Annotated in this window: 55 protein-coding genes (1 of these 55 running past the window's edge); 20 read left to right on the forward strand and 35 right to left on the reverse strand. The window is 59.3% G+C overall.

What is annotated here, in order from left to right:
• Positions 1–481 (reverse strand): helix-turn-helix domain-containing protein (locus tag IEW17_RS10560; protein ID WP_188562007.1); only part of this gene is annotated, 481 nt, incomplete at its 3' end.
• Between the two features lie 152 nt (positions 482–633).
• The gene (locus IEW17_RS10565; protein ID WP_188562008.1) at positions 634–1,074 is read right to left on the reverse strand and encodes a T9SS type A sorting domain-containing protein; all 441 of its coding nucleotides are present in this window, start codon (positions 1,072–1,074) and stop codon (positions 634–636) included.
• A 171-nt stretch (positions 1,075–1,245) separates the two neighbouring features.
• Between IEW17_RS10565 and aspS the strand changes: the two genes are divergently transcribed.
• The 3 genes from aspS (at position 1,246) to IEW17_RS10580 (ending at position 4,622) form a co-directional block, all read left to right on the forward strand.
• Positions 1,246–3,009, forward strand: a complete 1,764-nt coding sequence (aspS, locus tag IEW17_RS10570; RefSeq protein ID WP_188562009.1) for an aspartate--tRNA ligase — start codon at positions 1,246–1,248, stop codon at positions 3,007–3,009.
• A gap of 211 nt (positions 3,010–3,220) precedes the next feature.
• Positions 3,221–3,409: a hypothetical protein gene (locus tag IEW17_RS10575; RefSeq protein WP_188562010.1), complete on the forward strand. Its 189-nt coding sequence runs from the start codon at positions 3,221–3,223 to the stop codon at positions 3,407–3,409.
• 196 nt (positions 3,410–3,605) lie between these two features.
• Positions 3,606–4,622, forward strand: a complete 1,017-nt coding sequence (locus tag IEW17_RS10580; RefSeq protein WP_188562011.1) for an SWIM zinc finger family protein — start codon at positions 3,606–3,608, stop codon at positions 4,620–4,622.
• Positions 4,623–4,678: 56 nt separating this feature from the next.
• Here the strand turns inward: IEW17_RS10580 and IEW17_RS10585 are convergent, their stop codons facing one another.
• From IEW17_RS10585 to IEW17_RS10635, 11 genes are all read right to left on the reverse strand, one after another.
• The gene (locus tag IEW17_RS10585) at positions 4,679–5,188 is read right to left on the reverse strand and encodes an NADH-quinone oxidoreductase subunit J family protein (RefSeq protein WP_188562012.1); all 510 of its coding nucleotides are present in this window, start codon (positions 5,186–5,188) and stop codon (positions 4,679–4,681) included.
• A 116-nt stretch (positions 5,189–5,304) separates the two neighbouring features.
• The gene (locus IEW17_RS10590; protein WP_188562013.1) at positions 5,305–5,883 is read right to left on the reverse strand and encodes a NuoI/complex I 23 kDa subunit family protein; all 579 of its coding nucleotides are present in this window, start codon (positions 5,881–5,883) and stop codon (positions 5,305–5,307) included.
• 5 nt (positions 5,884–5,888) lie between these two features.
• Entirely contained in the window at positions 5,889–6,983 is a 1,095-nt protein-coding gene (nuoH, locus tag IEW17_RS10595; protein WP_188562014.1) for an NADH-quinone oxidoreductase subunit NuoH, read from the reverse strand.
• 168 nt (positions 6,984–7,151) lie between these two features.
• The gene (locus IEW17_RS10600) at positions 7,152–8,168 is read right to left on the reverse strand and encodes an NADH-quinone oxidoreductase subunit G (RefSeq protein WP_188562015.1); all 1,017 of its coding nucleotides are present in this window, start codon (positions 8,166–8,168) and stop codon (positions 7,152–7,154) included.
• Between the two features lie 98 nt (positions 8,169–8,266).
• A complete protein-coding gene (gene nuoF / locus IEW17_RS10605; RefSeq protein ID WP_188562016.1) occupies positions 8,267–9,607 on the reverse strand; it encodes an NADH-quinone oxidoreductase subunit NuoF in 1,341 nt (446 codons plus the stop codon).
• 44 nt (positions 9,608–9,651) lie between these two features.
• Positions 9,652–9,960 (reverse strand): hypothetical protein, encoded by a 309-nt coding sequence (locus tag IEW17_RS10610; protein ID WP_188562017.1) that lies wholly within the window; start codon positions 9,958–9,960, stop codon positions 9,652–9,654.
• A 4-nt stretch (positions 9,961–9,964) separates the two neighbouring features.
• Positions 9,965–10,537 carry an NADH-quinone oxidoreductase subunit NuoE family protein gene (locus tag IEW17_RS10615; RefSeq protein WP_188562018.1) on the reverse strand — a complete coding sequence of 191 codons (573 nt, stop codon included), beginning with the start codon at positions 10,535–10,537 and terminating at the stop codon, positions 9,965–9,967.
• A gap of 21 nt (positions 10,538–10,558) precedes the next feature.
• Positions 10,559–11,746 (reverse strand): NADH dehydrogenase (quinone) subunit D, encoded by a 1,188-nt coding sequence (gene nuoD, locus IEW17_RS10620; protein ID WP_229748949.1) that lies wholly within the window; start codon positions 11,744–11,746, stop codon positions 10,559–10,561.
• A 93-nt stretch (positions 11,747–11,839) separates the two neighbouring features.
• Complete coding sequence (locus tag IEW17_RS10625; RefSeq protein ID WP_188562020.1) at positions 11,840–12,400, reverse strand: NADH-quinone oxidoreductase subunit C; 561 nt, start codon at positions 12,398–12,400, stop codon at positions 11,840–11,842.
• A 15-nt stretch (positions 12,401–12,415) separates the two neighbouring features.
• Complete coding sequence (locus IEW17_RS10630) at positions 12,416–12,970, reverse strand: NADH-quinone oxidoreductase subunit B (RefSeq protein ID WP_229748950.1); 555 nt, start codon at positions 12,968–12,970, stop codon at positions 12,416–12,418.
• A gap of 73 nt (positions 12,971–13,043) precedes the next feature.
• Positions 13,044–13,436 (reverse strand): NADH-quinone oxidoreductase subunit A, encoded by a 393-nt coding sequence (locus tag IEW17_RS10635; RefSeq protein WP_188562021.1) that lies wholly within the window; start codon positions 13,434–13,436, stop codon positions 13,044–13,046.
• 96 nt (positions 13,437–13,532) lie between these two features.
• Here IEW17_RS10635 and IEW17_RS10640 point away from each other — a divergent pair, with 96 nt between their 5' ends.
• The gene (locus IEW17_RS10640; RefSeq protein ID WP_229748945.1) at positions 13,533–14,168 is read left to right on the forward strand and encodes a Uma2 family endonuclease; all 636 of its coding nucleotides are present in this window, start codon (positions 13,533–13,535) and stop codon (positions 14,166–14,168) included.
• 39 nt (positions 14,169–14,207) lie between these two features.
• On the opposite strand, the gene pruA is transcribed toward IEW17_RS10640, so the two are convergent.
• From pruA to IEW17_RS10720, 16 genes are all read right to left on the reverse strand, one after another.
• Positions 14,208–15,872: an L-glutamate gamma-semialdehyde dehydrogenase gene (pruA, locus tag IEW17_RS10645; RefSeq protein WP_188562023.1), complete on the reverse strand. Its 1,665-nt coding sequence runs from the start codon at positions 15,870–15,872 to the stop codon at positions 14,208–14,210.
• 60 nt (positions 15,873–15,932) lie between these two features.
• Positions 15,933–16,481: a nucleoside/nucleotide kinase family protein gene (locus tag IEW17_RS10650; RefSeq protein ID WP_188562024.1), complete on the reverse strand. Its 549-nt coding sequence runs from the start codon at positions 16,479–16,481 to the stop codon at positions 15,933–15,935.
• A 168-nt stretch (positions 16,482–16,649) separates the two neighbouring features.
• Positions 16,650–17,342 (reverse strand): YjjG family noncanonical pyrimidine nucleotidase, encoded by a 693-nt coding sequence (locus IEW17_RS10655; RefSeq protein WP_188562025.1) that lies wholly within the window; start codon positions 17,340–17,342, stop codon positions 16,650–16,652.
• Positions 17,343–17,528: 186 nt separating this feature from the next.
• Positions 17,529–18,461: a geranylgeranylglycerol-phosphate geranylgeranyltransferase gene (locus IEW17_RS10660; protein WP_188562026.1), complete on the reverse strand. Its 933-nt coding sequence runs from the start codon at positions 18,459–18,461 to the stop codon at positions 17,529–17,531.
• Positions 18,462–18,607: 146 nt separating this feature from the next.
• A complete protein-coding gene (locus IEW17_RS10665) occupies positions 18,608–18,802 on the reverse strand; it encodes a cold-shock protein (protein WP_188562027.1) in 195 nt (64 codons plus the stop codon).
• Between the two features lie 144 nt (positions 18,803–18,946).
• Positions 18,947–19,183, reverse strand: a complete 237-nt coding sequence (iscX, locus tag IEW17_RS10670) for a Fe-S cluster assembly protein IscX (RefSeq protein ID WP_188562028.1) — start codon at positions 19,181–19,183, stop codon at positions 18,947–18,949.
• Between the two features lie 67 nt (positions 19,184–19,250).
• The gene (locus IEW17_RS10675; protein ID WP_229748946.1) at positions 19,251–19,586 is read right to left on the reverse strand and encodes a 2Fe-2S iron-sulfur cluster-binding protein; all 336 of its coding nucleotides are present in this window, start codon (positions 19,584–19,586) and stop codon (positions 19,251–19,253) included.
• Positions 19,587–19,656: 70 nt separating this feature from the next.
• The gene (locus IEW17_RS10680; RefSeq protein WP_188562029.1) at positions 19,657–20,454 is read right to left on the reverse strand and encodes a Rossmann-like and DUF2520 domain-containing protein; all 798 of its coding nucleotides are present in this window, start codon (positions 20,452–20,454) and stop codon (positions 19,657–19,659) included.
• Between the two features lie 129 nt (positions 20,455–20,583).
• On the reverse strand, positions 20,584–23,187 hold the full coding sequence (gene ccsA / locus IEW17_RS10685) for a cytochrome c biogenesis protein CcsA (RefSeq protein WP_188562030.1): 2,604 nt from the start codon (positions 23,185–23,187) through the stop codon (positions 20,584–20,586).
• A gap of 22 nt (positions 23,188–23,209) precedes the next feature.
• The gene (locus IEW17_RS10690) at positions 23,210–24,313 is read right to left on the reverse strand and encodes a hypothetical protein (protein WP_188562031.1); all 1,104 of its coding nucleotides are present in this window, start codon (positions 24,311–24,313) and stop codon (positions 23,210–23,212) included.
• Between the two features lie 66 nt (positions 24,314–24,379).
• The gene (locus tag IEW17_RS10695; protein ID WP_188562032.1) at positions 24,380–24,808 is read right to left on the reverse strand and encodes a cytochrome c maturation protein CcmE domain-containing protein; all 429 of its coding nucleotides are present in this window, start codon (positions 24,806–24,808) and stop codon (positions 24,380–24,382) included.
• A 97-nt stretch (positions 24,809–24,905) separates the two neighbouring features.
• Positions 24,906–25,151: a CcmD family protein gene (locus IEW17_RS10700; protein WP_188562033.1), complete on the reverse strand. Its 246-nt coding sequence runs from the start codon at positions 25,149–25,151 to the stop codon at positions 24,906–24,908.
• Positions 25,141–25,896: a cytochrome c biogenesis protein gene (locus IEW17_RS10705; RefSeq protein ID WP_188562034.1), complete on the reverse strand. Its 756-nt coding sequence runs from the start codon at positions 25,894–25,896 to the stop codon at positions 25,141–25,143. The genes IEW17_RS10700 and IEW17_RS10705 overlap by 11 nt, the downstream gene beginning before the upstream one ends.
• A 31-nt stretch (positions 25,897–25,927) precedes the next feature.
• Complete coding sequence (locus IEW17_RS10710) at positions 25,928–26,605, reverse strand: heme exporter protein CcmB (protein ID WP_188562084.1); 678 nt, start codon at positions 26,603–26,605, stop codon at positions 25,928–25,930.
• Between the two features lie 88 nt (positions 26,606–26,693).
• Complete coding sequence (locus IEW17_RS10715) at positions 26,694–29,945, reverse strand: PD40 domain-containing protein (RefSeq protein ID WP_188562035.1); 3,252 nt, start codon at positions 29,943–29,945, stop codon at positions 26,694–26,696.
• A gap of 104 nt (positions 29,946–30,049) precedes the next feature.
• Entirely contained in the window at positions 30,050–31,264 is a 1,215-nt protein-coding gene (locus IEW17_RS10720; RefSeq protein WP_188562036.1) for an NAD(P)/FAD-dependent oxidoreductase, read from the reverse strand.
• Between the two features lie 121 nt (positions 31,265–31,385).
• On the opposite strand from IEW17_RS10720, the gene IEW17_RS10725 reads away from it, so the two are divergent.
• From IEW17_RS10725 to IEW17_RS10745, 5 genes are all read left to right on the forward strand, one after another.
• Positions 31,386–32,027, forward strand: coding sequence for an MBL fold metallo-hydrolase (locus IEW17_RS10725; RefSeq protein ID WP_188562037.1), 642 nt, complete (start codon positions 31,386–31,388; stop codon positions 32,025–32,027).
• Positions 32,028–32,113: 86 nt separating this feature from the next.
• Positions 32,114–32,809 carry a CDP-alcohol phosphatidyltransferase family protein gene (locus tag IEW17_RS10730; RefSeq protein ID WP_188562038.1) on the forward strand — a complete coding sequence of 232 codons (696 nt, stop codon included), beginning with the start codon at positions 32,114–32,116 and terminating at the stop codon, positions 32,807–32,809.
• A 169-nt stretch (positions 32,810–32,978) separates the two neighbouring features.
• Positions 32,979–36,980, forward strand: coding sequence for a type IX secretion system sortase PorU (gene porU, locus IEW17_RS10735; RefSeq protein ID WP_188562039.1), 4,002 nt, complete (start codon positions 32,979–32,981; stop codon positions 36,978–36,980).
• A gap of 49 nt (positions 36,981–37,029) precedes the next feature.
• Positions 37,030–38,259 (forward strand): type IX secretion system outer membrane channel protein PorV, encoded by a 1,230-nt coding sequence (gene porV, locus IEW17_RS10740; protein WP_188562040.1) that lies wholly within the window; start codon positions 37,030–37,032, stop codon positions 38,257–38,259.
• A 201-nt stretch (positions 38,260–38,460) separates the two neighbouring features.
• On the forward strand, positions 38,461–39,744 hold the full coding sequence (locus IEW17_RS10745) for a M16 family metallopeptidase (protein ID WP_188562041.1): 1,284 nt from the start codon (positions 38,461–38,463) through the stop codon (positions 39,742–39,744).
• Positions 39,745–39,810: 66 nt separating this feature from the next.
• On the opposite strand, the gene IEW17_RS10750 is transcribed toward IEW17_RS10745, so the two are convergent.
• Positions 39,811–41,190, reverse strand: coding sequence for an NAD(P)/FAD-dependent oxidoreductase (locus IEW17_RS10750; RefSeq protein WP_188562042.1), 1,380 nt, complete (start codon positions 41,188–41,190; stop codon positions 39,811–39,813).
• Between the two features lie 88 nt (positions 41,191–41,278).
• Positions 41,279–41,968 (reverse strand): carboxypeptidase-like regulatory domain-containing protein, encoded by a 690-nt coding sequence (locus IEW17_RS10755; RefSeq protein WP_188562043.1) that lies wholly within the window; start codon positions 41,966–41,968, stop codon positions 41,279–41,281.
• A gap of 112 nt (positions 41,969–42,080) precedes the next feature.
• Between IEW17_RS10755 and IEW17_RS10760 the strand changes: the two genes are divergently transcribed.
• The 3 genes from IEW17_RS10760 (at position 42,081) to IEW17_RS10770 (ending at position 44,199) form a co-directional block, all read left to right on the forward strand.
• On the forward strand, positions 42,081–42,470 hold the full coding sequence (locus IEW17_RS10760; protein ID WP_188562044.1) for an ArsR/SmtB family transcription factor: 390 nt from the start codon (positions 42,081–42,083) through the stop codon (positions 42,468–42,470).
• A gap of 59 nt (positions 42,471–42,529) precedes the next feature.
• Entirely contained in the window at positions 42,530–42,850 is a 321-nt protein-coding gene (locus IEW17_RS10765; RefSeq protein WP_188562045.1) for a (2Fe-2S) ferredoxin domain-containing protein, read from the forward strand.
• 116 nt (positions 42,851–42,966) lie between these two features.
• The gene (locus IEW17_RS10770) at positions 42,967–44,199 is read left to right on the forward strand and encodes a BamA/TamA family outer membrane protein (protein ID WP_188562046.1); all 1,233 of its coding nucleotides are present in this window, start codon (positions 42,967–42,969) and stop codon (positions 44,197–44,199) included.
• Positions 44,200–44,327: 128 nt separating this feature from the next.
• Here IEW17_RS10770 and IEW17_RS10775 read toward each other — a convergent pair whose 3' ends face one another.
• The gene (locus IEW17_RS10775) at positions 44,328–44,510 is read right to left on the reverse strand and encodes a hypothetical protein (protein ID WP_188562047.1); all 183 of its coding nucleotides are present in this window, start codon (positions 44,508–44,510) and stop codon (positions 44,328–44,330) included.
• Positions 44,511–44,716: 206 nt separating this feature from the next.
• Here IEW17_RS10775 and purH point away from each other — a divergent pair, with 206 nt between their 5' ends.
• The 6 genes from purH (at position 44,717) to IEW17_RS10805 (ending at position 52,011) form a co-directional block, all read left to right on the forward strand.
• Entirely contained in the window at positions 44,717–46,252 is a 1,536-nt protein-coding gene (gene purH / locus IEW17_RS10780) for a bifunctional phosphoribosylaminoimidazolecarboxamide formyltransferase/IMP cyclohydrolase (protein ID WP_188562048.1), read from the forward strand.
• Positions 46,253–46,423: 171 nt separating this feature from the next.
• Positions 46,424–47,449: a rod shape-determining protein gene (locus IEW17_RS10785; RefSeq protein WP_188562049.1), complete on the forward strand. Its 1,026-nt coding sequence runs from the start codon at positions 46,424–46,426 to the stop codon at positions 47,447–47,449.
• A 162-nt stretch (positions 47,450–47,611) separates the two neighbouring features.
• Positions 47,612–48,550 (forward strand): rod shape-determining protein MreC, encoded by a 939-nt coding sequence (gene mreC / locus IEW17_RS10790; RefSeq protein ID WP_188562050.1) that lies wholly within the window; start codon positions 47,612–47,614, stop codon positions 48,548–48,550.
• A 29-nt stretch (positions 48,551–48,579) separates the two neighbouring features.
• Complete coding sequence (locus IEW17_RS10795; RefSeq protein WP_229748947.1) at positions 48,580–49,074, forward strand: hypothetical protein; 495 nt, start codon at positions 48,580–48,582, stop codon at positions 49,072–49,074.
• Between the two features lie 128 nt (positions 49,075–49,202).
• Positions 49,203–51,062 carry a penicillin-binding protein 2 gene (mrdA, locus tag IEW17_RS10800; RefSeq protein ID WP_188562052.1) on the forward strand — a complete coding sequence of 620 codons (1,860 nt, stop codon included), beginning with the start codon at positions 49,203–49,205 and terminating at the stop codon, positions 51,060–51,062.
• 232 nt (positions 51,063–51,294) lie between these two features.
• The gene (locus IEW17_RS10805) at positions 51,295–52,011 is read left to right on the forward strand and encodes a 3-ketoacyl-ACP reductase (RefSeq protein WP_188562053.1); all 717 of its coding nucleotides are present in this window, start codon (positions 51,295–51,297) and stop codon (positions 52,009–52,011) included.
• A 65-nt stretch (positions 52,012–52,076) separates the two neighbouring features.
• Here IEW17_RS10805 and IEW17_RS10810 read toward each other — a convergent pair whose 3' ends face one another.
• The 3 genes from IEW17_RS10810 to IEW17_RS10820 form a co-directional block, all read right to left on the reverse strand.
• Entirely contained in the window at positions 52,077–52,685 is a 609-nt protein-coding gene (locus IEW17_RS10810) for a M15 family metallopeptidase (RefSeq protein ID WP_188562054.1), read from the reverse strand.
• 195 nt (positions 52,686–52,880) lie between these two features.
• Positions 52,881–54,281 (reverse strand): NADH-quinone oxidoreductase subunit N, encoded by a 1,401-nt coding sequence (locus tag IEW17_RS10815; protein ID WP_188562055.1) that lies wholly within the window; start codon positions 54,279–54,281, stop codon positions 52,881–52,883.
• 108 nt (positions 54,282–54,389) lie between these two features.
• The gene (locus tag IEW17_RS10820) at positions 54,390–55,856 is read right to left on the reverse strand and encodes a complex I subunit 4 family protein (protein ID WP_188562056.1); all 1,467 of its coding nucleotides are present in this window, start codon (positions 55,854–55,856) and stop codon (positions 54,390–54,392) included.
• A 191-nt stretch (positions 55,857–56,047) separates the two neighbouring features.
• Between IEW17_RS10820 and IEW17_RS10825 the strand changes: the two genes are divergently transcribed.
• Together IEW17_RS10825 and IEW17_RS10830 are read left to right on the forward strand one after the other, a co-directional pair.
• A complete protein-coding gene (locus tag IEW17_RS10825; RefSeq protein ID WP_188562057.1) occupies positions 56,048–56,440 on the forward strand; it encodes a VOC family protein in 393 nt (130 codons plus the stop codon).
• On the forward strand, positions 56,428–56,552 hold the beginning of the coding sequence (locus IEW17_RS10830) for a glutamate--tRNA ligase family protein (protein ID WP_188562058.1). It continues 811 nt past the right edge of the window; only the first 125 of its 936 coding nucleotides appear in the window; its start codon is at positions 56,428–56,430; the stop codon falls past the right edge of the window. The genes IEW17_RS10825 and IEW17_RS10830 overlap by 13 nt, the downstream gene beginning before the upstream one ends.

Consider the following 56,552-nt stretch of genomic DNA (forward strand, 5'->3'; position numbering starts at 1 on the left):
GGGCTTCGAGCACGGCCAATTCGTCCAGAAAGTCGGCTTGCGCCCCGGCATCGGCCTGGCAAGGCATGGGCGTGGTGAGCTTGTAGGTAAAGCCCAACCGATGGAGCAGGTCCGTCAGGCCCGAGACCGAGTAGTGCACTTGGTAGGTGCGCAACAGCCAGTCCCGCACGCCCTGACAGTCCGTGTAAAGGGTCGCGTTGACCTGCTGGCACAGGTGCGCCAGCTGGGCGCTGGTCAGTAAGCCCCAGTAACCCGGCTGCTCGTGGGCCAGGTACTGGTCCACGCCTAACGTGCCAAAGGCCCGGACGTAACGGTAGACCGTGGCTTCGTCCAGGCCCAGGTCATCGGCAATGATGGCCAGTGAGCGACCCTTGTCCAGAAGCAGAATGACCGTGACCTTGACATAGCCCGCCTCGTCACGCCGTTGCTTTTGCAACTGCCGCAACTGCTGGCGTTCGGGCGCGGTCAACTTCACGTTCATAACACAAGTTTATAACTTTGCCGGTAACTTATTCGCAATTCACTTCGTGACGAGTATAACTCAATCGTCGAAACAAAAGAATTACTGCGGCACGCGAGATGCTCCGGCCACGCGGACGCCAGATGAGCATGACGGGTCTTTATTCAGTTTAACTAGCGGCGGGCAGCAGGGTACTTGATGCGCACCTTTTTCCAGTACACGTAGTTGCCGGTTTTGGCCTCTACCAGGTAAGTGCCGGCCGGGATGCGGCCTAAATCAACGGGTGCGCCGGTGTTGTTGACGGGGTCCAGCTCGGTCTGGTAAATGACTTTGTTCTTGTAATCGGTCATCACCAGCGTGCCGGGCTTGGTGAACTGCTGCGTGAAGCTGAGCAAAATGCTGGTCGAGTTCGGCTTGGGGAAAACGTCGATGCCCGACAGCGTCTCAATCCGCTTAATGGGTCCATCGAGCGTGACAGCCCCGGCCGAGCCTTTGGCTTTCACGGTAGTTCCCGACTCGTCGGACTTGCTCTTGGTCTTGATTTTGGTTTGAGCCTGCGCAGCACCGGCAACTAATAGAGCCGCCGCGAGTGCGAAAGAGGGGAGGAATTTCATGAGGTATTGAGGGGAGTGAAGCGACAAAGAAACGCAGTTGCCAGCGGCCTTTGCATACTCCGTACCAAAGTTTGGGTTTTGCCCCGGCGGCCTAGTGGCTACCTTCGCACAAAAAAGCGGAAACCTCCCCAATCCGTTTTAATCAGTTAGAATCCGTTAAACCTGCGGTCCATGCTACGTACCCACACCTGCGGCGAACTCCGCCCCGAACACATCGGCCAAACCGTTACGCTTTGCGGCTGGATGCAGCGCACCCGCGACAAGGGCTCCATCCTCTGGATTGACCTGCGCGACCGGTACGGCCTCACCCAAATTGCTTTGGAAGAGGGCGTAGAAGCCGAGGCGCTGCGCGAAACGGCTCGCCACCTCGGCCGCGAATTTGTGTTGAGCGTGACCGGCAAAGTGACCGCGCGCTACTCCAAAAACGACAAGCTGCCCACCGGCGGCATCGAAATCCGCCCCGAGAAACTCGAAATTCTCAACCCCGCCAAGCTGCCGCCCTTCCTCATCGAAGACGATACCGACGGCGGTGACGACCTGCGGATGAAGTACCGCTACCTCGACCTGCGCCGCACCCCGGTGCGCAACAACCTCATGCTGCGCCACAAAATGGCCCAGGCCGTGCGCCGCTACCTGGACGGCCAGGACTTTATCGAAGTGGAAACGCCGGTCCTAATCAAGTCCACGCCCGAAGGCGCGCGCGACTTCGTGGTGCCTTCGCGCATGAACCCCGGCGAGTTCTACGCCCTGCCCCAGTCGCCCCAAACGTTCAAGCAGCTGCTCATGGTGGCGGGCTTCGACCGCTACTTCCAGATTGTGAAGTGCTTCCGCGACGAAGACCTGCGCGCCGACCGCCAGCCCGAATTCACGCAGATTGACTGCGAAATGGCGTTCGTGACGCAGGAGGACGTCCTCGACATGTTTGAAGGCTTGGTGCGCTACCTGTTCAAGGAAATCAAAAACCTCGATTTCCCCACCGTGCCCCGCATGACCTACGCTGACGCCATGCGCGACTACGGCAACGACAAGCCCGACACGCGCTTTGGGATGAAGTTCGCCGACCTCACCGAAACGGTACGCGGCCAAGGCTTCCCCGTGTTCGACAGCGCCGAGCTGGTCCTGGGCATCAACGCCGCCACCTGCGCCGCCTACACCCGCAAGCAGCTCGACGAGCTGACCGACTTCGTGAAGCGCCCGCAAATCGGGGCCACCGGCCTCATCTACGCCCGCGTGGAAGCCGATGGCCAGGTAAAGTCTTCGGTAGACAAGTTCTACTCGCAGGAGGAATTGAAGAAGTGGAGCGCCGCTTTCAACGCCAACCCCGGCGACTTGCTCTTGCTGTTGGCGGGCACCGAAACCAAAACCCGCAGGGCCATGAGCGAGCTGCGCCTCGAAATCGGCCAGCGCCTGGGCTTGCGCAACAAGGAGGATTTCTCGCCGCTGTGGGTGGTCGATTTTCCGCTCCTGGAATACAGCGAAGAAGAAAATCGCTACTTCGCCATGCACCACCCGTTCACCTCGCCCAAGCCGGAGGATTTGGCCCTGCTCGACTCGCCCGCTACCATCGGCCAGGTGCGCGCCAACGCCTACGACCTCGTGATAAACGGCGTGGAAGTGGGCGGCGGCTCCATCCGCATTCACGACCGCGCCGTGCAGGCCCGTATGTTCGCCCTGCTCGGCTTCAGCTCCGAAGAAGCCCAGGCTCAGTTCGGCTTCCTGCTCGACGCCTTCGAGTACGGCGCACCGCCCCACGGCGGCCTCGCCTTCGGCTTTGACCGCCTCTGCAGCCTCTTCGGTGGCTCCGACAGCATTCGTGACTTCATCGCCTTCCCCAAAAACAACTCCGGCCGCGACGTGATGATTGACTCGCCTTCGCCGATTTCGGACGTGCAGCTGAAAGAATTGAGCATTGCCACGGCGGTAGTGGCGAAGTAGCTTTTCTCGACGCCTCATAAAACGGAAGCGGCGACTGATACATCAGTCGCCGCTTCCGTTTTATGAGGCGTAGTATTTGTACTGTTTTTAGGGTTGACACCTCAAAACGCACCGTTCACCGGGCGGGGTAGGGTGTTGAACGAAGGCTAAAATCTGACCGTGCCCCGGCCTAGTAGGTTTGTATCAGTTAAGCATCTCAACCCTCGTACTCATGTCCAAGCTGTCCATTTTTGCCGCCGTTTTTCTGTTCTGGACTGCCCTTGCTGCTTCTCTTATGCAAGTGCAGTTAGTGGCTTCGCCGGTGCATAAGATGCGGGTACCGACTTACCGTTCCATGCGCATGCACTCTACTGTTATTGCAGAGGTGAAGGCGGGCGCTACCACAGCTTCCTATAATTAATCCTTGCTAATTATGGTCTCGTCTGTTATTGCCAGACCAATTATGTGATAATTTCCGACTAATAAAGCGTTCGAAAAGCTATAGATAAATTGAAGAGCCACGCCCATTAGGCGCGGCTCTTTTGCGTAGCAGTGGGGCGTATTAAAAGCGACCGCCGTATTTTTACTGATGCCTGCTGCCATTCAAGCCGAGTACCATGTTTACGGAAGCCGATTTAGAAGCCTTGGTACCACGCAAGATTTTTGAGCGCGGCAGCGCGTATTATTACGAGGACAATGCTGTAGGGCGTATTCGCCGCACCGGCGATACCTTCAAAGCCAAGGTTGAAGGAACCGAGACCTACCGCGTTGAGCTGACAATCCGCGCCGGCAAACCGCCGAAAATTTATTGCGACTGCCCTTACGACTACGGCGACGTGTGCAAGCACGGCATTGCTCTGGGCTTGGCCGTGTTGGAGTGGTTTGGCTCCGCCGAGTCCGAGCAAGCCCCCGCCACTCCCGAAGTGTTGACCGGAAAGGACCGCCGCGCCCACCTGCTGACCGCCGCCTGGGCCCGTACCAGCGACCGGCAGCGGCTGGATTTTCTGCGGCAGCAGCTGCTCCAGAAACCTAAGCAACTGCACCGGTTCCTAGAAGTATTCGAGTTCGACGAGGCGGCGCTGCTGGCCGCCGGGCTCAGGGAACAGCCCGGTAGCTCCAAGTCGGTACCCGCCCGCCGGTCGTCGCCGCCACTCGCTACTCGTTCACTGCCGTTGCGGCGGCCGCTCACCTTTCTGGAACAAGCTCACCGACTCATCAAAGACAAAAAGACCCAGGAACTGCTGCCGCTGCTGTTGGCGACGGATTGGCTGCGGGAGTCGGCGGGCAACAACCCTCAAGCGTGGGCTGCCGTGCTGGCCGCGTCGGCCCAGGTTCAACCTGATGCCACGTTCGACGCGGTGATGGAGCGCTTCGAGGAGTATCTGAACAATCAGTCGTTGCGCGGTAGCCCACTTTACTACTTTATGGCAACGTGCCTGCGCACCCTGGTGGTGCTCCCGGCCCTCGGGCAACAGGTGCAGCTGTTTGCTTCCGAGCTGTTGCAACGGTACCGCCGGCTCACGTCCCTGCGGCAAGCCCTGACCACCGCCGGCTTTTTCCCGATTGAAAATGAGCTGGCAACCGGTCTGCCACCCAAAAAGCGCGGTCGTCCGCCCGGGAATCCGACTCGGTAAAAAAACAAAAAAAGCGTCCGACGGACGCTTTTTTTGTAGAAATACTATGACGATGGCTAGAAATTTCGTTCGCCAGTTTCGCGCTTACCAAGCATTACCGAGCCCACCATGGCGGCCAGTAGCAGCACCGAAGCCAGCTCAAACGGCAGCGCGTATTCCTTGAAAAGCACCATGCCCAGCTTATCAACCATACCAATCTGCGAATTGAAATTAGCCGGGTCGTAGCCGACCGGCTGAATGTCCCGCATGGCGGCTACCAGTATCAGCAGCAAGGAGCCCCCGGCGATGGCGGCCGCAAACTTGGCCAGTGCGGGCTTGTGCGGCTCGGTGTCCTCGTTCAGGTTCAGGAACATAATCACGAACAGAAACAGCACCATGATGGCACCGGCGTACACGATGATGTTCACGGCGGCCAGAAACTGCGCGTTTAGCAGCAGGTAGTGGCCCGAGAGGGTGAAGAACGTAAGGATGAGGAACAGGACGCTGTGCACCGGGTTTTTGGCCAGCACCACGCCCAATGCACTCAGCAAGGCCACAAAACAGAGAAAGAGAAAGAGAGGGGACATGAAGGTGTCATGCTGAGCGCAGCGAAGCATCTTATCACGCTTGCACTACTAAATGGTAATATGTTCCGACAAAGGCAGCGGTGATAAGATGCTTCCTTCGTCAGCATGACAGGCAATTACGCCAGCTGCGTGCGCAGCTTGTCGGCCTGCTCAGGCGTGAGCTGAATGCCGCGCTTTGAGCGGTTATCCGGTGTCACGGGTTCCACCAGCCGGTCTTTGCCATAAATGAACTCGTCGCGCTCGAAACGGGGCGGGGCCATTTTATCGGCTTGCAGGTACACGGCGGCTTTCGGGCAGGCTTCTTCGCAGAGGCCGCAGAAGATGCAGCGCAGCATGTTGATTTCGTAGCTGACGGCGTATTTCTCCTCGCGGTAGAGGTTTTCCTCGCCCTTTTTGCGCTCGCCGGCCACCATGGTAATGGCCTCGGCGGGACAGGCCACGGCGCAGAGGCCGCAGGCCGTGCAGCGCTCGCGGCCGGCTTCGTCGCGCTTCAGCACGTGCAGGCCCCGGAATACGGGCGAGAACGGCCGCGTCTCTTCCGGGTAGCGGATGGTGATTTGCTTCTTGGTAGCAGCCCGGAAAAAGTGCTGCATCGTAATCGAAAGGCCTTGAAAAATAGCCGGCAGGTAGGCCCGCTCGGCCAAGGTCATGGGCTTTTTGGTGAGGACTTTGGCGCGGTTACTTAGGGATTCCATGGTCGTTATTTAATCACGCCGAACGTAATCAGGCCGCCCGTCAGCATGATGTTGAAAATAGCCAGCGGGATGAGAATGGTCCAGCCCAGGCGCATCAGCTGGTCGTAGCGGAAGCGCGGCAGGGTCCAGCGCACCCACATAAAGAAGAAGATGAAGCCGAAGATTTTGCCGAACAAGCCCACCAGCCCGAGGATGGTGATGATGTTGGAAGCCGTCACCAGCTCCAGGCCCTGCGCCGATACCAGCCAGTCGCGCAGGTCGTACTGAAAGGGGAAATTGAAGCCGCCAAAGTAGATGACACTCATCACGGCTGAAGCCACGAACACGTTGATGTACTCCGCAAACAGGTACAGGCCCATTTTCATGGAGCTGTACTCGGTGTGGTAGCCGCCAATCAGCTCGGTTTCGCACTCCGGCAAATCGAAAGGCGTGCGGTTGGTTTCGGCAAAAGCGCACACGATGAAAATGACGAAGCCCAGCGGCTGCTTCATCACGTTCCAATTGAAGATGTCCTGCCACACGAACGGGGCCGCCGAGGACTGCTGAAAGGTGATTTCGCGCAGTGACAGCGTGCCCGAAATCATGAGTACCGCAATCAGGGCCAGGCCCATGGCCAGCTCGTAGCTGATGTTTTGCGAGGCGGCGCGAATAGCACCCAGCAGCGAAAACTTGTTGTTCGAAGCCCAGCCGCCAATCATGATGCCGTACACGCCCAGCGACACCATGCCGAACACGTAGAGCATGCCGACGTTGATTTCAATGCCCTGCAGGTGAATGGCGGTTTCGCCAAACTGCAGCACGTTGCCAAACGGAATCACGGCCGACGACATTAGCGCCGTGGTCATGGCCAGGCAAGGCCCAAACACGAATAGTGCGCGGTTGGCACCAGCCGGGAAAAATTCCTCCTTGGTAAAGAGCTTCACGGCATCGGCCAGCGGCTGCAGCAAGCCGAAAGGACCGGCGCGGTCCGGACCCACCCGGTCCTGCAAGAACGCGGCGATAACGCGTTCGGCGTAAGTAGAATACGTGGCAATCAGCAGCGAAACGCCGAAGACAACTAGAACGACGAGGCCTTGCCAGCCCAGAGCGGGGAGAGTCATATGTTTGTGTTACAAGTCGGCGGTCATTCGTTTGTCCGTCATGCTGAGCGTAGTCGAAGCATCTCTACTGTTTCGTTATAAGAAGCAATTAATACTCCTTAGTAGAGATGCCTCGACTGCGCTCAGTATGACGTTCTGTTGTGATGACGTGCGATTATTAGTAGTTGATTAGCCGTTCAAGCCACCCAAACGGAGCGGCGGGTTTTGTTCCAGTTCGCGCACCGTGCTTTCCGGCAAGTCGGCAATTACCTGCTGATTCAGCACCGGTAGCTCGTAGTGGTTTTGGGCGATAACCGAAGCGCGGTTGATGTGCGCCGGGCCTTCCAGCGTCCAATCGGAGGTTTCCTTTTTGTCGAAGCGACAGGTGTTGCAAATCCACTCCTTTACTTCGCCGTACTCGTCCTTGCGGGCGGTTACGCGCAGCACATCCTTGCCTTTGTACCAAAGGGTTACGTGGCCGTTGCACTTGTCGGTAGCGCAGTCGCGGTGCGCATTCATGGGCTTGGTGAACCACACGCGCTGTTTGAAGCGCCAGGTTTTATCGGTGAGTGCGCCCACCGGGCACACGTCGATGACGTTGCCACTGAACTCGTTGTCGATGATGTTTTCGATGTAGGTACCGATTTCCGACGCATCGCCGCGGCCTAGCACGCCGTGCACGCGGTCGGGCGTGAGCTGGTCGGCCACGTACACACAACGGTAGCACAGGATGCAGCGCGTCATGTGCAGCTGAATGAGCGGGCCGATGTCGATTTTCTCGAATGTGCGGCGCTCTTCCTCGTAGCGGGTGGTGCTCAGGCCGTGCTCAAAGGCGAAGTCCTGCAAGTCGCACTCGCCGGCTTGGTCGCACACCGGGCAGTCGAGCGGGTGGTTGATGAGCAGCATTTCCACAATGCCCTTGCGCACGTCCATCACCTGCTGCGAAGTCGTGTTCTCGACCACCATGCCGTCCTGCACCGTGGTGATGCACGAGGCCACCAGTTTGGGCATCGGCCGCGGGTCTTTGGCCGAGCCTGCCGCCACGCGCACCAGGCAGGCGCGGCACTTGCCGCCCGAGCCCTTCAGCGGGGTGTAGTAGCACATGGCGGGCGGCACAATGCCGCCGCCAATCTGGCGGGCCGCGTTCAGGATGGTTGTTCCGTCGGGAACTTCCACCTCAATGCCATCGAACGTTATTTTAGCCATTGGTATAATTAATCAAAATTACATCTGTCCTGCTGAACAGGGAAGAACGTCATGCTGAGTGGAGTCGAAGCAGGACGTTCTGGTTTGTTGTACTTGAGTTAGGCCAGTACCGCCGCGCCGCGGTAAGCGGCGCCGGGCATGGTTGCCTCTTTGGGATGCTTCACGTGCCACTCAAACTCGTGGCGGAAGTGGCGCACGGCGGCGGCTACCGGCCACGCGGCGGCTTCGCCCAGCGGGCAGATGGTGTTGCCTTCAATTTGCTTGGCTACGCTCACAATCAGGTCGATGTCGTGCATGGAACCGTGGCCGTGTTCGAGGCGGTGCAATACTTTCTCGAGCCAGCCGGTGCCCTCACGGCAGGGCGAGCATTGCCCGCACGACTCGTGGTGGTAGAAGCGGCTGTAGTTCCAGGTGTTCTTCACGATGCACGTGGTTTCGTCCATCGCAATGAAGCCGCCCGAACCGAGCATAGTGCCCGTGATGAAGCCCCCGTCGCTCAGCGACTCGTAGGTCATCAGGCGGGGTTCGCCGGCGGCGGTTTTCAGAATCAACTCCTTAGGCAGAATTGGCACCGACGAGCCGCCGGCCACTACGGCCTTCAGGTCGCGGCCTTTCCAGATGCCGCCGCAGTACTCATCGGAGTAAATGAATTCTTCGACCGGCACGCCCAGCTCAATTTCGTAAATGCCGGGCTTGTTGACGTGGCCGCAAGCCGAAATCAGCTTGGTGCCGGTGCTTTTGCCAACGCCGATTTTGGCGTATTCGTCGCCGCCTTCGTTCACGATAATCGGCACGGCCGCAATGGTTTCCACGTTGTTCACCACCGTGGGGCGGGCATATAGCCCCTGCACGGCCGGGAACGGCGGCTTGTTGCGCGGGTTGCCACGCTTGCCTTCCAACGATTCTAGCAACGCCGTTTCTTCGCCGCAGATGTAAGCGCCGGCTCCGGGGTGCACGTGCAAATCGAGCGAGTAGCCCGAGCCGAGGATATTCTCGCCCAGGAAACCGGCCGCGTAAGCCTCCGCAATGGCCTTTTCCAGAATGCGCAACACGTACAACAACTCGCCGCGGATGTAGATGTAGCTGGTGCGTGCGCCCAAAGCGTAGCTGCCCGTAATCATGCCCTCAATGAGCAAGTGGGGTAGTTTCGACATCAGCTGCCGGTCCTTGAACGTGCCGGGCTCCGACTCGTCCGCGTTGCAGACGAGGTAGCGCGGCACGCCCTCCGGTTTGGCCAAAAAGCCCCACTTCATGCCGGCCGGGAATCCCGCGCCGCCGCGCCCGCGCAGACCCGACTTCTTCACTTCCTCCGTTACCTCATCGGGCGTCATCGTTTTGAGCGCCTTTTCCACGGAGCGGTAGCCGCCGTGCTTGCGGTAAACCTCAAAAGTGTTGATGCCTTCGACGTTAATGTGTTCGGTTAATAGCTTGCGTCCCATAATAATAAGCGTTATGCTGATGACTTATGCTGATGACTTTTAAACTATTGATGCCGCTGTTCCAAACGCATCAATCGGGACTCAAAGTCTTGATTGATAGTTTGCTGCTGGCCCAAAGCTTTACTAATGGAATAGGTCATGAATTCCATGTTGGTTTTGCTTTCTTCCTGAAAGACCGTCAGGATGTTGTTTGTGTGCTCTTGCTGTTTTAGTACGACCTCCGCAGTGCGATTCAGCGCATCTTTCATGGTTCTGATGTCGCTTTGCATCGCACGGATGCCATCCTTCATCTCATGCATCTCGATGAGAATCTCAGAAATGATAAGCGGCAAATCCTGATTTTGGTCAGCCATAATTTTAGTTATCCTGAACGGAGTTAGGCAGGCCGTTTTCTTCCCACGACAAAATGGGGCGGTGCACCAGATTCCGCAGTTCGTTGAGCATGGCATCCACTGCTTCCGGCGTGTGCAGCTGCTCATAATACTTCTCGCGCACCTGCACGATGGGGGCGAAGCCGCAGGCGGCCAGGCACTCCACTTCTTTGAGCGTGAACACGCCGTCGGGGGAGGTTTCGCCCATTTTGGCGCCGGTGATGCGCTCCAGGTGTTCCGTTAACTCGTCGGAGCCGCGCAGCATGCAGGGACCCGTGCGGCACACCTCCAGCACGTGTTTGCCCACCGGCTTGAGGTTGTACATGGTGTAGAACGAGGCCACTTCGTACACTTCAATCGGCTTGATGTTCAGCGTCTCAGCCACCAAGTCCTGCACCTCGGGACTCACCCAGCCGCCAAATTCGGCCTGTGCGATGTGCAGAATCGGCAACATGGCCGACTTGCTCCGGTCTTCCGGGTAGTGCGTGAACAGGCGCTTGATTTCCGCTTGGCCAGCGGGCGAGAATTGCAGTTTCTTGGGCGAGGTCGTCGGCTCCATATCAATCAGTTTCAACAAAAACTAAGCGTCTAGCTCGCCGGCGATGACGTTCATGGACGAGAGAATAACAATGGCGTCCGAGAGCGTCGTGCCCACGGCCATTTCCGGATAGGCTTGATAATAAATGAAGCACGGCCGGCGGAAGTGCAGGCGGTAGGGCGTGCGGCCACCGTCCGAAACCAGGTAGAAACCCAGTTCGCCGTTGCCGCCTTCCACCGAGTGGTACACCTCGCCCACGGGGGCGTCGATTTCACCCATCACGATTTTGAAGTGGTAAATCAGCGCCTCCATGTTCTTGTACACGTCCGGCTTGGTGGGCAGGTAGTAGTGCGGTGCATCGGCGTGGTAGGGGCCTTCGGGCAGGTTATTGAGGGCCTGTGTGATGATGCGCAGGCTCTGCCAGATTTCCTCGTTGCGCACGATGAATCGGTCGTACGTATCGCCGTTGGTGCCCACCGGAATGTCGAACTCGAAGTCCTCGTAGCTCGAGTACGGGTTCATGGCGCGCACGTCGTAGTCGACGCCCGCGGCCCGCAGGTTGGGACCGGTGAAGCCGTAGTTCAACGCTTTTTCGGCCGAAATCGGGCCTACGTTCACCACGCGGTCCATGAAAATGCGGTTGCGGTTGAATAGGGATTCGAACTCTTTCATCACCACCGGGAAGCTTTTGAGCCAGGCCCGAAGTTTATCGAGCGCCACCGGGCTCATGTCGCGCTCCATGCCGCCCACACGGCCCATGTTGGTGGTGAGGCGGGCGCCGCACACCTCCTCGTAGATTTCATAGACTTTCTCCCGTTCTTGAAACAGGTAGAGAAAGCCAGTAAACGCGCCTGTATCCACACCCAGGATGGAGTTACAAATAAGGTGGTCGGTAATACGGGCCAACTCCATCATAATCACGCGGATGTACTGCGCCCGCTTGGGTACCGTCACGCCGAGCAGCTTCTCCACCGTCATGTGCCAGCCCAGGTTGTTGATGGGCGACGAACAGTAGTTCATCCGGTCGGTCAGCGTCGTGATTTGGTAAAACGGCCGGCGCTCGGCAATCTTCTCAAACGCGCGGTGGATGTAGCCGATGGTGGGCACGCCGGACACAATCCGCTCGCCATCCATTTGCAGGATGTTCTGGAAAATGCCGTGCGTGGCCGGGTGCGTCGGACCCAGGTTCAGCGTCGTCAGCTCCTGGCTGAAGTCGTTGAGCAGGGGCATGAGTTGGCCGTGGCGCTGGGCGGCGGCCTCTTCAATGATTTTATGGGTGCCCGCCAGGGCGTCGTTTACTGCCATGATAAGGGTATCAGGGGCCTAGCGGCCGAAAAACAGGTCGGTTTTGTCTTCGCGGGTACCATCCTCCAGCGGGTATTGCTTCCGCATGGGGTGGTAGTCCATGTCCTCCACGTTGAGGATGCGAATCAGATTGGGGTGGCCGGTAAAAATGACGCCGTAGAAGTCGTAGGCCTCGCGCTCCATCCAGTTGGCGGCGGCGTAGAGGTTGCTCAAGGTCGGCACCACCGGGTCGGCCACGGGGAAGAAGATTTTCAGGCGCAGCCGGATGTTCTGGGTCAGGCTGTGCAGGTGGTAAATCATGCCCAGCTCCTTGCCTTCGTTCTCCGGGTAGTTGATGCCGCACATCGTGGTCAGGAAATTCAGCTTGATTTCCTGGTCCTGCTGCAAGCCGGCAATAACGCCGTGGATGTGCTCCCGCGTGGTGGTCACCGAAAGCAGGCCGTACTGCTCTTCCACGTCAGTGAAAGTGGCCTCGCCAAACAAACGGTGCAACAGCGCCAGCACCCGCGCATTCTGGACCTTTACCGGGTCTTCGGCAACAGCAACTTCGGGCGCGGCGGCAGATTCCTGTGGAGTCATTCGGGAAGGGGTAGCTTATTTGATGTTGTAAGACTCCAGCAAGGCCTGGTATTCGGGGGCGTTGCGGCGGCGCATGGATTCGTTGCGGGCCAAGTCCTGCACGCGCATCAGGCCATCGATGACTTGCTCAGGGCGGGGCGGACAGCCGGGCACGTACACGTCGACCGGGATGATGCGGTCGATGCCCTGCAGCACCGAATACGAATCGAAAATGCCGCCCGAACAGGCGCAGGCGCCCATGGCCAGTACCCAGCGGGGCTCAGCCATTTGCTCGTACACCTGCTTCACAATGGGGGCCATTTTCTTGGCAATGGTGCCCATCACCATGAGCAAATCGGCCTGGCGAGGGGAGAAGCTGGGCCGCTCGGAGCCGAAGCGCGAAATGTCGTAGTGCGAGCCCATGGTAGCCATGAACTCGATGCCGCAGCAGGAGGTGGCGAAGGGCAAGGGCCAGAGCGAATTGGCGCGGGCCATGCCCACTACTTTTTCCAGCGAAGTGGCAAAGAAGCCGGCGCCTTCAACGCCTTCGGGGGCTTCAACCGTTTTAATTTCCGGAACGCGGGTATCCATCATATAAAAGTCAGATTTGGAGGCCTATCAGCTTAGTAACCAACACCAGCCAAGCGGCAAAAGTTTGCCTAAATCAGGCCTCATTCCAACGTAGAATGCCTTTTTTGATGATATACAGAAAGCCCGCCAGCAGGAAGAACATGAATAGCACCATGGTAATAAAACCGTCGTTGCCCAGGGCCCGGAAGTTCACCGCCCATGGGTACATGAAAATGACTTCCACGTCGAACAGCACGAATACGATGGCCGTGAGGAAGTACTTCACCGAAATCGGCGTCCGGGCGTTGCCCACCGATTCGATACCGCACTCGAAGGAGGCATTCTTCACCGCGCTGGTGCGCTTGGGCCCCACAAGGTGCGAGACAATCATGGCAAAGGCCACGAAAGCCAGCGCCAGCCCGAATTGAATGAGAATGGGCAGGTAATCGGAAGGCTGATAATTGGCAGCCGGCAGGACTAATAACATAACAGTCAGATTAGTGGTAGCGATGCCCTACGGGCGTTGAAGGGCAAAGGTAGCGCCCACAGGGTTGGGGCGCAATGTTGGCAGTGCCTTGCGGCTTTGCGGGGTATCTTTGGTTTTAAGCAGGAAATCATGGAGCAGGAAAAATTCACCACCAAGCGCTACACGGTGGCCGAGTACATGGCGCTCGAAATGCGGAGTGACTTCCGGCATGAATTTTTTGAGGGCGAGGTGTTTGCGATGGCCGGGGCTTCCATTCGGCACAACTTGCTAATTGGAAACTGTTACTTAGCGTTACGAACGGGGCTGCGGGGTTCAACCTGCCGGGTTTTGACCGAAAGTGTGCAATTAGCGGTTGACCACGGCCGATACTATAATTACCCCGACGTAGCGGTTACCTGCGCACCGGCTGACTTACTGGCCGAGCGCACGATAGAGTCGCCCGTTCTACTAATTGAAGTCCTGTCAAAATCAACTGCCAATCGCGACCGAAGCTGGAAGTTCAATCAGTACAAGCAGTTGCCTTCGTTGCAGCATTACCTGCTGGTTTCGCAAACCACCTGCCTCGTGGAATGGTACCGTCGCGAAGAAAGCGGAGTTTGGTCCTTCACGCCCCTGACGTTGTTTACCGACGAGCTATTCATCCCCGAGCTGGGCACGACCCTGTGCTTGCAGGATATCTACGAGGACGCGGGCGTCACGCAGATGACAATTCATCCGGACCCGGAAGAATAGCAAAAAGGCCCGCTTCATTTCGGAAGCGGGCCTTTGCGGTTACAAGCCTTTGTCGCGGTTCAAATCCTCGGCCGGCTCCGAGCCTAGGAAGGGGTAGCGGTAGTCCGTCACGGGCACGAAGGTTTCCTTGATGGCGCGGGGCGACACCCAGCGCAGCAGGTTCAGCAAGGAGCCGGCTTTGTCGTTGGTGCCGGAGGCGCGGGCGCCGCCGAAGGGCTGCTGGCCCACCACGGCCCCGGTGGGCTTGTCGTTGATGTAGAAGTTGCCGGCCGCGTGCACCAGCTTCTTGGAGGCGAGGTCGATGGCGTACCGGTCTTGCGAGAACACCGCGCCGGTGAGAGCGTAGGGCGAGGTGGTATCGACCAGCTCCAGCACTTCCTCAAACTTGTCGGCGTCGTAAATGTGCACCGTGAGTACGGGGCCGAACAGCTCCTCGCACATCGTCACGTATTTCGGGTCCTTGGTCACGATGACGGTGGGCTCGATGAAGTAGCCTTTTGACTTATCGTAGCCGCCGCCCGCAATGATTTCGGCGTTCGGGTCGGCCTTCGCGCCGTCGATGTACTTGGCCAGCTTGTCGAATGAGGCCTCGGTGATAACGGCATTGATGAAGTTGGAGAAGTCTTCCACGTCGCCCATTTTGAACGAGGCAAGGTCTTCCTTCACGTAGCCCAGGATTTCATCGGCGAGGTTGGACGGCAGGTACACGCGGGAAGCGGCCGAGCATTTTTGGCCCTGGAACTCGAACGCGCCGCGGCTCATGCCTACGGCCACGGCTTTGGCGTGAGCGGTGTGGTGGGCGAGGATAAAGTCCTTGCCACCGGTTTCGCCCACAATGCGCGGGTAGGATTTGTAGCTGGCGATGTTTTGGCCGATAGTTTTCCAGATGTTCTGGAACACGCCGGTGGAGCCGGTGAAATGAATGCCGGCGAAGTCGCGGTGTGCGAAGATGACGTCGCCGGCCGTGGGGCCGTCCACGTACACGAGGTTAATTACGCCGTCGGGCACGCCGGCTTCCTTGAACAGCTCCATCAGCACCTGGGCCGAATAGATTTGGGTGTTGGCGGGTTTCCACACCACCACGTTGCCCATCATCGCGGCCGACGACGGCAGGTTGCCGGCGATGGACGTGAAGTTGAACGGCGTGAGGGCGAACACGAAGCCTTCGAGCGGGCGGTGCTCCAAGCGGTTCCACATGCCGGGCAAGCTCTCGGGCTGCTGCTTGTAGATTTCCTGCATGAAGTGCACGTTGAACCGGAAAAAGTCAATCAGCTCGCAGGCAGCGTCGATTTCGGCCTGGAAGGCATTCTTGCTCTGGCCCAGCATGGTGGCCGCGTTGATGCGGGCGCGGTAGGGGCCGGCCAGCAGGTCGGCGGCTTTGAGGAAGATGGCGGCGCGGTGCTCCCAGGGCATTTCGGCCCAGGCCGGGCGGGCGGCCAGCGCGGCTTCAATGGCCAACGTCACGTGGCTGGCGTTGCCGGCGTGGAAATGGCCGATGGTGCGCTGGTGGTCGTGCGGCGGGCTGATGCGCTGGGTCTTGCCGGTGCGCACTTCCTGGCCGTTGATATACATGGGAATGTCCAGCTCCTGCCCGCGCAGGCTCTTAAGCTGCTGCTGCAGCTCCAACTTCTCTTTGGAGCCGGGCGCGTAGCCTTTCACGGGTTCGTTGATGGGGACTGGGACGTTGAAAAAGCCGTTGGCCATGGGTTGCTAATTAGGTGGTGGTGGGAGTTTTGGTGCGACGGGGCAAAGGTAAAAGGAATCTTAGAGCAGCCCCAGCAACTCCCGTACCTGCCGCGTGAGGTCATCGCGCGAACCATTGTTCTGGATGGTGGCGGCGAAGTGCGGGTAGTCGTCCAGGGCCGTTTCGCTGGGGTGGTTGTCGTCGCGGGTGCCGTCGCCGCGCTGGTGGAGCGGGTCGCCTTCCACGCGCAGCATCAAGCCGCCGCGGGCCCGGATGGGGTCGGCTTCGTTGGCAAAGCGCACGTCGGGCACCAGTACGAAGGCGTCGGGCGGGAGCGCGGCCAGAAAGGCATCGACCCAAACCAGCGGCTCCCATACGCGCAGGGCCTGGCCAACTTGCTGCAGCATTTCGCCCCGGGTGCGCTTGAAGGTGGGCACCAGCTCGGCCTTGCCGCGCTGCGTGTAGTAGGGGGCCACCTCCTCGCCCGTGAGGGCGGCACAAACTGACTTGATGGAATCGCCGAAGGAGCGAATCTGCCAGATGCGTTGGGGCTGCAGCTGCTGGATGAGCCGGGCCACGGTGTCTTTGCCGCTGCCCCGGCGGCCGGATAAGCCAATGAGGTGTACCATGGTTTGGGAATAAAATAGAACGTCATGCCGAGCATTCTGCGCATTAAGCAGAGACCGAGGCATCTCGCGTGCTTCGCTCAACGGTTGGATTACTGCCACACGCGAGATACTTCGGTCTCTGCTTAATGCGCAGAATGCTCGGCATGACGTTCGGGTTATTCTGACTTCTTATAAAATGCCCTTCAGCTCGCTCAGGCAGCTGATTTCGTGGGTTATCTGGTTGAAGTGCCGCCGCTTATCGGGATTGAAATATACTTGGTCGATACCCGAATTGTAGGCGCCTAGCACGTCGCACTCCAGGTTGTCGCCAATCATCAGGCTTTCGGCGGCGGTGGCCCCGGTGCGCTCCAGCGCGTGCCGGAACATGCGCGGGTCGGGCTTGAGGTGGCCGCTGTGCTCAGAGGTAATAACTTCCTCAAAGTAGTGCGTGAGGTTGGACGAGGCCAGCTTGAGGCTTTGGATGTCGTTGAACCCGTTGGTTATCAAGTGCAGTCGGTAGTTGGGTTTCAGGTAATCCAGCACCTCGTGGGTGTAGGGGAACACCGCCGTTTTCTGCGGCAGGATGTCCGTGAACTCCGCCGATATGGTGGCTGGAATCTGGTCTTCCGGCATGCCCAACTTGGTCAGCGTTCGCACGAAGCGTACTTCGCGCAGCTGCTGCTGCGAGATTTTGTTGCTCTGGTACATGCGCCAGAGGGCGTGGTTGATGTCGCTGTAAACGCTAACGAACTGCTCGACGGTGAAGGTGCCGAACCGGGCGAAATTATGCCGCTCAAACAGCGTGTGCAGCGTTTCGTTAGCGTTTTTCTCGAAGTCCCACAGCGTGTGGTCGAGGTCGAAGAAGATATGGCGGTATTTCATTTAATAGTATCAATTAATATTTAACAACCTTGAGGGACATCGTGCTCATCTAGCGTCCGCGCAGTCGAAGCAGCCCTATTGTTTCTTTGCAACGGCATTGAATTAGTTACGTGGTAAAGATGCTGCGCTCCGCTCTGCATAACGTTTTTATTCAACCATTACCAACCAATAACGAACAACTGAAAACTACCCGAGCGACCCGGCCAGCGCCATGCTTAGCACGCCAGCCAGCATAATGCCCTTGCACCAGGCGCTGAGGTGGCGAAAGTGCCGCCGCCGGTCAGCCCGAATAAGCAGGCGCGTCAGCTGGGCCATGGGCAGCAAGACCAGCAGCAGCAGCCACGTGCCCAGCGGCCAGTGCCCGCTGACCAGCAGCCGGCCGGTGGCCCCCAGCGTGAGCAGGGCCAGACAGGCCAGGAAAAAACCCGCCACCCACTTGGTGCGCGCCACGCCCCAGACAAGCGGTAGCGTGCGGCAACCGTGCTGGGCATCGCCGTGCATGTCTTCCACATCCTTTACAATTTCGCGCACCACCGTGAGCAGGAAGGCGGCCAGCGCGTAGGGCCATACCACGCTGTGGCTGTCGTGACGCTGCAGCTGTAACTGCAGCTCCGGGAGCAGCACCAAGGCCGCCGTTAATGTCGCAATACTGAGGTTGCCCACCAATGCCACCCGCTTGAAGCGCGCCGAGTAGCCCCATAATAGGGCCGCCGTGCCCAGCGTAACCAGGCCCAGCACCGGGTGCAGCCAGCCGGCCAGCAGCACGCCCGCGCCGCTCAGCACCATGTGGGCCAGCATGGCCTTGCGCCGGTTCACCACGCGGCCAATCACCAGCCGGTCGGGCCGGTTGATGGCGTCGATTTTGACGTCGTAGTAGTCGTTGATGATGTAGCCGGCCGCCGCTACCAACAGCGCCGCCAGCACCAACAGCCCAAACCGCGGCACTAGCAGCGACTGCCGCAGCGGCAGTTCGGGCAGCAGCAGGCCGGCCCGCACCAGCGCCAGGCACAGCAGCATAATCACCAGGTTGGGCCAGCGCACCAGCGTGGGCAGGGCCGTGCGCAGGCTCTCGGCCGGGAGCGGGGCAGGTACGGGCAGCTTGGGTGGGGGCGGGGTCATCGGCGGCACGGTTCGGGGGCAAAGGTCGGCGAAAGGGCCGGTCCGTGCATGGCCGGTGACCGGGGCGGGCAACAAAAAAGCTTCTCCGAAACCGGAGAAGCTTTTTTGCGGGAAATCTCGCGACTGTCGGCTGTAGGGCCAGCAATTTAGATTTTGCGGATATTGACGGCGTTGATGCCCTTGCGGCCTTCCTGGGTTTCAAATTCGACCCGGTCGTTTTGCTGCACTGTGGTACCATTGAGGCCGGTTACGTGTACGAAAAGGTCTTCTTTCGATTCGTCGTCGGTCACGAAGCCATAGCCCTTAGCTTCGTTGAAGAATTTAATGATGCCGGTTTTCATGCAAAAAAACAAAAGTGGAAATGTGGAAAACGGCCTTGGTAAAGGCTGCCGGAATGCCTGAAATGGTACTTTTTAGGTCCACTTCAGGGCAGCTTACGCGCGAAAGCAGCGTGGGGTTGGCTGCGGGCCGGGTAAGCTCGTCCGTTATTTGTTATCGCGCCATTCGTACACCCATTTCGCCTGAATCTGCTCGAGGTGGCCCTCGGTGGCCTGCTCGCGGGTGCCATCAAAGTTGTTCAGGCTCAGTACCCAGTCAATCAAATCGGTGAAGCGGATGCGGTAGATTTTGGCCTCGGTGAAGTCGTTGCCGAACTTCTCGTAGAGGGCCATGGCCACGTCCTCGTGGTCGGCCCAATGAATGGGGGGCTCAAAGTGGTTCATTGTATTCAATTAAAAATCATGAAGTCGAAAAGCGCAAGCAGCCGCCGCACTCATTTTTAATTCAAACCTAGTGGCCCAGGAAGTGCTGAGGCGGTACGGTCACGACGAGCTGCGTACCGGCTTCGACTACGCACTGGCAGGCCAGGCGGGAGTTGATGCGCGGGTTCTCGGCGCGGTCGATGAAGTCTTCTTCCTTGTCCGAGATTTCGGGCAGGTCGTCGCCGCCAGCGTTGATATAGACATGGCAGGTGCTACAGCCGCACACCCCGCCGCAGTTGTGCTGCAGCTGAATACCGTTGTTGAGGGCCACGTCGAGCACCGATTCGCCGGAAGCCGCCACGTGGGTCTGGGCCGGCTGGCCGTCGTTGAACTGGAAGGTGATGGTGGTAGCGGAAACAGACAAAACAAGTAGCGGATAAGGCGAAAATAACACAACGTTTGCTGCCGCAAAGGTACTCTCCCCGGTCCCGGCATCAAAGCTGGGCCTGGATGCTGGCCGTGAGCTGCGCGTAGAGGGTCTGCCAGGCCGGGTGGGCGGCAAGGGCCGCTTCGTGGGCTGCCAGTGTGGGCAGGTCCTGCCGCACGGCGGGCCCAGTCTGCACGCTGAAAGGGGGGTTGGCAAGGGCTTTGTCCACGGTTTCGCGCACTAGCGGGGCCAGCAGCGCGGACGGTAAACCCGCTTCCGCCAGCAGCGCATCAGCAATTCCCAACACGTGGTTGGTGAAATTGTTGGCGAACACGGCAGCCACGTGCAGCTTCAGCCGCTGGGCCGAATCGAGCCGAAGCACGTGCTGGCTGAGGCTGCCGGCCAGGGCCAGTAGGGTGATTTCGGTGGCCGGGTCGCGGGCTTCGATGCACAGCGGCACGGCCGCCCAGGCGATGGCCCGGCCGGCGCTAAAGGTTTGCAAGGGGTAAAACACTCCGCCGCGCACCGTGGGTTGCTGGTCGAACACCGCGAGCGGCAACGCGCCGGCCAAATGTGCCACCAGCGCGCCGCTGGGCCAGGTAGTGCCGGCCACCAGCGGGGCTACGGCCGCGTCGGGCACGGCCAGCAGGTACACGTCGGCGGGTAGTGGGGGAGCGGCCGGACTTACCAGCACTTGCGCGCCGGGCAACTGAGCAGCCAGCGCGGTTGCCGCGGGCAAGGAGCGGTTCCAAACGAATACGACGTGGTGGCCCGCTGCCACCAGCGCCGGCCCCAACTGGCTGGCTACGCGGCCGGCCCCGAATAAGCCAATGCGCAAGGAATGAGGCAAAGAAGAAGGCAGCATCGCGCAGCTAAAGAGGTAACTTTTAGAATCCGCTTCCCCGGGATTGTTCGGGCCAGGTAGTTTTTTTGGCAACAAAAAGGCCAGTCCAGCGGATGGAATGGCCCTTTTGGTTTTGTTGGAAAAGCCCGGCTAGCTTACTGGCTGAGGCCGGATGGCTCGGTTGCCAGCCTCGGCCGAAGCTTCAGGCGCGGGAGTAGCATCGGTGGTTAATACGCCTTTGCCGCCGCGCTGCCACACGCTCAGGCCAAAGCCGAGGGCCATGAGCAGCGTGCCGCTCCAAAGCAGGTTGATGAAGGGCTTTTCCATGGCTTTGAGGATGACGTAATCCTTCTGGCTGGTGCTCACGGCGAAGGTAAACTTGCCCGCCACCGGGTCGATGGAATTGAGGCTCAGGCGCACGCCGAGGTCTTCCACTTCGTCGGGTACGCGGCCCACCAGGCGGTTGCGCACCACGAACACGGGGTGGGCGTGGTACTGGCGCCGCTCGCCCGACACCAACATGTCGGCCTGCAGGGCGAGGTCGCCCTTTTGCATGTTGAGGCCGGCGGTTTCGTGGGCTGGCTCAATGGCCCGGAACACGGCAAAGTAGTCGTTCAGGAAAATGGTGTCACCCACGCTCAACACGTGTTCCTTGGCTTCGCTCCACGTCTTTTCTTTACGCGGGTCGAGCACCGAGCTGATGTGCGAGTAGATGTCGTGGCCCCAGAACTTCTTCACGGCGGGCGAGGCCAGCAGGCCGCCCATCTCCTCGTTCACCTGCGCCCGCGGGTAGAGCACGAATTCTTCGCCGGACTTCTCGTTTTTGTAGGCCACGCGGTAGTAGGTGTTCTCGGGTAGGATTTCGAGGGTGTCGCCGGTCTTGTAGTAGGTCTTGCCCTCGCTGGCGATGGGAGCCCGGGCCACGGCCTTGTACTCGTCGTCGGTGCGGAAGAGTTGCTGCTTGTCGACGTAGCCGGGCACGCCGGGCACTTCCAGAAACTGGCCGGTGTAGGTGAGCTGGTAGCCGTGCATGGGCGTGGTTTCGTTGCGCCACAGCAGCACGTTGTCGCGGTTTAGGTCTTCGGTGAATTCGCGCGAGTAGAGCAGGCCCGACACGTTGCGCGAAATGATATTGGAGTAGCCCGACGAAGCCAGGATGCCCAGCAGCATCAGCGCAATGCCCAGGTGGGCCACCGCGCCGCCCGACAGCCGCACCCCCCGGCGCAGCAGCGTGAAGATGGTGCCGAAGTTGGCCAGCACCCCAAAAAGGCCCGCTAGCGTGAGCGCCACGTAAGCCGGGGTGATGGTGAGCTTGTTGTAGCGCACCAGCAGCACCACCAGGGCCGTGCCGAGCAGGGCCAGCATCGTGGGCGCGGCCAGCGAGTTCACCAGCGTGGTTTTGTCGTTACGCTGCCACCACATAATCTGGGCTACGCCCGAGAGCAGGGTTACGCCCACGCCCATCCAGAGCTGCAGCTTGGAGTAGTGGGCAATCTGGTCGGCGGGCAGGGCAATGTTGGTTTTGATGCCCAGCAGGCCCATGAAGGAATTATACACCGGAATGCTGGTAGTGAACAGCACCTGGAACGCGCCCAGACACAGCACCGTCGCGCCCACGAATACCCACAGCTCGGGGTTGTAGGCGGTCAGCTCTTTCTCCGAAATTGGAATCTCCTTCCAGCGCCACACCAGCAGCACAATGGCCAGCACGGCGAAGGCCCCCAGGTAAATAAATAGCTGCCCCGACAGCCCCAAATCGGTGAAGGAGTGCACCGAGGCACTGCCCAGCACGCCGCTGCGGGTGAGGAACGTGGCGTAGAGAATCAGAATGAACGTGGCGATGACCAGCGCAAACGCGGTGCGCAGACCGGTGCGCCGCTTCTGCCACAATACCATGCCGTGCAGCGAAGCTACCAGTACCAGCCACGGAATGTACACGGCGTTTTCGACCGGGTCCCAGTTCCAGTAGCCGCCGAAGTTCAGCGTTTCGTAGGCCCAATAAGCGCCCATTACCACGCCTACGCCCAGCACGCCGCCGCCGATGAGTGTCCAGGGCAAGGCGGGTTTCACCCAGGCAGTCAGCTCGCGTTTCCAGAGGCCGGCAATGGCAAAGGCAAACGGCACAAGCGTGAGCGCGAAACCCAGAAACAGCGTGGGCGGGTGAATCACCATCCAGTAGTTCTGGAGCAGGGCGTTGAGGCCGGTGCCGTCCTTGGGTACGAAGTTGGGGTTGAGCTTGAACACCGGCAGGTCAACCAGGAAGTCGCGCAGCAGCGTGAAGGGCGATGAGCCAATCTTCACCCCACCCAGCACCACGCCCAGAATCATGCTCACCAAAAACAGCTGCACGCCGCTGAAAACGGCCATCACGGGTGCTTCCCACTTGCGGTTGAAGCGCATGATGAAGAAGCCCAGCACAACGTGCCAGAAAATCCACAGCAAAAAGGAGCCTTCCTGACCTTCCCAAAAGCAGGAAATCATGTACTGCACCGGCAGGTGGTTCGAGCTGTGGCTCCAGGCGTAATAGTACTCGTAGCGGTGCGCGTGGATGATGTTGAACAAGCATACAATCACCGACAGTACCGCTGCGCCGTGCACAAAGAAGGCCACCCGCGCAATGCGCAGCCAGCTGGTATCCTCCTCGCCCAGGGCCCGGCCCCGCGAGGCCTGGAAATAGCTATACGCTGCCACCAGCGCCGCCGCAAAAGCTAGAATGACGCTCAGGTGGCCGATTTGTCCTACTAATAAGTTCATAAACAAAGAATATCGGGCAAATTTACGGCTGCGTCGCCGGAGCCGGGAGATTTAATAACAATCGGTCGGTGAAAAAGTCGCCGCGTACTGGATGACAAATAATTTCAACCGCTATTTTTTTCAGTCCGGCCGCCTGCCACTTGCGAACGGATAGCTCGGCCTGGCGGCGGTTGGCGGGTTGGTTGATGAGCTGCCGGGCCAGCAGCACCCGCCCACTGGCCGGGTCGGTGATGACGACGGACAGCCGGGCCTTGGCGGGGTATTTCTGGAGCGGCAGCGCTACTACCTCGCGGGCCACTACCGTGCCGGGTAGGGGCACCGTGGCGGCCGTGGTATAGGCATACCACCACTGGCGCAGGCGGGTAGGCGCGGGCCCGTTGTCAGCGCGGGTAGTCACCACCTGGTAGTCATAGATTCCGGGGCCGGGGAGGGTATCGGCCACGGTATAGCTGGTTTCGGCGCGGCCGTAGGTGTCGCGGCGCACGGGCACGCGGTGTATCTCGGTGCTGCGGTACTGATGAATTTCGCGGCGCATGACGCGGCAGGCGGGCGCGTTGGCCAGCGAGTCAGGTAGTGTCCACTGCAGCTCTACTACGCGGCTAGCCGTGGGCAGCAGCCGGCTGGGGCTGGGCGGAAAGTAGCTGACGGGCATGCCCGCGGCCGTGCGGCTGACCTGGAGCGAGAACTGGCAGAAGTCTTTCAGGTAGCCATCTACGTCCAGCAAATAGGGCTGGCCGGCACGCAGCGAATCCAGGGTTACAAATACGTCGTCCTGCGTGCCGAGCGAGGTGCAGCTCAATACGCGGTACGTAGCCGGCTGGCACGGCTGGCCCGTGAGCACCACCAACTGCACCCCGCGCACATCGCGGCATTTCTGGCCACCGATATTGATGAAGTAGCGGCCTGCCGTAGCGGGCGTGAACTCAAACCATTGGTCATTGTGGTATTCGATGCACTTGCCAGTCAGGCGCTCATCCACGCAGTTGCGTTGCACGGTGCAGCCCGTGGTGCTGGAGGAAACGGTTTCCTCGGCCCGCAGTACGCGGCGGTTTTCGATGTTGTCATTGACCGCTTGGGCAGTGGCGGTGGAAATGATTCCTGCGGCCAGCAGCAATAAAAAAAGCACTCGGTTTCCGAAGCGAAGTATCGTTTCAGAAACCGGGTCCTGGAGTGCTTGCAGGCTTGCCAACTACTAGTTAACCGAAGCAGTAGCGCCCTTCAAATCCTTCTTCACGTACTTGCTGGGGCACTTTAGCAGGATGTTATCGGCCATAAAAATCTGGCCCTTCATGGAGCCGGTGATAACGACCTGCTCGGACGCGTCGAAGTCCTGGGGCTTGGGGTTGTTGTAAATCACGCGCTGCGCCACTCGGTTGGTATCTACCAGCGTGAAGGCGAAGTAGTTGGGGTCCGTGAGAGGGTCGTATTCCAGGCCCATGGGGCGTTTCTGCGCGTCGCGCGGCAGCTTCCCCACTACGTGCACTTTGGTGACGTTACCTTCAGCGGCGCGTTGCCGGGCTTCTCCGAAACCTACGTAAACGCTGGCGTCGGCGGTGGTGCTGAAGACAATGGCGGCGGCCACGGCAATGATGGCCAAAACAAAAATGTGGGTCTTTTTCATGTCAGGGGTTGAAACGAAATTGGACGGCTGGCCTGAAGTATCGTGCCAGGCGCATCCGCTGATTAACAAACAGAGGGGAGGCGAGTTGGGTGCCCAACTATTTTTTTATTTCCTGCTCGAGACGTCCCACCTTGCGGTCGAGCGAGATGAGGTAGACCAGTAAACCGGTGATGATGATGACCACCACGGCTACTACCACGTAAATTTTGCCGCTGGCCCGCAGGCCGTCGGCCATTTCAGGGGCAGCTTCGGGAGCCTGAGCAAAGGCGAGGGAAGCCGCGAAGAGCAGCGGCAGCAATAGTAGGAAACGGCCCGGTAGGTGCGGGAAGAACTTAGTTTTCATCGTGTTTCAGTTTCAAAAGAACAAAGCGGCTGCTGACCTGCGTGACCCAGAAGGCAAACAGAATCCAGCCAATCACGGCGGGGTAAAACACCTGCCGCATGGTGTTGTCGAGGTCGTACTGATTGAAGCCGGGGTTGCCGGTCTGGCCCGGGTGCAGCGACGGCCCGCTCAGGCGCGGCAGCACGAACAGTAGCGGAATAACCGCCGCAAACGCGAAAATATTATAGATGGCTGACACCCGGGCCCGCTGCTGTTCATCGCGGAACGAGCCGCGCAGCACCAGGTAAGCCCCGTAGATGAGCATGGCCACGGCCGCCCCGTTCAGGCGCGGGTCGGGCGTCCACCACGCGCCCCAGGTGAATTTGGCCCACACGCTGCCCGTGGCCAGGCCCAGCAGGCCGAGTACGATGCCGGTTTTGGCCGACTCGTGGGCCAGCACGTCGAGCCGGGCTGAGGGCTCGCGCAGGTACCGAATGGAGTACCACACTGACACCAGCAGCACCATAATCATCGAAAACCACATCGGCACGTGAAAAAACAGGTTGCGGATGCTCTCGTTCACGATGGGCAGCGGCGGCACCGGAATCAGCAGGCCCACCGCCGAAGCACCCAGGAGCAGCAGCACGGTCAGGCCTTTCCAGATTTGGCCGGGGCTGCGCTGCTCAATAAGCCGCTGGCCGCCCCACACGCCCGCCACCGTGAGGGCCAGACCCGATACACTCCCAATAATTGCTGCCGTACTCATAATAAATTTAATAAATTCAGTAAAAAGCAAATTAGCCGCGCCACAAAAAAGGAAACAACAGGTAGGAGGTGGCTCCCACAATCATGTTCAGGGCCAGCAGCGTGAGAATGGACTGCTGGCTCAGGCCACGGTCCAGGCCATCCAGCGCATTCTTGCTCACCTTGATGAGCAGCAGCAGCATGGGTACCATCAGCGGGAAGCTGAGAATGGCCATGAGGGTAGCGCCGTTGCCGCCGGCCTTGGCCGCAATGCCCGAGACCAGCGTGAGCGTGGTGGCGAAGCCCACGGCCCCCAGCAGCAGGTTGGCCACAAACAGCGGCAGGTCCTGAATGGGGTTGCCGAGAAAAACGGTGTAGAGAAACAGGCCCAGCAGCGCCACCACCATCAATAGCAGGGTGTTATACAGCATCTTGGCCAAAATCACGGCCTGGGGCCGCACCAGCGTGTAGTAGTAGAGGCGTTGGCCGGGGCTTTCCTGCATAAACCCCTTCGCTACGGCATTCAGGGCCGCGAACAGCAGAATAATCCACAGCAGGGCATTCCAGGCCGGGGGCGGGGGCGTGCCACCGCGCAGGCTAAAGCTCAGAAAGCACACGAATACCGTGCTGCCCACGTACAGCAACAGTCCGCCCAGCGCCGCGCGCTGCCGCCATTCCAGGCGGAAGTCTTTGGCTAGCAGGGTGGAGATTTCGCGGAGCAACACAGACAGAGGGTAGGTTTTCGGGCCGCAAAGATACGACCAATCCTACCCGGGGCGAATGCCCGTAAGCTATTAACTGTTAGCTTTTAGCTTAGTTTTAAAAGTCGTAGCCCAGAGTGAAATAAAATTTCGGACCGCGCGTCACATAGTCCTCCTGGCCCCAGGCCACGTCTACTTTGCCATAGAAGCCCAGCAGCGTGGTGCGGGCCCCCACGCCGTAGCCGATGAGGAAAGGGTTACGGAAGTTTATCACCGTAGCCGAGAAGTAGTTGGTGCCGCCTCCCTTTATCTCGGTGTTGGCCGAGTTGTTGGTGCTGAATGGGTTGGTGCCCGAATACGCGGTGCCGGCATCGGCAAAGGCAGAGAGCTGCAGGTTGCGAAAGAAGCCGGAGTAAATGGGGCGACGAGCGAAATACTGCACAATGGGAATGCGCAATTCGCTGTTGAACAGCACATAACGCGGGCCGTTGCGAGCGCCATAGTCGAAGCCGCGCAGGTTCGTTACGAATTCCTGATTCAGTATTTGGTCGGCGGAGAGGTAGCCCGGTAAGAAGCGGGAGCCCGAATAGTTGGCATTCAGCCAATTGTCCATGCCACCAAGGCGGAATACCTGGTTGCGTGGCCCAAAAAACTGCCCGTAGCTAGCTCGGTTAGCCCATATAATGGAACGGCTGATTTTCTGATAGTGCCGCAGGTCAATAACGAACTTACCGAAGCTGCCTTGCTTGTCACCGAGGTTGGTCGAGTTCGTGATGCTAGCCTTCATGCGAGTGCCCGTGACCATATTAACGCCGGTAGCCACGCTGTTGTCGAATACCAGCTCGCCATTGTAGCCGAGGTAGTTGTAGCTACTGTCGGTCTCGGTGGCCACATTGCCCAGCAGTGTACGCGAAATGGTGACGAAGCGCGGGCCGCCCCGCACGCTCAGGTTGTGCGTGAGGGGATAGGCGATGGTGGGGGCTATCTCATGGCGACCATAGCGGTTGAGATTGGTGCCGATATCAAAAAAGTAGGCCTGTTTCTGGTAGGCAATGCTCCAGTCGTAGCGGCGCGTAAGGTTGGTATAAGAAACGCGGATATTGCTGGTACGCAGGTCGAACAAACCAAAAAGGCTGGCATCGATGCGCTGGTTTTCGAGCACGTCGGTCAGGGCGGCCCTGAATTGCAGGCCCAGGCCCAGCAGCGGGTCCATATACAGTGCCGACGACACATTGTCGGCCATAAACCGAGTATCGTACCGAAATGGGCCGGTCAGGGCCGGGCCGTCAATTTTGGCCTGCGCCGCTTGGGAGGCCGCCGTGGGAGTGAGGCGGCGGCGCTTGGACGGCGCCGTGGCTTGCACCGGCTCATCTTCCTCAAACTGGTAGTCGCCGGTGTTCACGGTTTCACTGGCCTTGCGGCGCTCACGGCGCGAAGTAGTCGTCGCGGAGTCGGTCGGGGAAACCGTTGCTTCAGGTACGGGCACCGGCGCGGGCTTGGGAGCCGCCGCCCGCGGCGCTGCCGACCGGTCTTCGAGCACCTGTTGGCGCGTGGTTTTGGCGAGGCCCAGCGTGGTGGGCAGCGGGAAAGTGGGATACACGTACAGCAGGTCGCGGGACTGCGAAGGGGCCACAAACACCAAAGCGGACGTCAGGCTGCTGTAGTCAAAATCCTGGGTGTTGGGCAGCCAATTGGTGAGCAGGGTGCGCTGCTTATCTTTTATCGAATACCGGTACAAGGCCCGCACGCCGCTTTCCTCGCCCAGGTACAGGATTTCATCGTCGCTGATGGCACGAGGCCGCGTTTCGTTCGAAATCGTGCTCACCAGGGTTTCCACCGGCACGGCCCGCCCATCGAGGTGGTAAGTAAACAGGTCGTAGTTATTCACCACGTTTTGAAACGTAGCCGGCCGGGCCTGCCCCGCCGAATCAAGGTAGCGGTTTGAACTGAACACCAGGCCCTGCCCGCCGGGCAGGAACACCGGTTGCACGTCGTCGAATAAGTCGTTGGTAAGCTGCTCGGGCTGGCGAGTGCCGGCGCGCAGCAGGTAGATGTCATTCTGGCCGTTGCGCACAGCGCTAAATGCCAGTGACTTACCATCAGATGAGTAGCTCATGCTCAGCACCTGGTCGTAGGCCGCGAACAGCGACGCGGGCCGGCTGAATTTGATGGCTTCACGCACGCGCCGTAGCAAGCCGCGGCCATCGGCATCGCGTAAGTGCAGGGCCATTTCGCCGCGGCTCATTTCGGCCACTGCCACTTGGGTGTTGCCACGCCAGGCCAGCACGGGCAGGCGGGTTTCAATCTGTTGGTCGGGGGTTTTGTGGCCGCCACGGCTCAGGATGCGGCGGCGCGAGCCGTCGCGGCTCACCACCATCACGCGGTAGCGCCCGCCCTCGTTCTGGGCGTAGGCCACCAACTGGCCATTGGGACTGATGATGGGCTGCGAGAACACATCGGAATGACGGTTGCGTCCACCTTGCCGAAACTTTTTGTCCGGCTCGACCAGCGAGGCCACCGGCTGGCCATTCTGCTCGCGGTAATACGTCAGCCACTCCTTCAAAAATACCTTGAAGGGTACGTTCAGCGACGAGCTGATGCCCACTTCCACGTCGCGGGTGATGCGCGTCAGGTTGAGAATGTTCTGAATGGTGGTGTAGCCGTAGCGCTCGGCCACAAAGTTCCAGATGCTTTGGCCGGCCAAGGTGGAGTTGCGCAGGAAGAGCGGAGCCGTGCGATTACCGGTGGGATACTGCTTGCTCATGTCGCGCATAAAGCCGTCCATGTCCACGCTCCAGCCCTCGGCCGCGTAGGCTGAAGCCCCGCCAATAAACCAGTCGGGCAGCTGCAGCAGGTAGCTGCTTTGCAGCACTTCTTTCAGCGAGCCGCCGTACATCATATCGTTCAGCAGCACCTCGGTAATCTGGGTGCTCAGCTCGCGCTTAAACTCGGTTTCCTGGCCGCTGAAGGCAATTTGTACCTTGCTCATGCGCGCCAGTGGGGTCTCACTACCGTTTATCTGCTGCTGGGTGGCTGTGAGGCCGATATTGCTTTGGCGCAGGTCGCCTACCGAGTTGTAAAACAGCAGCGTGGTTTTGGAATACGGGTAGTAGCCAATGAGCGCCGTGATGCGCTGCAGCTCCTTCTCGGCGTATTCGGCGGCCCGGCGGGCGCTGGCCTCGCCGCCGGTGTAGTACATCACGTTAAAGTTCTGGGTGCTCAGCTGCTGCCAGTTGAAATCCTTGTACTGAATGCGCACCCGACCAAAGGGTTCCTGAGCCGTTTGGGCCTGCGCCGGGCAACTCAGCAGTACCGGCAATAGCAGCGCCAGGGCCCCCAGCGTGCGCTTCGCGAATAGTGGAATGGTCATGGCAGAAAGAACGCGCAAAAACGGAAATTCGTCCGTTGCAGAAGTGAAAATAATTGCTGGCTTTTGAACCAGCAGCTGCCGCTCACAGCTCAATGATACTCAAGTTACACCGGCCGCAGCGCCGCGTAGCGCTGCAAGCTGGTGTCGGGCCAAATCTCGGCCTGGCCCGCTAGCCAGTCGGCCAATAATACGGCCAGCCGGGGCGCCATCATCACGCCCTTGGAGCCGTAGCCGCCGCAAAAGCTTAATGCCGGCACCGTGGGGTGCGGCCCGAGCAGCGGCTTGCGGTCGCGCACGGCGGGCCGCACGCCGGCCCGCTGCTTCAGCACGGCAAACGGCTGGTCGGTGATAACAGCCAGCCGGGCGGTCAGTTCTTCGCGCCCGGCATCCGTGGGGCCGTTGGCAAAGGGCGGCCACTTATACGTAGCGCCCACCCGAAACTGCCCCGCGCCCATTGGCACCACGTAGGCTCCCCGATTGAGAACCTGGCTGGCACTCAGGCCCTGGCATTCAACGTCCAACACCTCGCCCTGGTTGGGGGTGAGGGGCAGCCAGTTGAAATACGGGTTGTGGACGGCCGCCGCGCCTTCGCAGCAGATGACGTGCCGGGCCCGCACCTGCGCCGCATAAGTCGCGCCGTCGGCATTGGTAACGAGGCGGGTCCAGTCAAAAGTTTCGCGCCGCAGCCAACCGTCGCGGGCGCCTTCGGCCTCCATCGCGGCCAGCAGCTCGCGTACCGCTACGTGCCCGCCGTGCCGTAGCCACGCGCCCCCAAACGGGCCGTGCACGCCCGGTAGCTGCGGGTCGGCGGTGGCGAGGTCGGCCAGGAAATCACCCCAAGGGTGGTCGGCGCTGCGGGCCAGAACGGCATTCTGCTCTTCCAGCGAAGCAAATAGCTTTAGGATAAGCGTTTCGGTGAAAAAAGACTGCTGGTAGCGCTGCTCCAGCCCCCGGTAGAACGTGGCCGCGAAGGGTAGCAGTTCGGCCGCCCGCCACGTGAGGGCGAAGCGCTTGCCGGCCACGGGGTTCATCAGGCCCGCCGCCACATTGGAGGCTGAGTTGGCCTGGCCGGGGTCATACACCAGCACACGGTGGCCGCGCTCGCGCAGCACGTAGGCCAGCGTAGCGCCCGCGATGCCGTGGCCCACCACGATAAAATCACAATCCGTCATGGGCGGCAAGGTAAGAATGAAGGAGGCTTGAGTTGTGAGCGTCATGTCGAGCATGTGGCGCATCAAGCCAGAAACCGAGACATCTTGCTCAGGAAACCAAATAGTGCGGTACGCCCCGACGCGCGCCAGCACGTTGGGGCGTAGCATCAGTTAACCGGTAGCGCGCGCAAAGTTCTCGCTCCCTCGTGTTGCCCAAAATTAAACCCCTGGAATTCAACATTCTTTTTGTGCCGTACCTTTCCGCACTGCTCAGACTCCCTGTTTTGCCATGACCGTCGCCGGATTTACTTTCAACGCTTTCTCCGAAAACACCTACCTGCTCATTGACGAGGCCACCCGGCACTGCGCCATCGTGGACCCCGGCTGCTATGCGCCCGCCGAGCAGCAGGCCCTGCGGGAATACATCGAAACCAATGGTTTGCAGGTAACGCTGCTGCTCAATACCCATGCTCATATAGACCATGTGCTGGGCAACCAGTTTGTGCTCAGCACCTGGCTCGGTACGCCGTTTCTGCTGCACCGGCTCGACCTGGCCACCTTGCGCGCCGTGCCCACCTACGCGGCCAACTATGGCTTTCCGCAGTACCAGCCCGCCGAGCCTACCGGCGAGCTGGAGGCCGGCCAGCCCGTGCACATTGGTGAAACCGAGCTGGAGGTGCGTTTCGCACCGGGCCACGCGCCGGGCCACGTAGTGTTCTACCACGCCCCAACGGCCACGGTAATTGGCGGCGACGTGCTGTTTCAGCGCAGTATCGGCCGGACCGACCTGCCCGGCGGCGACCACGCTACCCTGCTGCACAGCATCGAAACGGAATTGATGACCCTACCCGACGACACCATCGTATATCCCGGCCACGGTCCCGCCACCACGATAGGGGAGGAGCGCCGCGGCAACCCGTTTCTCAATTAACAGCAGGGGCGCAGAGAATTGTTTTTAGACAATGAACGCACTTTTTTCGCGTTCAAAATGTACCTCGTTCCCTTACCGATTTTTCATTGAAACGCCACCTGCCCAACGCTGTCACCTGCCTTAACCTACTATGCGGCTGCCTGGCGCTGACCAATATTTTTGCCGGCCGGCTGGAGATGGGGGCATGGTTTGTGGCCGCCGCCGCCGCCGCCGACTTTGCCGATGGCCTGCTGGCCCGGGCCCTGCGGGTGTCCTCCGCCATTGGTAAGGATTTGGATTCGCTGGCCGATATGGTGTCGTTTGGCGTGGTGCCGGGCGCCATTTTCTTTCAACTGCTGACGCGCGGTACGGGCTCCGGCAGCCTGCCCGAGTGGGTTCCCTACATCGGGTTCCTGGTTAGTATTTTCTCGGCCTTACGCCTGGCCAAGTTCAACAACGACACCCGGCAGACCACCTCCTTTATTGGCCTGCCCACGCCAGCCTGCACGCTGGTAGTGGCCGCGCTGCCGCTTATTCTGGCCTACGACCAGTTTGGGCTGGCCCCAATCATTCTGCACCCGGCATTGCTGCTGGGGCTCACGGTGCTGCTCTCGGGCCTGCTGGTGGCCGAGCTGCCCCTTTTCGCTCTGAAGTTTAAGAACCTGCGGTGGGCCGATAATCGCCGCCGGTTTATGTTTTTGCTGCTCACGGCAGGATTGTTGCTGGTGCTGCGGGCCGCGGCGGTGCCACTCGTGGTGCTACTTTACGTGCTGTTGTCGGTACCCAAAACGGCGGCTCGCTGATTTATCCGGCCCCGAGGTTACAGTAAATGGCATCTAGCCCACAATAATTAGAGTACTTGATTGTTAAGAAGCCACTACCGGGTGAACCTGCTGCCCGGCAGTCCTGTTGCGGGGCCACTACACGGCCAACCGTGGAGCAGGAATTCGGGGTATCAAAAACATAGTATATATGCGTCCTTTTTTTCTCTTCATTGTATTTGCGGGGTTGATAGTGGGCGGGAATTCTCCGGTACACGCGCAGTCGGGGGGGACGGCCACGGCCCACGGCGTAATAAAATGGGGAGGCTACGCGCAGGTGCCCACCTTGGGCGAGCGCAAGCAAAAAGTGCCCACTTTCAGCGAAGCGCATCAGGCCCTCGATGACCAGGTGGGGTGGTTTAGCCTGCGGTTAGACGGAGCCGTGAGCGAAGGTCAGCTTCTGAATACGGTGTACGAGCCGTTTTCGGCCGCCGACGCCAAGCTCTTCAACCCGAGCAAGCTGCCGGCCAGCCCCGAGCCCGAGCTCACCTCCGGCACGGAGATGAAACGGACGGTGACGCACCTAAGCCTGCGCCCCGTGCGCCGCAACCCCCAAACCGGCCAGCCCGAGCGCCTGGTTTCCTTCGACTACAACTACACCGCGGGCAGTACCGCCGCCCGCACCACGGCGACTACCCGCACGCACGCCCCCAACTCGGTGCTGCGAGCCGGCGACTGGTACAAAGTAGGCGTGGCTGAAAGCGGTATCTATAAACTCGATAAAACGGCCTTGGGCAAAATGGGCGTGAATACGGGCAGTGTCGACCCGCGCAACATCCACGTTTACGGCAATGCCATGGGCGTGCTGCCCCAGCCCAACGCGGCCCCCCGCCCCGACGACCTGGCAGAAAACAACGTGCTGTTTGTGGGCAATACCGATAACGTGTTCAACGACGGCGAGTACTTCCTGTTTTACTCGCCCGGGGCCCATACCTGGGAAGCCAATGCGGGCGCGTTCCGGCACCGCAATAATATTTACACCGACACGACCTTCTACTTCGTAACGGCCAACGGTACCCCCGGTTTGCGCGTGCCTACCGCCGCCGCCCCGGCTCCTACGGCTACCACGCCTACCATCACCACTTTCACTTATCGCGACTTTTACGAGCACGACTTAGCAAACCTCCTGCACTCCGGCCGCTATTGGGTAGGCGAAGGCTTTGTAAATAGCACGCAGAAGGAGTTCACGTTTGGTGTTGCTGACCTGGTGCCCAATACCCAGGTCCGGATAGCGGCCTCATTAGTAGCCAACTCGGCTACAGCCAGCTCTTTTCAGCTCACGCTAAACAACACTCCCTTCGGTAATCCGGCGCTGGATGCCCGGCCCAATTACGAATTTGGGGCCATTGCTACCGTGAGCCTCACCAACCACCAGGGTTTCCTGGCTACTCCCGGTAACGAGCTTAAAGTGGGCCTGACTTACAACAGCAGCGACCCCAATGCCAGCGGCTACCTCGACTATCTGGAAATCAATGCTCAGCGCCAGCTAAGACTGAGCGGCGCGCAGCTGGAGTTTCGCTCCCTGTCCAATATTCTGCCCGGGGCTCGGAACCGCTATGAGGTGGCCAACGCCGCTGGCGCGATGGTGTGGGACGTGACCAACCCCCGGCGGCCCCTGGCTCGGCCACTCAACGCGGGCAGCTTCGTGGCGCCTTCCGATACGTTGCGCGAGTACGTGGCCTTCCAGCCCGGCGGGGCTTTTGCCACGCCCCGCTTATTTGGCCGGGTTGAAAACCAGAACCTGCACGCCCTCAACACCGGTGCGCCCCTCGATTTGGTTATCGTGACGTACCCCATCTTCAAAGCGCAGGCTTTGCGCCTGGCCAACCACCGCACCACCCGCGATAACCTGCGCGTGGCCGTGGTCACCACCTCGGAGATTTACAACGAGTTTAGCTCGGGTGGGCAGGACGTGACGGCCATCCGCGACTTTATGAAGCAGCTGTACGACCGGGCCCCGGCTCGCAAAACCATGCAGTTGCTGCTGTTTGGCGATGCGTCGTACGATTATAAATCGGACCCTTACAACAGTAAAAATCCCCAGGACCGGCCCACGTGGTGGAAAGACCGGGTGCCGTTCAAGAACGACCCGGACTTTGATGCCTTCAACCAGAACTACGTGCCCACTTACGAGTCGCGCGAGTCGCTGGCTCCATTTTACGGTGGGGCATTTGGCCAGGCCAGCTACTCATCGGACGACTATTATGGCTTGTTGGATGACGATGAAGGCGAATGGGACGAGCTGCGGCCCGGCACCGAGCTGCTCGACGTGGGCATTGGCCGGCTGCCCGTGCGCCAGCCCAAAGGCCAGCTAAACAACACCGAACAGGCCAGTAAAATAGTCGATAAGCTCATTAGCTACGACTCGCCTGCCGCTTACGGCAAGTGGCGCAACCGCATTACGCTGGTGTCGGACGATGGTAACGGTGACCTGTTCGTCGGCTACGGTTCGGAGACGATTGCAGCTCCGATGCAGGCCAACACGCCGGTCTATAACATTCACAAAGTTTACCTCGACTTGTACTCGCAGGTGGCCGTATCGGCGGGACAGCGCTCGCCCGAAGCCAGCCGCGCCATCGACCAGTCGGTAGAGCAAGGCTCGCTGATTGTAAATTACTTGGGTCACGGCGGCGTGAAGGGCTGGACCGACGAGCAGATTCTGACCAACGCCTCGGTAATGGCGCTGCGCAACGCCAACAACCTTACGTTTTTTACCACCGGCACCTGCGATTTTAGCACCTACGACAACCCCGACTTCACTTCGGCCGGCGAGCAGTCGCTGACCGATAATTACACCAGCGGCGCGGTGGGCCTCTTCACTACCACCCGCGTGGTAGATGCCGCCCTAAACGCTGGCCTGAACCAAGCGTATTTCAACCGGGTGCTGCAGCCCGTCAACGGCCAGATGCCCAGCATCGGCACGGTGGTGCGGCTGAGCAAAAACGACTTCCCCGGCCCCGGCCGGCCGGGCATCATCAACAACCGCAACTACACCCTGCTGGCCGACCCCAGCATGACCCTGGCCTACCCCCGCCAGACGGTAGTTCTCGACAGCATTAACCGGCGCAATAAAAATGGAGTTTGGGTGCCCGCCGATACGCTGCAGGCGCTGGCGCGCATTCGCCTGCACGGCCGCCTGATGAACGGCACCAGCGCCAATACCGGCTTCACCGGCCGGGCTCAGGTCACGATTTATGACAAGCCCACCACCGTGATGACCCTCGGCGACGAAGCTGGCGGCGACCCCACCTCGGCCGACAAGCCGCGTCCGGTGGAAGTGCAGGAAAATGTGGTGTATGGCGGGCAGGCCGATGTGAAGAATGGCCAGTTCAGCCTCTCGTTTGTGGTACCCAAGGATATCAACTATAACCACGGCCTGGGAAAAATCAGCCTCTACGCCTTTGATGGTACCAACCGCGTCGATGCCAATGGCTATCAGCTGAAGCTGATTGGCGGTGCCGCCCGTGATGTTCCCAAAGACACCATTCCGCCGCTCATTAGCCTGTTCATGGACAATGAGTCGTTCGCATTTGGTGGCCTGACCGCGCAGAACACCACGCTGCTGGCCAAGCTCAGCGACGACAGCGGCATCAATACCACCGGCGCGGGTATTGGGCACGACATTACGGCTGTGCTCGACAATGACCCGAATAAATTACTGGTGCTCAATGATAGCTACGTGTCCAACGTAGGCGACTTCCGGGCCGGCCGCGTCAACAACCTGTTCAAGGACCTGACCACCGGGCCGCACTCGCTGCACCTGAAGGCTTGGGATACGTACAATAATTCGGCGGAGCGGGAGATTGAATTCATGGTGGCCCGCGACGAAAAGCTGGCTCTCGACCATGTGTTGAACTACCCCAATCCGTTTGCGGGCTTTACTACGTTCTTCTTCGGCCACAACCAAGCAGGCAATGTTCCCGGCACGTTGGATGTGCAGGTGCAGATTTTTACGGTGGCCGGCCGCCTGGTGCGCACTCTCACTGCCGTAGTGCCCAGTACCGAAGCCCACCAGAAAAGTATTACTTGGAACGGCCGCGACGAATACGACGACCAGCTGGCGCGCGGCGTATACGTGTACCGCGTCAGCGTGCGTTCGCAGGCCAATAATTCCACGGCATCGAAATACGAAAAACTCGTCATCCTCAATTAATCCGCGTTTATTTGCGCCCGGGCCGCGTATGGCTCTCTTTTTCTTCTCTATGCAGTCTTCCTTTTCCCGTTCGCGCCTGGCGTTGCTCGCCGGTTCGCTGGCCGTAGCCGCTACGGCTCAGGCCCAGAACACCCAGAATCAGGGGGTTATTACCACGGCGGTGCCCATCCTCACGCTGAGCCCCGATGCCCGCTCGTCGGCCTTGGGCGAGGCGGGTGTGGCCACTTCGCCCGATGCCAACTCCGGGTATTTCAATCCCGGCAAGCTGGGCTTTGTGCAGTACAAGTATGCCGCTTCGGCATCGTACTCGCCCTGGCTGCGCAACATTACCGACGACATGAGCTTGTCGTACCTCTCGGGCTACGGCAAAATCGGCCAGCGCTCGGCCTTGGGGGCTTCGCTCATGTACTTCGACTTGGGTACTATTGACTACCGCAACGGCAACAACATTGCCCAGGGTACATTCAGCCCCAGGGAATACGCTTTTTCGGTTTCCTACGGCCAGCAGCTCACTGATAACTTCGGCGTGGGCATCTCGGCCCGCTACATCCGCTCCAACTTGGTGGGCACGGTGAACGGCAACGACGCCCGTCCCGGCAACGCCGCGGCCGTGGACCTGGGCGCATATTACTCCAAAGATGCCACCATCGGCACCGGCCTGTACAACCTGGCCTTTGGAGCCTCGATTCTGAACATCGGTAACAAGATTACCTACAACGATGTGGAGAACCCCAGCTTCCTGCCCACCACGTTGAAGCTCGGCACGGCCATCACCCGCGAGATTGACCAGTACAACAAAATTACGCTGGTTTTTGATGCCAGTAAGCTGCTGGTACCTTCGCCGTACTACGAGGCCGGTGTATTGACGAATGACCCGCGCATAGTGGCCAAAAACCGGGAAATCGCTAACAAATCAATTGTAAGCGCCATTTTGGGTTCCTTCGGTGATGCGCCCGGTGGCTTCAAAGAGGAGTTGAAAGAAATCAACCTCTCGACGGGCCTGGAGTACAACTACAACGACCTGTTGTACGCTCGGGGCGGCTATTTCTACGAGAACAGAGACAAGGGCGACCGCCAGTACCTGAGCCTGGGTCTGGGCCTGCGCTACCAGGTGTTTGGCGTGGATGGCACTTACCTGGTACCCACCGGCAGCAACTCGCAAAACAACCCTTTGGCCCAAACCATCCGGGTATCATTGCACTTTAACCTCAACAAGCTGGCCGATGCCTTCGACGAGAACGGCGCCGGCGGCACCAGCGGCGAAACCCCACCAAACTAAGTTTGTTGGTCGATAGAGCCTGACGAAAGGAAAAAGAACGTCATGCTGAGCGAAGCCGAAGCATCTCTACCGCATAACTAATCCAATCGATTGAGTTACTGCTGCGGTAGAGATGCTTCGGCTTCGCTCAGCATGACGTTCATGTTTTGTTCCGTTGTTTCGCCTATTCATTCCTTAGTACTTCTGCACTTACCCTCAATCATGCTCGACCGTACCGTCGCTCCACCCGTTCTGCCGCTGGCCCGCGTAACCCTGCCCGCAGCCGACGTTATTACCCTGCCCAGCGGTGCCCGCCTGCATGTGCTGGCCAACGATGCCCAGCCCGTGGTGCGCCTGCAAGCAGTATTTCGCGCCGGCAAGCTGGCTGAAAACCGCCCCGGCCTGGCCTCGCTCACGGCCCGCATGTTACTGGAAGGCACTACCACCCGCACCGCCCGGCAGATTGCCGATGAAGTCGCTTTCTACGGCGCCTCGCTGGAGTGCGACGCTGGTTTCGACCGTTCCACGCTCACGCTTTATTGCCTCACCCGGCACCTCTCCACGCTGCTGCCCTTGGTAATCGACGTGCTGACTAATCCCGCTTTCCCAACGGCCGAACTGGAACAGCTGAAAACCCGCACCATTCAGAACGTGCGGGTTGAGCGCCAGAAAACCAGCTATCTGGCCTCGGAGCGGTTCAATGAGTTGTTGTTTGGAGCCGAAACGCCTTATGGCCGGCCTTTCGATAGCGACGCCTACCAGGCGCTGACGGCAACCGAAGCGCAGGCGTTCCACCAGGCAGCCTATGCCTTCAGCAACGCCGAGCTGTTTCTGTGCGGCGACGTGGCGGCTGAGCGCGACCTGGTGGCGGCCGCTTTTAGTGCTGCTCCGGCCGCTGTCCCCGTGTCGGCTGATGGCGTCAGTCAGCAAAACCACGATTTTGCCGTGGCTGATTTCGACCGCGTGGCCGTGGCTGGTAGCCTGCAAGCTTCGGTGCGCATGGGCCGCATGTGGCCCGCGCCCTCGCACCCCGATACCCACCGCCTTAAACTGCTGGTGAATGTTTTCGGCGGTTACTTCGGCTCACGCCTCATGCGCAACATTCGTGAGGACAAGGGCCTGACTTATGGCATCTACGCCAGCGTGGCCCTGCGGGAGTTTGGCACTTCGCTCATTATCGGCACCGATGTGAAGGGCGAAAGCGCCAACTTCGCCGTGAGCGAGATTGAAATGGAAATGCGCCGCCTGCAGGAAGAGCTGATTCCGGCCGACGAGTTGGAAACGGTCAAGAACTACATTTTGGGCAAATTCGCCAACGAGTTATCGACGGTATTTGAGCAATGCGACAAATATAAGAGCTTGGTCTTTCTGGGTCTGCCCGCTGATTACTACATCGAATTCGTGCAGCAAACCGAAAGTGCCGATGCGGAGACGTTGCGCGAGTTAGCGCAACACTACCTCGCGCCAGCCGCTTTGCAAACGGTGGTTGCCGGGCCGGTAGCGTAGATTTTCACCCATAAAAAAAACGTCTGCCTTGCTGAGTAAAGCATGGCAGACGTTTTTTTTATGCCCTTACGCGTTCACTGGCGTTTGAATAGCGGGAGGCGCGGGCGTGTACTCGGGCGTAGCGGTGCGGTGCTCGGCTTTGGCTTTGCCGGGGTCGTCCATCATGTCTTTGCGATTGAAGGGCCGAATGATGAGGCGCAGGGCTTGGTCGGAACTGAAGTAGCTGAAGGCCCAGTCCACGAAGGCCACCACCTTGTTACGGAAGCCCACCAGCGTCATCAGGTGCACAAACAGCCAGGTGGCCCAACCAAAAATGCCGTTGAAGTGAATGTTGCCGGGCATGTCTACCACGGCCTTGTTGCGGCTCACAATGGCCATTGCGCCCTTGTTGAGGTACTTGAAATCTTTGGGTGCTTCGCCGCGCAGCAGGCGCTGAATGTTGGCGGCCAAGTGGTCGGCCTGTTGCTGGGCCACGGGCGCCAGCATGGGCAGGCCGCGGGGCATGTCATGGCTCACCAGGTTGGCCACGTCGCCGATGGCGAAAATATTGGTCTGGCCCTGCACTTGGTTCCAGCCATTCACGTTGATGCGCTTGTTGCGCGCCACCACTTCGGGGGGCAGGCCGGGCACCTCGGCGCCGTTCACACCAGCCGCCCACACCAGGTTCTCGGTCGGAATAAACTCCGTGTCGGAGAAATAAGCCTTGCCATCTTCGTACCTGTTGATGGACGTATTGAGCTGGACTTTTACGCCCAACTCCACCAGGTAGCGTTTGGCATCGGCCTGCGAAGCCAGTGACATGGGCCCCAGCAATTCGGCTCCGGCCTCGACCAGGAAAATCTGCATGGCCCGCAAATCCAGTTCGGGGTAGTCTTTCGGCAGTACGTGCTTGCGCATTTCGGCCAGCGAGCCGCTGATTTCTACGCCGGTAGGCCCGCCGCCCACCACCACAATATTGAGCAGCGCCTGCTTGGCGGCCGGGTCGTCGGTGAGCAGGGCTTTCTCGAAGTTCTGGAAAATGTAGCTCCGCAGGTTCAGCGCGTTCGGAATGCTCTTAATCTGCATGGCATTGCGCTCGATGCTTTCCAGCCCAAAAAAATTGGTGAGCGAGCCCGTAGCCAGCACCAGGTAGTCGTAGCGAATGTCGCCCACGCTGGTGGTCAACGTATTGCGAGCCGGGTCGACCCGCTGCACATCGGCCATGCGGTAGAAGAAATTGGGCTGGCCCGCAAAAATCTTGCGAATGGGGTAGGCGATGCTATCGGCCTCCAGGGCCCCGGTAGCCACCTGGTAAAGCAGGGGCTGGAAATTGTGGTAGTTATTGCGGTCGATAACCACCACCTGCACGGGAGCCTTACGCAGGGCCTTGGCCAGCCGCAGGCCGCCAAAGCCGCAGCCGATGATAACTACGCGCGGTTGCGCCGAAATGGGAAGGTTGGTGTCCATGGGTTCAAGGAAGAGTCAAACAACCCATATAACTCCAATATCGGGTTGGCGGTTACCAATTCCGTAACGCTGGCCCTCCCGCCCCCAATTAATAGTCGTCGGTATTCTTTTTCTTGAACTCGCCTCTTTTCACCTGCTGAATCAGCTGCAGCCAGCTGAAGGGGTTGAGCAAGGGGTTGTTGGAATACCGGCTGGGACCCATGCCCTGGCGGGCATCGTAGTTGTACTGCTGCTGCTGCATGGTCTGACGGAAGTTGGCCACCGCGCCCATGGGCTGGGTTCGGAAAATGCGGTTCATCAGTTCCTCGTTGAGGTTGGCGGCGGCGGCGCTGCCGCGCTCGGTGGGCAGGCGCAGGGCCAGAAACGCCTTTTTGAAGTCGCGCTCGGTGGTGTAGGGAAATACGCGCACCTCGCCCAGCATGGTGGCATCTTCCTGCAGCTGCACCACTACCGAGTAGCTCAGCCGCTGGTAATCGGGCGGAATAACGATGACGTAGTTGGTGTAGCCCAGCGAGCGGATGATGATGCTGTCGCCGGCCAGCACGGCCAGCGAGAAGTAGCCGTAGGCGTTGGAAGCCGTGCCGCGCCCCGCCTTGGGCACGTACACCGTAGCGCCGGGTACGCCCAGCAGGCTGTCGCCGGTGGCCACAATGCCCGTGAACTGGATAATCCGGCGCTTGCCCTGGGCATGCGCTTTGGGAGCCGCCAGCAGCAGCCCGCCCAGCAAAACAAGGGCGAAAAGAAAAGAGAAGCGGCGAAGGCGCAAGAAATCAGGCATGTTCGGGGTAGGGAGAGGCAAATATACGGCTTTGGGGTCGGGGCCGATGGTAACGCCGATGGTAACTTTGGGCGGAAAGAACGAAGGACGTCCGCCCCTTCCCAGACAGTAGATGCGCTTGAAACATTTCACGGTTGCTTTTGGGCAGCAACTTTTTAAATCTTTGGGCGACGAAAGCCGGGTGCGCATCCTGCATTTGCTGTGGCGCAACCACGAAATGGTGGTGGCCGACCTGGAGCAAGTGCTGGATTTCACCCAAACCAAAACCAGCAGGCAATTATCGTACTTAAAGAATGCAGGTTTGGTGAACGTGCGGCGGCTCGATAACTGGATGTACTATTTTCTCAAGGAAGAGGCGGCCGAATTGGTGCAGGAGCTGCTTGCCTTCATGGAAAAAGACCCCCAGCTCCTGCACGACCAGCAAGTGTACCAAACTCTGTGGTCGAATCGGGAGCTGGCCGCGTATAAGCTGCAAACCCGCCACTGGCACGGCCCGGAGTAAGCGCCCGCAGGGAAAACCAACGGGCCGGTCTATCTGCCTATTCTAACGTATCGACTTGCATGAGCCACACCCGTCACCTGTTTGTGTGCACCAAACAAAAGTCCGGAATCGGGGCCGAGGTTGCCCGTGCCCTGAAAAAGGAGTTGAAGCGCCAAGGATTGGCCAAGCAGGTAGTCGACGGTGAAAAGCTGCGCACGCAGGTGCAGACCTGCGACTGCCTCGACCTGTGTAAGCAGTGCAAAAAAGGCCACGGCGCGGCCCTCATTGTTTATCCCGAAGGCACGGTGTATGGCAACGTGCGCCCCGATGATGCCGCCGAATTAGTAGCCCAGCACCTGGGCCTGGGCAAAGTGGTAAAGCACTTGTGCATTGATAAATGATTGAACACGGTAGCAAAGTCGGCTGGCGCGTAAATCGGAATGCACCCCGGATGCCAACCGTGGGCGGGCCTTCTCCGTTGATAAGGCAATTCAACAGTTTTTACCTCATCGCTCCCATGCGTTTTTCTCTCGCAGCCCTGCTTCTGACCGGGCTTGCTTTCCGTGCCACCGCTCAGCCGGCCGCCCCCTCCGATTCCGTTTATACTGCTCCTATCACTGCGCCTGGCCCGGCTCCTTTGGCCGCGCAGCTTGGCGGGCCAAAGTCATTTGGGCAAATAGGCAAGAATAAGACCCTTACGCTGCTACCCATTCCGGTAATCTTTTATCAGGCCGAAACAGGCTTCGGTTACGGCTTGGGTGCGTTGTTGAGCGGCCGCTTTTCAGCCGACACCCTGACGCGGCCCTCCAATGCCCGGGTGCAGTACTGGACCACCCAGAAGGGCCAGTCGCTACTGCAACTGGTGCATTCCATTTACACGCCGGGCGAGAAATTCTACCTCAATGGCGAAATCAGCGCCTATGATATTCTGCTGTATTACTACGGTACCGGTCCAAAATCAGTCAGCGCCGATGAGTCGGAAACGTCTTACAAGCTATTGATTATCAATCAGCGCTTGCAAAAACAGATTGCGCCCAAGCTGTTCTTCGGCGCTCAGTACCGCCTCACCGACGTTACGAAGCTTGATGTACCAGCGAAGAACGTGGATGACAACCGCACCAATGTGTTTTACACCGATTCGCGCGTGACGCCCCGCCAACGCCAGGATACCCGCGTTTCGGGCCTCGGTCCGGTCATCACCTACGACACCCGCGATGTGCCCTTGGCCGCCTTTCGCGGCAGCCTGCTTGACTTCGGGGCCACGTTTAATGGAACGGGTTTGGGTTCTGATTACCGCTTCGTGCGCTACCAGCTCGACGCCCGTCATTTCCAGCCCATTCGCTCGACCAAAACGATTCTGGCGATGCAGTTTCTGGGGCAGTTCCACACCGGCGATGTGCCTTTCCGCGAGTTGGCGGGTATCGGGGCAAACCTGGGCGGCACGCTCTACAACAACGCCAACCTGCTGCGCGGCATTTACGAGCAGCGCTTCCGCGACCGCCAGATGGTGATGTTCCAGGCAGAGCTCCGCCAGAAACTATTCTGGCGCATCGATGCGGCTGTTTTCGGTGGCGTGGGCAACGTGAGTCAGTACGTCGACAAGTTTTCCCTCAACAATACCAAGTACGCCGGTGGAGCAGGCCTTCGCTTCAACTTTCTGCAGCGCGACCGGGTGAACTTGCGCCTCGACTACGCAGGTGGTACTGGCAGCGCGCCGGGCATTCTTTTCGCCATCGGCGAAGCGTTTTAACCGCTACGCCGCGATAATCCAAAAAAGCCTTTCCTGTTCGCAGGAAAGGCTTTTTTGCGGTAGGGATAGGTGAGTTTGTGCCTGGCGATGTTAAAAAAAAGACCAATCTGCAGGCCCACCGCCCGCCGCTAGTGGAACTCCTGCGTTGGAAAAGCTCCCTCCACATCGGTGCCGGTAGCTTGGGTAAACAGCCGCGGCGCGAGCTTCGCGGCGGCGGCTTCTGTTCGGGCAGGAGTAATAATCTGCGATTCGGGCAAAGCAGGCCGGTTTACCTTGGGCGTTACCAGTTGTGCGTCAGTAGCATAAAGCATGGGTAAATGGTCAACTGGTATATTTGAGAATCAGAGAGGCGGAAAGTTTCTGTGCTTCAGAACCCAGTGTAGTATTCGGGTAAATCTTGATGGAGGCAGGGGCTCCCGGAGGGTGTTAACAATTCGGTAACCTGGTTCGGCAGCGCCCGCCGGACCCACGCCTTACCTTCGTGGCGGCAATTATGCCCAGCTTTTACTCTCGTTTTATGTCGTCCCGCCCCATCCGCGCCGCGTTGCTTTCCGTGTATCACAAAGACCGGCTGGCACCGCTGGTGCAGGTGCTAAGGCAGCACGGCGTGACGCTCTACTCTACGGGCGGCACCCAGCAATTTTTGGAAGAGCAGGGCGCCGAGGTGATTGCCGTGGAGGACCTGACGGGTTTCCCGGAAGTGTTCGGTGGCCGGGTGAAAACCCTGCATCCCAAGGTATTTGGTGGGATTTTGCACCGCCGCCACGAAGCTGGCGATTTGGCTCAGGCTGAGCAGTACGGCATTCCGCCCATCGACTTGGTGGTGGTTGATTTGTATCCCTTCGAAGAAACGGTAGCTAGTGGGGCCCAAGAGCAGGACGTCATCGAGAAGATTGATATTGGAGGCATTTCCCTGCTGCGCGCCGCCGCTAAAAACTACCGCGATGTGCTGGTAATCAGCAGCCGCGACCAGTACGCGGCCGTGACTGAGCTGCTCATCGCCAAGAATGGCGCTACCGACCTCGACGACCGCCGGCAGTACGCCGCTGCCGCCTTCGCCACTACTTCGCACTACGACACCGAGATTTTTAAGTACGTGAGCCAGGACACCGCTGTGGCCGGCACCGCTCTGCGCCTGAGCGCTCAGCCCGCCACTCCGCTCCGCTACGGCGAAAACCCGCACCAGGCCGGCACGTTCTACGGCGACCTCACCGCACTGTTTGACCAGCTTCACGGCAAGCAGCTCAGCTACAATAACCTGGTGGACGTAGACGCGGCCGTGGCCCTCATGGCCGAATTCACCGACGGCGAGCCCGCCTGCGCCATCCTCAAGCACACCAACGCCTGCGGCGTGGCCCAGGCCGCCACGCTCCGCGAGGCTTACGTGAATGCGCTGAGCTGTGACCCAACGTCCGCCTTTGGCGGCGTCATCATCGTCAACAAAGAAGTAGATGCGGCCACCGCCGCCGAGCTGAACCAGCTATTCTTCGAAGTGCTGATTGCGCCCAGCTTCGCCGCCGAGGCCTTGCCCGTGCTTCAAAGCAAGAAAAACCGCATTCTGCTGCTGCAAAAGCCGGTTGAGTTTCCGAAGAAGCAAGTCAAAACGCTGCTCAATGGCATCATCGAGCAGGATGCCGACCGCCAGACCGAAACCGCCGCCGATTTTCGCACCGTAACCCAATCGGCCCCCACGGTGGAGGAAACGGCCGCGCTGGTGTTCGCCGGCAAAATCTGTAAGCACACCAAGAGCAACACCATCGTGCTGGCCCGCGCCGGCCAGCTCCTGGCCTCCGGCGTGGGCCAGACCAGCCGCGTTGATGCCCTGCGCCAAGCCATTGAGAAAGCCCGCGCCTTCGGCTTCGACCTGCACGGGGCCGTGATGGCTTCCGATGCCTTCTTCCCCTTCTCCGACTGCGTGGAAATTGCTGGCGCGGCTGGCATTCGCGCCGTGGTGCAGCCCGGCGGCTCCATCAAAGACGCCGATACCATCCGGGCCTGCGACGAGTTGGGCATGACCATGGTGCTGACCGGCGTGCGGCACTTCAAGCACTAGGGCAAGCAGGTAGGTCTGTCGTTGCTTCGTCGGGCCTCCTCGCAACGACAGACGCAGTTCATTTCTGCAATGCCATAACTCCGTTCATCATGCCGGCCCAAACCTTCCGTACCTTTGCGCATTATTCTGTCCGGCTCAGAATCCGGACTCCGTCTTATTGCAGCTAACGCTATGGGTTTCTTTAATTTCCTGACCAGCGACATCGCCATTGACCTGGGCACGGCCAATACGCTCATCATTCACAACGACAAAATCGTGGTGGACGAGCCGAGCATCATCGCCAAAGACCGAACTACGAATAAAGTCATCGCCGTGGGCCGCCAAGCCCAGCAGATGCACGAGAAAACGCACGATAATATCCGCACCATTCGCCCGCTGAAAGACGGAGTAATTGCCGATTTCCACGCCGCCGAGGAAATGATTAAGGGCATGATTAAGATGATTGACACGCGCAAACGGCTGTTTCAGCCCTCGCACCGCATGGTCATCTGCATCCCGTCGGGCATTACCGAAGTAGAGAAACGCGCTGTGCGTGACTCCGCCGAGCACGCCGGGGCCAAGGAAGTGTGGATGATTCAGGAGCCCATGGCCGCCGCCATCGGCATCGGTATCGACGTGCAGCAGCCCGTGGGCTCGATGATTATCGACATCGGGGGCGGCACCACCGAAATCGCGGTCATTGCGCTGTCGGGCATCGTATGCGACCAATCCATTAAAACGGCCGGTGACGTCTTCAACCAGGATATTCTCGACTACATGCGCCGGCAGCACAACCTGCTCATCGGCGAGCGCTCGGCCGAGCGCATCAAGATTGAAGTAGGTGCCGCGCTCACCGAGCTCGACGTGCCGCCACCCGACCACGAAGTACGTGGCCGCGACCTGATGACGGGTATTCCGAAGGTTATTAGAGTGACGTTCTCGGAAATTGCCATTGCTCTCGATAAATCGGTGGCAAAAATTGAGGAAGCGGTATTAAAAGCCCTCGAAATTTCACCCCCCGAATTGTCGGCCGATATTTACGAGAACGGTATTCATCTCACCGGTGGCGGTGCGCTGCTGCGTGGTTTGGACAAGCGCCTGGCCGCCAAAACCAAGCTGCCGATTCACATTGCCGAAGACCCGCTGCGCGCCGTGGTGCGCGGCACAGGCAAGGCTATTAAGGATATTCAGGCCTTTAAAGGCGTATTGCTGACATAATTTAAGACAGGGATTAATAAGTAGAACGTCATACTGAGCTTGTCGAAGCATCTCTACCATGAGAGTAATTAATTGCTCCCACAACGAAGCGGTAGAGATGCTTCGACAAGCTCAGTATGACGTTCTTTTACGATTCGCTCGTAATTAATTCAATTAACCTCCGTGCGGAATTTATTTATTTTCCTATTTCGTTTTCGGGGGGCACTGGTATTTGGCTTATTAGAAATAATTAGCCTGTATTTATTTATTACGAATAATTCCTATCAGCGGGCCGCCTTTTTTAATTCGGCAAACAAGTACGCGGGAGTAGTGCTGAACCGGCGCACGCAGGTAATCGACTATTTCCACTTGGCCGAGATGAACCAGCAGCTGGCCGCTGAGAATGCCATCCTCCGTCAGCAGCTATATCCGGCTGACTCCGTGCGACGCGAGGCCGACACGGTGGCAGTGCCCCCGGCCCGAACCGATTCGTTGCGGCGCGTGCGCTACCAGCGGCCGGCCACCCGGCCCGATACGCTGCTGCTCGGCCAGCAGCGCTTACCCGCCCGCGACCCGAGTTATCCACTAACTCCGGCCCGAGTTATCAACAATATGCTCCATAATGTGGATAACTACATCACCCTGAATGTCGGAAGCGTCAATGGCGTGCGTCCCGGCTTGGGTGTGGTAGCGGCCGGCGGAGTAGTAGGCCGGGTGAAAGTGGTGAGCGAGCATTATGCCACCGTCACCAGTCTGCTGCACTCTAAAACCAGCATTGCTTCTAAAATCAAGCGCGATGGCACGTTTGGCACCATCCGCTGGCTGGGCGAAGACCCGACGCACGCCTTGCTCGACAACGTGCTGCGCGAAACCAAACTGCAGAAAGGCGACACGATAGTCACCTCAAGCTACAATTCAGTATTCCCCGAGGGCGTGTTTATCGGCACTATCGACTCGTTTGTGAAGGAGCCCGACAAGAACTTCTGGACGGTGCGGGTGCGGCTGGGCGTCAATTTTGCCAACCTTACCTACGTTTACGTCGTGACCAATCGGGCCAAAGCCGAGCGCGATACGCTGGAAGTCCACACGGGCATTCTGCCGAAAGGAGGGGCCCGTCCATGAGCGCCGTACGGTTTATTCTGATTCAAATTTTGCGCTTCGGGCTCTATGCGGGCGTGCATGTGCTGCTGATTAGCCGGCTGGTGCTGTTCGATTTGGGCTGGTGCTTTTTGTATTTGGGCTTTCTGCTGTTTTTGCCGTTGGCCACGCCCATTGTGGTGCAGCTGCTGCTGGCTTTTGCGATGGGCCTCACGATGGATATTTTTTACGATACCGGCGGGCTGCACGCGGCGGCGGCGGTGTTGCTGGGCTTTATGCGGCCGTGGGTGTTGCGCCTGCTCACCCCACGCGATGGCTACGACAGCGGCGACGCCGTGAACGTGCACCAAATGGGCTGGCAGTGGTTTGGGGTATACCTCACGCTGCTGGTGCTGCTGCACCATGCGGCATTTTTCCTGCTGGAGCTGGGCAGTTTTCTGTATTTCGGCATTACGCTGGGTAAAATTCTGGTGAGCGCACTATTCACCGGACTGGCGTTGTTAATTATTCAACTGCTGTTCTATCCAGTGCGGCGGGGGCGGAATTAGGGGTTTGCTCTAGTGAAAGAACGTTATGCTGAGCGCAGTCGAAGTATCTCGCTCGCAGCAGTAATTCAATCGTTTAACGATGCGAGCGAGATGCTTCGACTGCGCTCAGCATGACAGAAAAATAAATAATGCAATATCTGGAAGGCCGCAAGTACGTGGTGCAAGGCATCTTCTTGGCGGTGGCCCTCATTTTCCTGACGCGGCTGTTTGTCATGCAGGTGCTGGATGGCACCTATAAGCTGGCGGCCGATAGAAATACCTTGCAGCGCTTGGTACAGATTCCGTACCGAGGCCTGATATACGACCGCAAGAACCAGCTACTGGTGCAGAATACGCCCGTGTACGACCTGATGGTGATGCCCCGCGAAGTGAAGCAGCTGGATTCGGCTCGCTTCTGCGCGCTGCTCCAGATTCCGATAGAGGACCTGCGCGCCAGCCTGCGGGCAGCCAAAAAATACTCGCGCAATAAGCTCTCGCCCGTAGTTCAGAACCTGACCACGCCCGACCTGGCCGTAATTCAGGATAAGCTGATGGATTTTCCGGGCTTCCACATCCAGGCGCGGATGGCCCGGGCTTACCGTATGGATAACCTGGCCCACGCCCTGGGCTACGTGGGTGCCATCACGCCGGCTTTTATGGAAAAGCCGAAGTACGCCAAGTACCATTCCGGCGAGAACATCGGCATATCGGGCCTGGAGTCGTATTACGAGGAAACGCTGATGGGCCGGCGCGGCGTGCAGTACAAGATGGTGAACGTGCGCGGCATCGAGAAAGGCAAGTTTCGGGGCGGCGAGTTTGACACGTTGTCCGTGGCCGGGCAGGACTTGCACCTGAGCATCGACGCGGAATTGCAGGCCTACGGCGAGAAGCTGCTGGCCGGCCGGCGGGGCTCCATTGTGGCCATCGACCCGAAAACGGGCGAAATTCTGGCTTTCGTGTCGGCGCCGCACTACAGGCCGCAGCTGCTCACGGGCAAGGGCTCAGGCAACCGCTACATGGATTTGCTCAACAACCCCGACCGCCCGCTCTTTGACCGCCCGCTGATGGCCACGTACCCGCCCGGCTCGGTGTTTAAGCTGGTGAATGAGCTGGTGGCGCTGCAACTGGGCGTGGTTACGCCCGGTACGTCCTTTGAGTGCAACCAGAAGCTGGTGCGTTGCACGCACCGCCACGAGCCGCCGCGCAACGTGAGCATTGCCATTAAGCAAAGCTGCAACCCCTATTTCTACCAGGTGCTGCGGGCGGCGGTGGTGCGTGGGCAGGCCCCCAATAAATACGACGATGCCCACATCGGCCTGGGGCAGTGGCAGAAAATGGTGAAATCGTTCGGCCTCGGCGAAAAGCTGGGGGTGGATATGTCGCAGGAGAAACGTGGTCTTATTCCCTCGCCGGAATTCTACGACAAAAAATTCTTCAATAAAAAGGAAAACCGCCAGCACCGCTGGAGCTTCCGCAACGTGTATTCGCTCAGCATCGGGCAGGGCGAAATTGGTATTACGGGCCTGCAAATGGCCAACGTGCTGGCTACCATCGCCAATCGGGGCTGGTACTACACGCCGCATTTCGTGCGTGGGATTGGCAACGGCGGCCCGCTGCCGCAGTACCAGCAAAAGCACTTCACAGCTGTCGATACGGCGTTATTTAAGCACATCATCCCCGGCATGGAGATGGTAGTCGACGGCAATGGGGGCACCGGCGGGCTGGCTTCGCTGGCGCAATTCGGCATTTCGGTGGCCGGCAAAACCGGCACCGTGCAAAACGCGCACGGCTTCGACCACGCCACCTTCGCCGCCTTCGCCCCAGCTAACGACCCCAAAATTGCCATTGCCGTTTTCATCGAAAACAGTGGTTTTGGGGGTACCAGCGCCGCCCCCGCCGCGGGCCTGATGATAGAGAAGTACCTGCGCGGCAAAGTGGCGCCCCACCGCAAACGCTGGGAGGATTGGGTGATGTACGGCGACTTTACCAAGCACCTGCACGGGATGTAGGCCCGCTACCGCAGGGTTAGCTCTGGTCAGGTACAGAACAGAACAGAACAGAACAGAACAGAACAGAACAGAACGTCATGTCGAGCGCAGCCGAGACATCGCGCGCGTGTTTGTAAATCAATTGATTGGGTCAGTTAATCACGCGAGATGTCTCGACTGCGCTCGACATGACGTTCAACAATTGTCCTCCTATCCGGGTTGTAACGCCTCCTCATTCAAAATCTCAACTAATATGGAATCCCTCCAAGGAAAAGTCGCCCTCGTAACCGGCGCTGGTAAAGGTATCGGCCGCGCCGTAGCCCTGGCATTGGCTGCCGAAGGCGTGCACGTAGGCCTGCTGGCCCGCACCGAAAGTGACCTGCGCGAAGTAGCGGCCGAAATCATTGCGGCCGGCGGCACCGTGATTACCACGGTGGCCGACGTGGCCGACCGCACCGCCGTAAACGTGGCCGTGGCTAAAATTCATCAGGAGCTGGGCCCGATTGACATCCTCATCAACAACGCCGGCATCGGCAGCTTCGCCAAGTTCCTGGAGATGGAGCCCGAGCAGTGGGAGCACATCATTCAGGTGAACCTGATGGGCACGTACTACGTGACCCGCGCCGTGCTGCCCGTGATGATTGCGCGCCAGACCGGCGATATTATCAATATTTCTTCTACTTCCGGCCAGCGGGCCGCCGCTGGCAGCAGCGCCTACAGCGCCTCCAAATTCGCCGTTATGGGCCTCACCGAGTCCCTGATGCAGGAGGTGCGCAAGCACAACATCCGCGTGTCGGTGCTCACGCCCAGCACCGTGGCAACGCCCCTGGCTTTGGAAAACAAGCTCACCGATGGCAACCCCGAGAAGGTGATGCAGCCCGAGGATTTGGCCGAATTCATGGTGTCGCAATTGAAACTGAACCGCCGAATTTTTATTAAAGAGGCGGGCATGTGGTCGACTAATCCGTAATTACGGCAACTTGCTAAATCCAAAAGCGCCCCCGTAACGTGAGTTGCGGGGGCGCTTTTGTTCCACTAAAGCTGGTTGAAAGGAATGTTCTGGATGCGGTATGACTTCCAGTCCTTGTAGTCGAAGTGCCACCACTCGGCGGGGAGTACGGTGAAGCCATGTTGCTCCATCTTGCTGCGAAGTAAATCGCGCAAGGCCCGTTGCTCCGAGGTGCCGCCCGCGTAAGCAACGTAGGAGCGTGGGCTCATCTCATCATATTCCCCGGTCATGGTCACTTCACGCCCGGTGGCAATGCTCCAGAGGCTCAGGTCCACGGCGCAGCCACGGTTGTGGCGTGAGCCTTTTTTCGGGTCGGCCACAAAGTCCTTTTTTTGCTTCGGCGTAATATCCCAGAATAGCTTGGTCACGCTCCAGGGGCGGTACCCATCGAATACCAAAAGCCGGTAGCCAAGCGGGGCTAATTCTTTATTCACCTTTACCAAGGCCTCTGCAGCCGGCCGTTGCAGGAAGGCCCGGGCCTCGGAATAGACCGGACGACCCGCAAAATTCTTGCTGGTGGCATACCGGATATCCAATTGAATGGTCGGGTCGAGCTGCTGCAATTCCACTAATTCGGACGGGCTGAAAGCGCCGGTTTCGAGGGGTGGTTTCGCGGCGCAGCTGCTAATTATCATGACTGCGCAAAAGGCCCACGACTTCCGCAATATCAGGTATTTATTTTCAGAAGTACGCATGTGATAAGGCTTGGATTCCAATGAAATGCAGCGGTGAATTTCGAAAACATATCCGAGTTTAATACACGTAAAGCGGATACGTTGGTCAACAAAAAAGCCTCCGTTGAGGAGGCTTTTTTCAGTCGTCAAAAGGCCTTACAAAATCCCGCTCAGGAAGCCCGGCGCGATGCCCAGTATAATCGTCAGCAAAGCCAGCACTATCAGCGTCACGGTTTGGATACCATCGACCGGCACCGGCGTGGCATCGGCCGGAGCGGGCTGCATATACATGGCGATGATGGGGCGCAGGTAGTAATACAAGCCCACCATGCTCATGACGACGGCAAACACCACGAGGCCGATATAGCCCTGGCCCACGGCGGCGGCCAGCAGGAAAAACTTGCCGAAAAAGCCGCCCGTGAGCGGAATGCCGGCCAGCGAGAGCATGGCCACCGTCATGGTGAAGGCCAGCAGCGGATTGGTTTTGCCCAAGCCGTTGAGGCCGGCGTAGGAGTCATCCTGGCGGTGTTCAGCCACTAGTTTCAGCACGCCGAAGGCCGCTACTGTGGCAATGGAATAAGCCAGCGAGTAGAAGAAAATGCCGCTGGCGGCATCGCCGGTGAGCATGCCTTTGCTGGCCACGAGGCCGATAAGCAGGTAGCCGGCGTGGCTCACGCTGGAGTAGGCCAGCATGCGTTTGGTGTTGGTTTGGGCCGCCGCACCCACGTTGCCGAGCAGGAGGGTGAGGGCGCACATGGCCTGAATGGTGGGCATCCAGAAACCCTGGGCGGCGGGCAGGGCCACGGCCAGCAGCTTGAGAAAAGCGGCGAAACCAGCCGTTTTCACCACGGTGCTCATGAAGGCGGTGAAGAAGGTAGGTGTGCCCTCGTACACGTCGGGCGTCCAGAAGTGGAACGGCGCGGCCGATACCTTGAAACCAATGCCGATAATCATCATCAGAATGCCGATGTAGAGCATGGGCTGCAGGGTAGCGTTGGCCGGGTTGGCCACGGCGGCGGCCAGCCGCGAGAGCGCGAAGGTGCCGGTAGCGCCGTAGAGCAGCGCCACGCCAAAGAGCAGGATGCCGGTGGCAAACGCGCCCATCAGGAAGTACTTCAGGGCGGCCTCGTTCGAGCGCGAGTCGCGCTTGTTGCTGCCGGCCAGTACGTACATGCAAATGCTCAGGATTTCGATGCCCACGAAGAGCATCAGCAGGTGGTCGTAGCCGACCATCATAATGGCACCCACCAGCGAGAAAAGCAGCAAGGCGTAGTATTCAGCCAGATTGGTTTCGCCCGATACCACGTAGCTGCGCGAGAAGGGCAGCAGCAAAATAGTGGTCAGTAGCACGATGCCCGTGAAGGCTACCGTGTAGTTGTCCACCACCAGCATGTTGTTGAAATACGGCGCGTGGACGACGTTCCAGTCGGCGTAGTTGGCCCCGAATACGGCCAGCAGCAGCAGCATGGCACCGGGCAGCAGCACCTTATTCGAGCGCAGAAAGCCCAGGAACAGGTTGAGGATGCCGAAGACGGAGAGGAGAATGATGGAGGTCATGTGGTAACTTCAAATAAGAACGTTGGTCGGGCTTTTAAGCTAACCGAACGTCATGCTGAGCGAAGTCGAAGCATGACGTTCCTTTTTATCGCCAATAACAAGGCTGTTCTACCGGCCAACCAGCCCCAGGATATTGGTCACGGCTGGCTCCGACAAGCTCAGGAACAAGCCCGGGAACAGGCCTAGCCAGAACACCAGCACCATGAGCGGCGCCAGAATCAGCAACTCGCCGCCGGTGAGGTCGGTGATGGTTTCGGAAAATGAGGAATCGGGGCCGAGCATCACGCGCTGGAACATGCGCAGCAGGTACACGGCCGAGAAAATGATGGTGAGGCCGGCAATGGCCCCGACCCAGGCGTTGTATTGGTACACGCCGGCCAGCAGCAGGAATTCGCCCACGAAGCCGCCCGTGAGGGGCAGGGCCACGGTGCTGAGCAGCATCACCAGAAAGCACACCGACAGGATGGGCGTGCGGCGGGTGAGGCCGCCCAAATCGGGGATGAAGCGGGTGCCGGTGCGGCGCTCGATGGCGTCGGCGACGAAGAACATGCCGACCACGTTCACGCCGTGAGCCAGCATCTGGATGACCGCGCCTTGCAGGCCGATTTGGGTGAGCGAGAACACGCCGGCCGCCATCAAACCAACGTGGGAGAGGGATGAGTAGGCGATGAGGCGCTTCATATCGCGCTGCCGGATGGCGATGATGGCCCCGTAGATAACGCCAATGACGGCGAGGATGATAACCGGTTTTTGCCACTGGCTCACGCCGAGCGGCACCACGGGCAGCAACCAGCGCAGGGTGCCGTAGATACCCATTTTCAGCATGATGCCCGCGAGCAGCATGGTGGCGGGGGCGGGGGCTTCGGTGTAAGTATCGGGCTGCCAGGTGTGGAAGGGGAAGATGGGCATCTTCACGGCGAAGGCCGCGAAAATCAGCCAGAACAGCCACGACTGCTCCGAGGCGCTCAGTTTGAGGTTATAGAAGGCCGAAAGCTCCGAGGAGTGCTGGGCCAGGGAGCCGGCGGCGGGGCCGGTTTGCAAATACAGGTACACGAAGCCGGCCAGCATCAGCAGCGAGCCCACCACGGTGTAGAGGAAAAACTTGAGGGTGACGGCCACGCGGCGTTCGCCGCCCCAAGCCCCGGCCAGGAAGTAAATCGGAATCAGGGCAACTTCCCAGAAGAAGTAGAACAGGAAGGCATCGAGCGACACAAACACGCCCAGCAGGCCCGTTTGCATAAACAGTACAAGGGCGTAGAAGCTGGAGGAGTTGTCGTAGTTGTGCTTGAACGCGCTTAGCAATATCAGCGGAACCAGGAAGGTGGTGAGCAGCACCAGCAACAGGCTGAGGCCGTCGAGCCCGATGTGGAAGTTGATGCCGGCGGAAGGAATCCAGTGGTAGTTGAGGTTGAAACTGGCCGAGCCGGTGGTTTTGAAAGCGAAGGCGGCGTACACCGCAAGGCCAAATTCGAGAAGCGAGGCCCCCAGCGCGAGGGTGCGGGTGGCGGCTCCCTTGGTGAAAAGCAGCAGCAGGGCGGCGGCTAGAGGAAGGAAAAGCAGGACAGCAGTCAGCATCGGCAAGAACAGGAGGGCAGCAGCGGAGCCGGGAAACCGGCCCGCAAATTGACCGCAAACTTACGCAATGCCTGGCAAGGCACCGCGCCTCGCGCCGGATTATGCGGGCAACTCCGTCCTGCGCCGTGGTTGGGGGCCTACAGCCAGGCGGCTCGCAGTTACATTTGGACCAATCCAAAAGCTGCTGTTTCATGACTCTTGCCAAACTGCGCGTGGGCCGTCCCACCGACAGGCTGCCGGCCTTGCTTCGTTTTTACTGCGAGGGGTTGGGCCTGGCGAAGCTAACGGACTTCACCGCTCACAACGGTTTCGATGGCGTGATGCTGGGCCACCCCCAGGCACCGTATCATCTGGAATTTACGCATCAGCCTGGTCACACCGTGGGGCGTGCCCCAACCGCTGATAACCTGCTGGTATTTTACCTGCCCGATGCAGCGGAATGGCAAGCCGCTGTGCGGCGCATGGCCGCCGCTGGCTTTGCGCCCGTGCCGGCCTACAACTCGTATTGGGACCAGCGAGGCTGCACTTTTGAAGACCCCGACGGCTACCGCGTGGTGCTACAGCAAGCCGAATGGAACCTGTAGCGCAAACACATACGCCGGCAGCAGCCGTTGTTTCGCGCCTGGCGCCCACGCCCAGCGGCTACCTGCACATTGGCAATGCCGTGAACTTCGTGCTCACCTGGCTGCTCACGCG

The organism is Hymenobacter frigidus (assembly GCF_014640435.1).
GTDB classification, from domain to species: domain Bacteria; phylum Bacteroidota; class Bacteroidia; order Cytophagales; family Hymenobacteraceae; genus Hymenobacter; species Hymenobacter frigidus.

Excerpts from the sequence above, each read along its gene's own strand:
- IEW17_RS10565 (WP_188562008.1), bottom strand. The coding sequence starts at position 1,074 with ATGAAATTCCTCCCCTCTTTCGCACTCGCGGCGGCTCTATTAGTTGCC.
- aspS (WP_188562009.1), top strand. The coding sequence starts at position 1,246 with ATGCTACGTACCCACACCTGCGGCGAACTCCGCCCCGAACACATCGGC.
- IEW17_RS10575 (WP_188562010.1), top strand. The coding sequence starts at position 3,221 with ATGTCCAAGCTGTCCATTTTTGCCGCCGTTTTTCTGTTCTGGACTGCC.
- IEW17_RS10580 (WP_188562011.1), top strand. The coding sequence starts at position 3,606 with ATGTTTACGGAAGCCGATTTAGAAGCCTTGGTACCACGCAAGATTTTT.
- IEW17_RS10585 (WP_188562012.1), bottom strand. The coding sequence starts at position 5,188 with ATGTCCCCTCTCTTTCTCTTTCTCTGTTTTGTGGCCTTGCTGAGTGCA.
- IEW17_RS10590 (WP_188562013.1), bottom strand. The coding sequence starts at position 5,883 with ATGGAATCCCTAAGTAACCGCGCCAAAGTCCTCACCAAAAAGCCCATG.
- nuoH (WP_188562014.1), bottom strand. The coding sequence starts at position 6,983 with ATGACTCTCCCCGCTCTGGGCTGGCAAGGCCTCGTCGTTCTAGTTGTC.
- IEW17_RS10600 (WP_188562015.1), bottom strand. The coding sequence starts at position 8,168 with ATGGCTAAAATAACGTTCGATGGCATTGAGGTGGAAGTTCCCGACGGA.
- nuoF (WP_188562016.1), bottom strand. The coding sequence starts at position 9,607 with ATGGGACGCAAGCTATTAACCGAACACATTAACGTCGAAGGCATCAAC.
- IEW17_RS10610 (WP_188562017.1), bottom strand. The coding sequence starts at position 9,960 with ATGGCTGACCAAAATCAGGATTTGCCGCTTATCATTTCTGAGATTCTC.
- IEW17_RS10615 (WP_188562018.1), bottom strand. The coding sequence starts at position 10,537 with ATGGAGCCGACGACCTCGCCCAAGAAACTGCAATTCTCGCCCGCTGGC.
- nuoD (WP_229748949.1), bottom strand. The coding sequence starts at position 11,746 with ATGCCCCTGCTCAACGACTTCAGCCAGGAGCTGACGACGCTGAACCTG.
- IEW17_RS10625 (WP_188562020.1), bottom strand. The coding sequence starts at position 12,400 with ATGACTCCACAGGAATCTGCCGCCGCGCCCGAAGTTGCTGTTGCCGAA.
- IEW17_RS10630 (WP_229748950.1), bottom strand. The coding sequence starts at position 12,970 with ATGGATACCCGCGTTCCGGAAATTAAAACGGTTGAAGCCCCCGAAGGC.
- IEW17_RS10635 (WP_188562021.1), bottom strand. The coding sequence starts at position 13,436 with ATGTTATTAGTCCTGCCGGCTGCCAATTATCAGCCTTCCGATTACCTG.
- pruA (WP_188562023.1), bottom strand. The coding sequence starts at position 15,872 with ATGGCCAACGGCTTTTTCAACGTCCCAGTCCCCATCAACGAACCCGTG.
- IEW17_RS10650 (WP_188562024.1), bottom strand. The coding sequence starts at position 16,481 with ATGGTACACCTCATTGGCTTATCCGGCCGCCGGGGCAGCGGCAAAGAC.
- IEW17_RS10655 (WP_188562025.1), bottom strand. The coding sequence starts at position 17,342 with ATGAAATACCGCCATATCTTCTTCGACCTCGACCACACGCTGTGGGAC.
- IEW17_RS10660 (WP_188562026.1), bottom strand. The coding sequence starts at position 18,461 with ATGACCCCGCCCCCACCCAAGCTGCCCGTACCTGCCCCGCTCCCGGCC.
- IEW17_RS10665 (WP_188562027.1), bottom strand. The coding sequence starts at position 18,802 with ATGAAAACCGGCATCATTAAATTCTTCAACGAAGCTAAGGGCTATGGC.
- iscX (WP_188562028.1), bottom strand. The coding sequence starts at position 19,183 with ATGAACCACTTTGAGCCCCCCATTCATTGGGCCGACCACGAGGACGTG.
- IEW17_RS10680 (WP_188562029.1), bottom strand. The coding sequence starts at position 20,454 with ATGCTGCCTTCTTCTTTGCCTCATTCCTTGCGCATTGGCTTATTCGGG.
- ccsA (WP_188562030.1), bottom strand. The coding sequence starts at position 23,187 with ATGAACTTATTAGTAGGACAAATCGGCCACCTGAGCGTCATTCTAGCT.
- IEW17_RS10695 (WP_188562032.1), bottom strand. The coding sequence starts at position 24,808 with ATGAAAAAGACCCACATTTTTGTTTTGGCCATCATTGCCGTGGCCGCC.
- IEW17_RS10700 (WP_188562033.1), bottom strand. The coding sequence starts at position 25,151 with ATGAAAACTAAGTTCTTCCCGCACCTACCGGGCCGTTTCCTACTATTG.
- IEW17_RS10705 (WP_188562034.1), bottom strand. The coding sequence starts at position 25,896 with ATGAGTACGGCAGCAATTATTGGGAGTGTATCGGGTCTGGCCCTCACG.
- IEW17_RS10715 (WP_188562035.1), bottom strand. The coding sequence starts at position 29,945 with ATGACCATTCCACTATTCGCGAAGCGCACGCTGGGGGCCCTGGCGCTG.
- IEW17_RS10720 (WP_188562036.1), bottom strand. The coding sequence starts at position 31,264 with ATGCTACGCCCCAACGTGCTGGCGCGCGTCGGGGCGTACCGCACTATT.
- IEW17_RS10725 (WP_188562037.1), top strand. The coding sequence starts at position 31,386 with ATGACCGTCGCCGGATTTACTTTCAACGCTTTCTCCGAAAACACCTAC.
- porU (WP_188562039.1), top strand. The coding sequence starts at position 32,979 with ATGCGTCCTTTTTTTCTCTTCATTGTATTTGCGGGGTTGATAGTGGGC.
- porV (WP_188562040.1), top strand. The coding sequence starts at position 37,030 with ATGCAGTCTTCCTTTTCCCGTTCGCGCCTGGCGTTGCTCGCCGGTTCG.
- IEW17_RS10745 (WP_188562041.1), top strand. The coding sequence starts at position 38,461 with ATGCTCGACCGTACCGTCGCTCCACCCGTTCTGCCGCTGGCCCGCGTA.
- IEW17_RS10750 (WP_188562042.1), bottom strand. The coding sequence starts at position 41,190 with ATGGACACCAACCTTCCCATTTCGGCGCAACCGCGCGTAGTTATCATC.
- IEW17_RS10755 (WP_188562043.1), bottom strand. The coding sequence starts at position 41,968 with ATGCCTGATTTCTTGCGCCTTCGCCGCTTCTCTTTTCTTTTCGCCCTT.
- IEW17_RS10760 (WP_188562044.1), top strand. The coding sequence starts at position 42,081 with ATGCGCTTGAAACATTTCACGGTTGCTTTTGGGCAGCAACTTTTTAAA.
- IEW17_RS10765 (WP_188562045.1), top strand. The coding sequence starts at position 42,530 with ATGAGCCACACCCGTCACCTGTTTGTGTGCACCAAACAAAAGTCCGGA.
- IEW17_RS10770 (WP_188562046.1), top strand. The coding sequence starts at position 42,967 with ATGCGTTTTTCTCTCGCAGCCCTGCTTCTGACCGGGCTTGCTTTCCGT.
- IEW17_RS10775 (WP_188562047.1), bottom strand. The coding sequence starts at position 44,510 with ATGCTTTATGCTACTGACGCACAACTGGTAACGCCCAAGGTAAACCGG.
- purH (WP_188562048.1), top strand. The coding sequence starts at position 44,717 with ATGTCGTCCCGCCCCATCCGCGCCGCGTTGCTTTCCGTGTATCACAAA.
- IEW17_RS10785 (WP_188562049.1), top strand. The coding sequence starts at position 46,424 with ATGGGTTTCTTTAATTTCCTGACCAGCGACATCGCCATTGACCTGGGC.
- mrdA (WP_188562052.1), top strand. The coding sequence starts at position 49,203 with ATGCAATATCTGGAAGGCCGCAAGTACGTGGTGCAAGGCATCTTCTTG.
- IEW17_RS10805 (WP_188562053.1), top strand. The coding sequence starts at position 51,295 with ATGGAATCCCTCCAAGGAAAAGTCGCCCTCGTAACCGGCGCTGGTAAA.
- IEW17_RS10810 (WP_188562054.1), bottom strand. The coding sequence starts at position 52,685 with ATGATAATTAGCAGCTGCGCCGCGAAACCACCCCTCGAAACCGGCGCT.
- IEW17_RS10815 (WP_188562055.1), bottom strand. The coding sequence starts at position 54,281 with ATGACCTCCATCATTCTCCTCTCCGTCTTCGGCATCCTCAACCTGTTC.
- IEW17_RS10820 (WP_188562056.1), bottom strand. The coding sequence starts at position 55,856 with ATGCTGACTGCTGTCCTGCTTTTCCTTCCTCTAGCCGCCGCCCTGCTG.
- IEW17_RS10825 (WP_188562057.1), top strand. The coding sequence starts at position 56,048 with ATGACTCTTGCCAAACTGCGCGTGGGCCGTCCCACCGACAGGCTGCCG.